This is a genomic window from Streptomyces sp. NPDC088387, assembly GCF_044753385.1.
Taxonomy (GTDB): domain Bacteria; phylum Actinomycetota; class Actinomycetes; order Streptomycetales; family Streptomycetaceae; genus Streptomyces.
On record NZ_JBIVNC010000007.1, the window covers coordinates 1 to 57,671 of the forward strand.

Here is a 57,671-nt window from a genome sequence, read left to right on the forward strand (position 1 = left end):
TGTTGAGTTCTCAAGGAACGGACGCTTCCTTTGTACTCACCCTCTCGGGCTTTCCTCCGGGCTTCCCTTCGGTCTTGCGTTTCCGACTCTATCAGTGTTTTTCCGGCCCTCTGACCACCCTCCTGCGAGCATGCAGAAGTCGGCCCCGAGATAGGATCTGACAAGTTGGATGCTGCCGGACTGAGTCGCTAGTGCGTTGCTCGGCCGCAAGCAGGAGTACGACTGTACAGGCGGCGCCGGAGCAGGCGCAAATCGATTAGCGCCGGGCACTGGGGCCGCGGACCCGACCCTCTCGTGGGGAACCGGGACTTCATATGACATACCCTGCTGAACAGTGCGCCGTCCGGGACAGGTAGTGACGGCCCATATGAATCTCCGCCCCTGGGAGGCTGCCCATGACCACCGTGACGTCCCCGATCGCAGGACGCGCCGTCGGACTGGCCGAGGTACCGGATCCGGTCTTCTCCGGAGCCATGGTCGGCCCGGGTACCGCCATCGACCCTGTGCGTGAGGCCGGCGAGGCGGTGTCGCCCGTCGACGGTGTCATCGTCTCACTTCACCCGCACGCCTTCGTTGTGGTCGACGCCGACGGGCACGGTGTGCTGACCCACCTCGGTATCGACACCGTGCAGCTCAACGGTGAGGGTTTCGAGTTGCTGGTGAACAAGGGCGACACCGTCACGCGCGGCCAGTCCGTCGTGCGCTGGGACCCGGCGGCCGTCGAGGCCGCCGGGAAGTCGCCGGTGTGCCCGATCGTGGCACTGGAGGCGACGGCCGAGGCGCTCTCCGAGCTCCGTGAGGACGGCGACGTCAAGGCGGGCGACACCCTCTTCCTCTGGAAGTGACGTCTTCCTCCGGAAGAGACGTCGTCGCCGTCGTATGACGGTCAGCAGGGCAACCACCATGGCGGCACGGGCCGCCGCACTATCGGAGACGGGTGAGATGGAGACAACGCTGCGAGGCGTCGGCGTGAGCCACGGTGTGGCGATCGGCGAGGTTCGGCACATGGGAACGGCGGTGCTCGAACCGCCCGCCAAGCAGATCCCGGCGGAGGACGCGGAGCGCGAACAGGGGCGCGCTCGCAAGGCCGTTGAGGCCGTGGCGGCCGACCTGGTCGCGCGCGGCAATCTGGCGGGGGGCGAGGCCCAGGCGGTGCTTGAGGCGCAGGCGCTGATGGCGCAGGACCCGGAACTGATGGCGGACGTGGACCGGAGGATCGCGGTCGGCAGCACGGCCGAGCGTGCCGTGTACGACGCCTTCGCCTCGTACCGCGAGCTGCTGGCGGGTGCCGGTGAGTACCTCGCCGGCCGGGTGGCCGACCTCGACGATGTGCGGAATCGTATCGTCGCCCGTCTGCTCGGGGTTCCGATGCCGGGTGTCCCCGACAGTGACGAGCCGTATGTGCTGGTCGCCCGTGATCTGGCGCCGGCCGATACCGCGCTGCTTGACCCGACCCTGGTGCTCGGGTTCGTCACCGAGGAGGGCGGGCCGACCAGCCACAGCGCGATTCTGGCGCGGGCGCTCGGTGTGCCGGCCGTGGTGGCGCTGCCCGGTGCGGGTGAGCTGGCCGAGAGCACGATGATCGCGGTGGACGGCAGCACCGGTGAAGTGTTTGTGAACCCCACCGCGGACAAGAAGGTGCAGTTGCAGGCCGCGGCGGCGGAGCGCAAGGCCGCGCTCTCGGCGTCGACCGGTCCGGGTGCCACCGCCGACGGTCACAAGGTCCCGCTGCTGGCCAACATCGGCGGACCGGCCGATGTGCCTGCCGCGGTCGAGGTCGGTGCCGAGGGCGTTGGTCTGTTCCGTACCGAGTTCCTGTTCCTGGACGACAGCAAGAACGCGCCGTCCGAGGAGAAGCAGGTCGAGGCCTACCGAAAGGTGCTGGAGGCGTTCCCCGAGGGCCGGGTCGTGGTGCGGGTGCTCGACGCCGGTGCCGACAAGCCGCTGGACTTCCTGACGCCGGCCGACGAGCCGAACCCCGCGCTGGGTGTGCGGGGGCTGCGCTCGCTGCTGGACCACCCGGACGTGCTGCGCACTCAGCTGACCGCACTGGCCAAGGCCTCGGAGGGGCTGCCGGTCTACCTCGAGGTCATGGCGCCGATGGTGGCCGACCGGACGGACGCCAGGGCCTTCGCCGACGCGTGCCGTGAGGCCGGGTTGCGGGCGAAGTTCGGCGCGATGGTGGAGATTCCGTCCGCCGCTCTGCGCGCGCGTTCCATCTTGCAGGAGGTCGAGTTCCTGTCGCTGGGGACCAACGACCTGGCGCAGTACACCTTTGCGGCCGACCGTCAGGTCGGTGCCGTGTCCCGGTTGCAGGACCCCTGGCAGCCGGCGCTGCTCGACCTGGTCGCGCTCTCCGCCGAGTCCGCGAAGGCCGAGGGCAAGAGCTGTGGTGTCTGTGGTGAGGCGGCGTCCGACCCGCTGCTGGCGTGTGTGCTGACCGGTCTGGGTGTCACCTCCCTCTCTATGGGTGCCGCGTCCATTCCCTATGTACGGGCCACGCTCGCGAAGTACACGCTGGCGCAGTGCGAGCGGGCCGCAGCGGCCGCGCGCGCGACGGACAGTGCCGATGACGCGCGGCAGGCCGCGCAGGCGGTGCTGTCCGGCGAGTAGTCGGCGGGCCGGCCGGATCGGTCGCCGAGGGGCTTTCCACCATGTGGTGGGAAGCCCCTCTCGCGTTCAGTGGTGGTGTCCCGGTGCCGGATCGCCGTCCTCTCCGAGGTCGGGTGGGACGCAGTAGTCGACACCTGATTCCGGTGAGACGAGGTCGCCGGACTCGATGTCGGTGCAGTAGGCGTCGAACACCTCGCCGGCCGTGAGGGGTTCGAGTCCGTCACCGCGCAGGCGCCATCCGTAGATCCGGTCGGTGGTGCCCGGTGCGCTGGTGCGCATCACGAGTCCTCCGGGCCTCTGTGTGGCGATGCCGAGGGCCAGGACCGTGGTGAACTCCAGGGTCTCGGCCTCGTCCAGCTGGGTGGTGCCGGTGCTGTCCTCGTCGGCGTGGAGGACGGCGACGACCATTTCCGGTGTGCCGGAAACCGTACAGACGAGATGTCGGTTGCCCGGTGGGGATGTGTCGAGGACGCGGACGAGGAGGGCGGAGGCCCGGGTGAACGCGGCGCGGCCGACGTCCTCGCCGCAGGTGGCGCAGGCGCCGAGGCGGGCCAGGAGTGTGGAGGCGTACTCCCAGGTCGCCTGGCGGACGGCTTCGTCGACGAGGGCGGGGACGAGGTCGTCCAGTGGCTGGCCCTCGTAGGCCAGGGCCGGTCCGGTGGCGGCGAGTTCGGCGGTGTAGCGGGTGCGGCTGGACGGGACGTCGGGGTCCAGGCCCGTTTCCGTGCAGAACTCGGCGTACTCCTGTGGGTCGAAGAGGGCGACCGTGGTGTGGCTGCCCTCGGAGGCGCGTGTCCTGAGCAGGAGTTCGACCTGGCGCAGGTAGGTCCGGTGGTCGTCGAAGGTGAAGGTGCGGTAGCGGCGCATCGCCCGGAAGTCGTGCTCGTCGGTGAGCAGGCCGATGGTGCCGGCGAGTTCGCGGTTCAGGACGCGTCGCATGGTCCGATGGTCGGTGTTGGTCATGGTTCCCCCGTGTGCAGACGATCAGTGCGGTCGATCAATGCTCACTCAGAGTAATTGACGGCACTGACAATGGCGCCGGGGAGCCGGATCGCTGTCACCCCGTGTGACTCAGGCGCGTTTGCGGGCGAGCTGCTCGTAGAAGTGGAGGAGGTCGAGGTTGTCGATCGAGCCGGGGTTGACCGCCTTTTCCAGCGGGGTGCCCTGGAGCAGTCGCTTGACCGGGACCTCGATGCGTTTGCCGGTGAGGGTGTGCGGGATGCCGGGGACCTGGATGACCTCGTCCGGGACGTGGCGGGGGGACAGCTCGGCGCGGATCGTCCGCTTGATCCTCGTCAGGAGCGCGTCGTCGAGCTGTGCTCCGGTGGCGAGGTGCACGAAGAGCGGCATCCAGTAGCCGCCGTCGGGCAGTTCGACGCCGATGACGAGTGATTCCCTGATCTCGGGGAGGCGTTCGACGGCTTCGTAGATGTCGGCCGAACCCATGCGTACGCCCTGGCGGTTGAGCGTGGAGTCGGAGCGGCCGTGGATGACGACGGAGCCGCGTGAGGTGAGCGTGATCCAGTCGCCGTGGCGCCAGACGCCGGGGTAGGTGTCGAAGTAGCTGTCGTGGTAGCGGCGGCCGTCGGGGTCGTTCCAGAAGCGGATCGGCATCGAGGGCATGGGGTTGGTGACGACGAGCTCGCCGACCTCGTCGACGAGGGGCTTGCCGCTGGGGTCCCAGGACTGGAGGTCGGTGCCGAGGCAGGCCGCCTGGAGTTCGCCGATGTGGACGGGCAGGGTGGGTACGGCGCCGGCGAAGCAGGAGCACACGTCGGTGCCGCCGCTGACGGAGGCGATCCACAGGTCGTCACGGACCTCGTCGTGGAGCCAGCGGAATCCGTCGGGCGGCAGCGGGGAGCCGGTGGTGGCGACGCAGCGCACCGAGGAGAGGTCGTGGTCCCGCGCGGGGTGCACCTCTGCCTTGCGGCAGGCCATGACGTAGGCGGCCGACGTGCCGTACAGGGTGGCGCGGGTGCGTTCGGCGACGCGCCACTGGGCGCCGGTGTCGGGATAGCCGGGGCTGCCGTCGTGCAGGACGATCGTCGTGCCGGTCAGCAGGCCGGAGACGAGGAAGTTCCACATCATCCAGCCGGTCGACGTGTACCAGTAGAAGCGGTCCTCGGGGCCGAGGTCGCAGTGCAGGCCGAGCTGTTTGAGGTGTTCGACGAGGATGCCGCCCTGGGACTGGACGATGGCCTTGGGCAGGCCCGTGGTGCCGGAGGAGTAGAGCACCCACAGGGGGTGGTCGAAGGGCACCTGCTCGAAGACGGGCTCCACGTCGGCGGCGGTCAGGGCCGACCATTCCAGGGCGCCTTGTGGGGCTTCGGTGCCGAGCAGCGGGATGTGGACGACGGCCCGCAGGGTGGGCAGTTCCGCGCGGAGTTCGGTGACGGTGTCGCGGCGGTCGTGTTCCTTGCCGCCGTAGCGGTATCCGTCGACGGTGAACAGGACGACGGGTTCGACCTGCTGGAAGCGGTCGAGGACGCTGCGGGCGCCGAAGTCGGGGGCGCAGGACGTCCAGACGCCGCCCACGGCGGCTGTGGCGAGGAGGGCGACGACGGCTTGCGGGATGTTGGGCAGGTAGCCGCAGACGCGGTCTCCGGGGGTCACCCCGAGGGCGCGCAGTTCGGCTGCCAGGGAGCCGACCTGGCGGCGCAGTTCGGCCCAGGTGACGGACCGGGTGTCGAGTGTCTCGTCGACGCAGACGAGGGCTGTCTCGTCCGCGCGGCTGCCCGCCGCGCGGAGGGCGTGCTCGGCGTAGTTGAGGGTGGCTCCGGGGAACCACTGGGCGCCCGGCATGGCGCGGTCGCCCAGCACGCGCGCGTAGGGCGTGGAGAAACGTACGTCGAACCACTCCGTGACGGCCTTCCAGAAGGCCTCCAGGTCGGTCACGGACCAGCGGTGCAGTGCCGCGTAGCCGCCGTCGGCGGGGGCATCGTGGTACTGGGCCGCCCAGGCCTGGAACTTGGTGATCCGTGCCTCGGCGACGAGGTGCGGATCGGGTTCCCAGAGCGGCTGGGGGGTGGCGGTCGACATGTGCGGCTCCCGGACTCTGCGCGTCGTTGCGTCGCTCGTGTACGCGCTGGTGGCGAGTGACACGGCTGACAGGGACGATGCCATCTGATCGATTCCCGCACCAGGGCGCTCCGCACATAGTCTCGGTCATGAAGATGTGGTCCTGGCACGGGTGAACGACAGTTGAACGATGCACCGGCCGGGGTCTGCCGATGGCAGGCTGAGCAGCATGGATGGTCGTGACCTGGTGCGTTCGGTGAAGTCGATGGGTGCTGCTGGCGCGGCCCAGGGGTTGCGTACCGTGAGGGCCGCTTGGCGGAGCAGGCGGGCCGATGCCGCCGCGCTGCCGCGGCGGGGCGCGGAACGCGCGCGTGTGCCGGGGCCCGTGCAGGACGTGGAGCCGGGGCCTGGCGGGGGTCTGATCCGGTTCGCCCGCTCGGATCTGCGGATCATGGTCGCGGCGAACGGGACGGTGTTCTGGGGCTGGGACGGGGCCGCTCCCGAACCGTCGTACGCGCTGACCGGTGCCTGTCCCGAGCCTGATCCGCGGGCGCTGCTGGAGCCGGACAAGGACGGCGGCTGGCGGGTGGTGGCCGAGCGGGTGACGATCGTGATCTCCCGGCACGGAGCGGTCGAGGTGCGTACGCCCGGAGGTGTGACGCTGCGCCGGGAGCAGCCGCCGCGCTGGTGGGAGCCGGTCGACGGCGGTGCGGCCCGCTGGATGCAGCGTTCCGAGGTGGCGGCCGACGCGCGGTTCTTCGGGCTGGGCGGGCGGGCGTCGGGGCCGCGGCTCAAGGACGGGACGTACCGGCTGTGGAACACCGATCCGGGGCGGGCCTTCGGCCGGGCCGACGATCCGCTGTACATCACGATGCCGCTTCAGCTGGTGGTGGCCGACGCGTCGACGCATCTGATCTTCTACGACTCCTCCTGGGACGGGTCCGTGGCCTTGTCCCACGGCGAGGAGGGCGCCGGGTCGGGGCACGACCGGCCGGGCACGAGCGAGCTGCGGATGGACGGCGGTCCGCTGCGCTGCTGGGTGATGGTGGGTACGCCCGCGCGCGTGCTGCTGTCGTGGGCGGCGCTCACCGGTCCGCCCGCGCTGCCGCCGTCGTGGGCGCTGGGGTACCACCACGCTCGGTGGGGGTTCGGCGGTGAGCGGGAGGTGCGGCGGATCGTGGCGGGCTACCGGGAGCACGGGCTGCCGCTCGACGCGGTGCATCTGGACATCGACCACTACGACGAGCACCAGGTGTTCACGGTGGACCAGGAACACTTCCCCAAGCTGTCCGGGCTCGCCGAGGAGCTGCGGGGGGAGGGGATCCGGCTGGTGTCGATCGTCGACCCGGCGGTCAAGGCGGAGCCGGGGAACGCGGTCCACGACGCGGGGGCGGCGCGGGACGCGTTCGTCCGGGACGCGTCGGGCCGGGTCGTGCGGGGTGTGGTGTGGGCCGGCGAGTCGGTCTACCCGGATTTCACGCACCCGCGCGTGCGGGAGTGGTGGGGCCGGCTGTACGAGGAGCGTCTGGCGCAGGGTTTCTCGGGTTTCTGGCACGACATGAACGAGCCGACGTCGTTCGCGGCCTTCGGCGAGTCGACGTTGCCGAGGTCGGCGCGGCACGCCCTGGAGGGGCGTGGCGGTGATCACCGGGAGGCGCACAACGTCTACGCGCTGGGTATGGCGAGGGCGGCGTACGAGGGGCTGCGCGAACTCGCTCCGGAGCTGCGCCCGTTCGTCTTCTCGCGGTCGGGCTGGGCCGGGATGCAGCGGTACGGGGGGACCTGGTCCGGGGATGTCGCGACGGGCTGGCCGGGGTTGCGGGCGTCGCTGTCGCTGGTGATGGGGCTGGGGCTGTGCGGGGTGCCGTACTCGGGGCCGGACGTGGGTGGTTTTGACGGCAGTCCGTCGCCGGAGCTGTATCTGCGCTGGGTCCAGCTGGGCGCCCATCTGCCGTTGTTCCGCACGCACGCGAGCCTGCGGGCGGGGCGCCGCGAACCGTGGGAGTTCGGGCCCGAGGTACTGGAGCACGCGCGCGAGGCGCTGGTCGAGCGCAGGCGGCTGCTGCCGTACTTCGTGACGCTGGCGCATCTGGCACGGCGGACGGGTGCGCCCTATGTACGACCGCTGTGGTGGGGGGCTCCCGAGGACCGTGCGCTGCGTGACTGCGAGGACGCGTTCCTGCTGGGCGACAGTCTGCTGGTGGCGCCGGTGCTGGACCCGGGGGCGGACCGGCGGGCGGTGCAGCTGCCGCGTGGGCGCTGGTACGACACGGCGACGGAGAAGGTGTACGAGGGGCCCGGGCAGGTGCTGGTGGATGCCCCGTTGGCGCGGATTCCGGTGCTGGTACGCGCGGGTGCCGTCCTTCCCGTGCGGGGCGAGGACGGCGGTCTGGAGCTGGAGGTGTGGGCTCCCGCGCGGGGGCGTACCGGGAGCGGTCTTGTGGTGCCCGACGGTGGCGACGGGTGGGAGGAGCCGGAGATGGAGCGGTACTTCACCCGCTGGGAGGGCTCGGAGGTGGTGGTGGAGCGGGAGCGGGAGGACGGCCCGGTCGAGCCGTCCCACCCGGTGCGTGTGCGGGGACTGTCGGAGGGCTGAGGTCAGTAGCGGCCCTCGAACCAGGCCCTGGCGGCCAGTGTGTGCAGAGGGAAGGCGAGTTCCTCGGCCCTGCGCAGGAGGTGCCAGCCCGCTGTCTCGTCCGTGGCGGCGGACTGGGGCAGGCCGTCGGCGGGGCGTTCCGGCAGGAGGCCGAACAGCAGCAGATGCCCGTCGGGCGAGCTCATGGCGTCGGCGAGCCGGACGTCGCGGCTCGCCGCGTCGATGCCCGTCTCCTCCTTCAGCTCGCGGACGATCGCGTGGCGCCAGTCCTCGCGGTCGTCGATGAAGCCGCCGGGGAGCGCGATGCCGCCCCGCCCGGGAGCGATGGTTCGTGTGATGACGACGAGGGCGGTGCCCTGCGTGTCGTACACCGGCTGGAGTGCCACCGCGACCGGCGTGGGATTGCGGTAGGCCACGGCCCCGCACGCCCGGCATGTGCGGGGCCAGCCGGTGATGCCCTCTCCATAGGGCGATCCGCAGCTCGAACAGTGGGAGTTCGGCGCGGAGTTGGAGATGGAGTGTTGATTATCGGACACGTCGCGGACTGTATCCGATCACGTGAAGGACGTCTTCTCCGCGCGGTGTCAGTGGGTCCTGGTGAGGGATTTCCAGGAGACGGGGAAGTCGAAGTAGGTGTCCGGGTAGAGCTCGGGCTTGAAGGTGAAGTGCCACCACTCCTCGGCGAGGTTCACGTAGCCGAGGTCTTCGAGGGTGGTCTTCAGGAGCAGGCGGTTGGCGCGCTGCTTGCCCTGGATCCGCGGGTCGAGGGTGTGCGAGCGGGTGTCGAAACAGTCGTAGCCCGTGCCCATGTCGACGGAGTTGTCGGGGAAGCGCTCGGACCGGGGGGCGTAGCAGGGCACGAGGGGTTCGCCGGGGACGTAGGGCCTGGTCGGGAGGGCCGGGAGCTTCACGATGGTGAGGTCGACGGTCGAGCCGCGGCTGTGGCCGGACTTCTCGGCGATGTATCCGTCGATGAACAGGCGGGTCTTGTCGACGGAGGGGTAGAACTCGCGCTTCATGGCCTGGTCGTCGAGGTCCTCGGCCCAGCGGACGAAGTGGTCCACCGCGCGCTGGGGGCGGTAGCAGTCGTAGACCTTGAGTGTGTAGCCCTGGCGCAGGAGTTTCCGCTGGGCCTTGTGGAGGGCTTGGGCGGCGGGGCGGGTGAGGATGCACAGCGGCTGCCGGTAGCCGTCGACGGGCTCACCGACGAAGTTGTGCGGGGTGACGTAGCGCATCTCCTCGATGATCGTCGGGTCCACGGTGCGCAGTGCCACGAAGCCGTCGGGGGCCTTGGGCTCCTGGGTGGCCGTGGCGGTGGCCGGGGTGACGGTGAGGGCCAGCAGGGCCGCGAAGGTGCCGGCCACGGCTCGTACCGCGGTGGAGAGTCGTGTCATGCCCCCTGCGTCTATCAGGAGCGTGGTGTCCGGGGGAAGTGATCGGGTGCGGTCGGCGTCGGCGTGTCCGGATTGGCTCTGTCGCCCTCTCCCCGTGGGTGGGTCCGCGTGACAGACTTCTGACGGGTCGTCAGTTTCGGCATCCGGGAGGGGTTTTGTCGCGTACACGCACTCCGGTGGTGGACGGCTGGTTCACCGGCGACGGGGACGGCTTCCGGCTGCTGGGCACACGGTGTTCGGGCTGCGCCTCGGTCTTCTTCCCGCGCGAGGACGTCCACTGCCGCAACCCCGGCTGCACGGGTGGTGATCTCGCGGAGGTACCGCTGTCGCGGAGCGGTCGGGTCTGGTCGTACACGGACAGCCAGTACAAGCCTCCGTCACCCTACGTGACGAACCCGGAACTTCCGTGGGAGCCGTACACGTTGATCGCTGTAGAACTGCCCGCCGAGCGGATTGTGGTGCTGGGGCAGGCGGTTCCGGGGACCACCGTCGCGGATCTGGCGGTGGGCATGGAGGTGGAGGCCGTCTCCGGCGTGCTGTACGAGGACGCGGAGACGACCTGGTTGACCTGGCATTGGCGGCCGACGGGGGTGGCGGTATGACGAGGGACGTGGCGGTGCTCGGCGCGGGGATGCACCCGTGGGGCAAGTGGGGGCGCGGCTTCGCCGAGTACGGGGTGGTGGCGGCGCGGGCCGCGCTGGCGGACGCCGGCCTTCAGTGGCGGGACGTCGGCTCGATCGTCGGCGCGGTCACTGTGCGTGGTGGTTATCCGGGGTATGTGGCGGGAGCGTCGTTCGCCAGGGCGCTGGGCTGGCAGGGGGCCCGCGTCGCGAGTGTCTACGCGGCCTGTGCGTCGGGGGCGCAGGCGGTGCACACCGCGCGGACACAGATTCTCGCCGGGCTCGCCGACGTGGTCCTCGCCGTCGGGGCCGACGCCGCGCCCAAGGGTTTCTTCCGGCCGGCGGGCGGGGACCGGCCCGACGACCCGGACTGGCTGCGCTTCCGTGTGCTGGGGGCGACCAATCCGACGTACTTCGGGCTGTACGCGCGCAGGCGGATGGCGTTGCACGGGGACACGCCGGAGGACTTCGCCCGGGTCAAGGTGAAGAACGCGGCGATGGGGGCGCTGAATCCGCACGCGCGCTACCGCAAGCGGGTCACGGCCGACGAGGTGGCCGCCTCGCCGGTGGTCGCCGATCCCCTGCGGCTGCTGGACATCTGCGCGACGTCCGACGGCGGGGCGGCCGTGGTGCTGTCCAGCATGGACTTCGCGCGCCGGCACGGGGCCGGGGACCCGGTGCGGGTCCGCGCGGTGTCCACCGTGACCCCGCGCTATCCGAACACGGTCCTCGATCTGCCCGACATCGCGACGGACTCCGCGGTGGCGGTCGAGCCGGATCCGGTGCCCTTCCGCACGGCGATCGCGCGTGCCGCCTACGAGGAGGCGGGCGTCGGACCGGAGGACCTGTCCCTGGCGGAGGTGTACGACCTGTCCACCGCACTGGAGTTGCAGTGGTACGAGGATCTCGGGCTCTGCGGCGCGGGCGAGGGCGCCAAGCTGCTGCGCGAGGGGGCCACAGCTCCCGGCGGGCGAATACCGGTGAACGCGAGCGGCGGACTGGCGTCGTTCGGGGAGGCGGTGCCGGCCCAGGCGATCGCTCAGGTCTGCGAGCTGACCTGGCAGTTGAGGGGCGAGGCGGGTGACCGGCAGATCGCCGGGGCGCGTGTGGGGATCACGGCCAACCAGGGACTGTTCGGGCACGGTTCGGCGGTCGTCGCCGTACGGTGAACGGCGGGGTGCCGGTAGGGCACCCGAGAGTCGTACGCACGCTCGCGTTTCCGTCGTGCCTGCGGAGTCGCGCGCGTCCACCACCTGGGCGAACGGCGTATTCGTACGCCGCGTCAGCACCCAGGAATGGTGCGTGAACGTCTTATGAATTGCCCCTGGGCGTAGGCCTTTGGCGCCATCATGCTGCCGTGCGCTCCTGGACGGATTCTCTCCGCTTCGCGTTCCAGCCCGTGGTCAATCTGACCACCGGAGGGATCGCCGCACTGGAGATCCTGGCCCGCCCGGAGTCCGGCGACATCCTCGCCGAGGCGCGCCGCGACCCTGAACTCGACGGAGCGATGGCCGTGTTGGCGGTGCGGGCGGCGGTGCGCAAGGAGACGATGATGCCGCTGCACGTCAACGTGTTCGCGGGCACGCTCGCGGACCTCGGCGGGCTCACCCCGCTGCACGACGCGGTGCGCCGGGCGGGGCGGCTGCCGTGGGAGGTCACCGTCGACGTCAGCCCGCCCTACACGCACGTGCCGCACCACGCCCTGCTGGAGGCGGTGGGCGCGCTGCGGCAGCAGGGCTTCCGGCTCAGCGCGGACGGGGTGGGAGACGGCGATGTACCGCTGCGGCTGCTCACGGACATGGCGCCCGACCTGGTGAAGCTCGACGCGTCGCTGCTGGCGCGGAGCGCGGCGGTGAAGGCGATGCGCACCCTGTGCGAGGAGTTGGGGGCGCTGCTGGCCGTCGAGGGCGTCGAGACGGAGTTCCAGTGCGCGGCGGCGCGGGCGGCCGGGGCACAGTTGGCGCAGGGGGAGCTGTTCGCACCGCCGTCCCGGCTGCCCGTCGCGGACGTGTACGTGCCGCCGCTCGCCCCGGCGGCCGGTTCGCTGCCGCGCTCCGGTCCGTCGGTGCGGGAGTTCGTACGGCCCGCCGCGCTGCTGCCGGACAACGCGTCCGCGGCACAGGTGCGGGCGCTGCTGACCGGGTCGCCGGACATCTCCGGGGTGCTGCTGGTGGACCGGGACGGGGTGCCCGTGCGGTCGGTGCACCGCTCGCGGTTCCTGCTGTCGATGTCGGGCCGCTACGGACACGCGCTCTACGCCGACCGGCCCGCGTCGAAGCTGGGTGATCCGCCGCGGACGGTGGGGGTGCACGCCACCGCCTGGGAGGTGCTGGACGTGGTGGCCGACGGCGACCGCGCCCGTACGTCCGACGATGTGGCGGTCGTCGACGGCTACGGACGCTGTGTGGGCGTCGTACGACTCGCGGATCTGGTGCGGGCGTTGTCGGAGACGCGGGTGGAGGAGGCGGCCGGGCTCAATCCGCTGACCCGGCTGCCGGGTTCCGACGCGATCACCGCCGAGGTGGACCGGCGGATCGCCGACGGGCGGACCTTCGCGCTGAGCTGGCTCGACGTCGACCACTTCAAGCAGGTCAACGACGGGGCGGGGTTCGCGGCCGGGGACGAGCTGATCCGGTCGGTGGGGCGGGTGTTGCAGCGAGCCGCGGACGGCAGCACGCGGGTGGGGCACATCGGCGGGGACGACTTCCTGGTCCTGGCCGATCCGGAGGGCCTTGAGCCGCTGGCGGCGGTGGTGCTGGACGAGCCCTGGTCGGCGGGCGGTCTTCGGGTCACGCTGTCGCTGGCGACGGTGCTGTGCCTGCCCGGCAGTGTGGCCGACCACCGGCAGGCGGCGGCGTGTCTCGCGCCGCTGAAGAAGGCCGCCAAGGCACTAAGCGGGGCGAGTTGGGTGCTGGGGCGGGCGGGGCTGGTGGGGCACGAGGTCCGGCGTGGGGCGGGGCCGGCGTCCGGGCCGGCGGGTTACGCGGTGGTGGAGCCGGGACTGGGCTGAGCCGGACCCGGCCGGCAACCGCCCCTGCCGTACCGGTCGTTGAGGGTGGTCGGGCGACTCGTCGGGAGCCGCCTGTCACCGTTGGTGTCCGCGACCTTGACGCCTTATGGGCCTCGGTGAACACTTCCGGTGTCAGTCGACATCGCCGTACATCTCGGCGCATTCCGGCACGCGCCGCGGGTCTTTCCCGACGCAGGGGTCCACTCCCCCACGGGTGATACGGCTGCCGGCACGCTCGACACGGCCGCCGGGCGGGGCGTGGGACCGTCCCGTCTCCGGCGGAAGCCGCCACGGGAAGTCACGGGAGCCACCAGAGCCACCGGAAACGCGCCCGGCAGGGAGCCGAGCCGGGGTCGAACACCCCGGGACAGGGCACAGCCCCTAGGAGCCGTCATGAGCAACGGAGACATATTCGTCGGCGAGATCATCGGAACCGCGATCCTGATCCTCTTCGGCGCCGGCGTCTGCGCCGCGGTCACCCTGAAGTACTCCAAGGCCCGCGCCTCGGGATGGATCGTGATCGCGTTCGGCTGGGGATTCGGTGTGCTGGCGGGCGCCTACACCGCCGCGCCCCTGTCCGGCGGGCATCTCAACCCGGCCGTCACCCTGGGCATCGCGGTCGACACCGGGGAGTGGGGCAAGGTCTGGGTCTATGTGCTGGGGCAGATGGTCGGTGCCGTGCTCGGCGCGGTGCTGGCGTATCTCGTGTATCTCGCGCAGTTCCAGGCCAACGTGCCCGAGGAGAACTCCGCGGACGAGCCGACTCCCACGCTCGGGATCTTCTCCACCATCCCGGAGATCCGGAACCCGGTGGCCAACCTCGTCACCGAGATCATCGCGACCGTCGCCCTGGTGCTGCCGGTCCTCGCGTTCGGGCTGACCGAGGGGCTCGGCCAGTCCGGCACCACCGTACTGATCGTCTCGCTGCTGGTCGTCGGCATCGGTCTCTCGCTCGGCGGGCCCACCGGCTACGCCATCAACCCGGCCCGCGACCTCGGTCCCCGTCTCGTCCACAGCTTCCTGCCCATCCCGAACAAGGGCACGTCCGACTGGGCCTACGCCTGGGTGCCGGTGGTCGGCCCGCTGGCCGGAGGGGCGCTCGCCGGCCTCATCTACAACGCAGCCTTCTGAACCGAGCCCAAGGGGTAGCAATGACCGACAACGCCGACAAGTACGTCGCCGCGATCGACCAGGGCACCACCTCCAGCCGCTGCATCGTCTTCGACCACGGCGGCGCGATCGTCGCCGTCGACCAGCGTGAGCACCGCCAGATCTTCCCCAAGCCCGGCTGGGTGGAGCACGACGCGACGGAGATCTGGTCCAAGGTGCAGGCCGTGGTCGCCGGCGCGCTCGCCAAAGCCGGGCTGCGTGCGGACCAGCTGAGCGCTCTCGGCATCACCAACCAGCGCGAGACGACCGTGTTGTGGGACCGCGCGACGGGCAAGCCGGTGCACAACGCGATCGTCTGGCAGGACACCCGCACCGCCTCGCTCTGCCACGAACTGGGCGGCTCCGACGGGCAGGACCGTTTCCGCGAGCAGACCGGGCTGCCGCTGGCGAGCTACTTCTCGGGCCCCAAGGCGGCCTGGCTGCTGGACAACGTGCCCGGCCTCAGGACCCGCGCCGAGCACGGCGAGATCGCCTTCGGCACGATCGACTCCTGGCTCATCTGGAACCTCACCGGCGGCACCGACGGCGGCCGGCACGTCACCGACGTCACCAACGCCGGACGCACCATGCTGATGAACCTGGAGACCCTCCAGTGGGACTCCTCGATCCTGGCCGCGATGAACGTCCCCGAGGCGATCCTCCCGGAGATCAGGTCCTCGGCGGAGGTGTACGGCACCGCCGTGGGCCAGCTCTCGGGCGTACCGGTCGCGTCAGCGCTGGGCGACCAGCAGGCGGCGGTCTTCGGGCAGGCCTGCTACGACGTGGGCACCGCGAAGAACACGTACGGCACCGGCAGTTTCCTGCTGCTCAACACGGGCAACCGGCCGGTGCCGTCGAAGAACGGGCTGCTGACGACCATGGGGTACAAGATCGGCGGCGAGGCGCCCGTGTACTGCCTGGAGGGGTCGATCGCCATCACGGGCGCGCTCGTCCAGTGGTTCCGGGACCAGCTCGGCATCATCCGCAGCGCGGACGAGATCGAGACACTGGCGGCGAGCGTCGACGACAACGGCGGCGCGTACATCGTGCCCGCGTTCTCCGGCCTCTTCGCGCCGTACTGGCGCTCCGACGCGCGCGGGGTGGTCACCGGGCTGACCCGGTACGTCACCAAGGGGCATCTCGCGCGGGCCGTGCTGGAGGCGACGAGCTGGCAGACGCGTGAGGTCGTGGACGCGATGTACCAGGACTCCGGTGTGCACATCACCACCCTCAAGGTGGACGGAGGCATGACCAGGAACAACCTCCTGATGCAGCACCAGGCCGATGTGCTCGGCGTGCCCGTGATCCGGCCCCGGGTCTCCGAGACGACCTGCCTGGGGGCGGCCTACGCGGCCGGACTCGCCACCGGCGTCTGGAACGACCTCGACGAACTCAAGTCGCACTGGCAGAAGGACGTCGAGTGGACACCCGCCATGGAGGCGTCGGTGCGCGAGCGCGAGTACCGCAACTGGCGCAAGGCGGTGGAGAAGAGCTTCGGCTGGGAGGAGAACGGCGCGGGGTGATCCTCCGCCTCGGGACAGCGGCCCGTACCCCGGTCGGCGGGGGTACGGGCCGCGTACGCCGGTCCGGAGTGTCCGAACCGGCGCGTGGGGCTCAGGTGGAGACCGCCTGGCGGCGGTTGGCCGTGAACTCCATCGCGTGCTCGACCACGGCGATGAGGACGTCCTTGACGGACTCCCGGTCGCGCGCGTCGCACAGCACCAGGGGAACGCCTTCGTCGAGGTCGAGCGCCTGGCGGACCGCGTCGGCGGGGTAACGGTCCGCGCCCTCGAAGCAGTTGACGCCGACCACGAACGGTATCGAGCGCCGCTCGAAGTAGTCGACCGCGGCGAAACAGTCCTCCAGGCGCCGCGTGTCGGCGAGGACGACCGCGCCGAGGGCTCCCTCGGTCAGCTCGTCCCACATGAACCAGAACCGCTCCTGGCCCGGCGTGCCGAAGAGGTACAGCACGAGGTCCTCGCGCAGGGTGATACGGCCGAAGTCCATGGCGACGGTGGTGGTGTGCTTGTCCTCCACGCCACTGATGTCGTCCACCGGACGCCCTGCCTCGGTGAGCAGTTCCTCCGTCCGCAACGGCCGGATCTCACTGACCGCGCCGACCATGGTGGTCTTGCCGACGCCGAAGCCGCCGGCCACCAGGATCTTCAGCGTGACGGGCTCGACCGGTGGCTTGCCACGCTCGGATCGCCCGAACTTCATCGATCTCTTCTCCTGCTCGGTGGGGATCGCGTGTCCGCGGGCCGCCGTGCTCGGGTCCGCGGATGGTCGTCGACGATGCGTCAGATCATATCGGCAGAGCGTGTGCGGCAGTTGATCCGGTGGGGGCGCGACGGCGGACTCCGGGGCTCGGTTCAGAGCGCCCGGAGGCCGTTGATCACATCGCGCAGCACGCTCTCGTCCGGCAGCTCGGCGGGCGGCACGGGGCGGTTCACGTGGACGAACTCGTTGTCCACGAGGTCGCCGACGAGTACCCGCACCACGCCCACCGGCAGGTCGAGTTCGGCGGCGAGTTCGGCGACGGACTGAGGGGCGTCACGGCACAGTTCGACGATGTCGACGTGTTCCGGGGACAACGACCCGTCGGTGTCCGGGTCGTCCCCCTGGGTCTCCGCGACGACCAGCGCGATCAGATCGAGGCGGTGCTGGGCCGCGTGATGGGTGCGGCCACGTGTCATCGCGTACGGCCGGACGACCGGTCCCGCCTCGTCGTCGAACCAGTGGCTTCTTTCCTCACCGTCTGCGTTCATGCCATCCCACTACCCGCCGGAGGACAGATCGGTGCGTGGAGCGGCGGCCAGATGTACGCCGACTCTCTTGACCAGCAGTGTCATCTCGTACGCGACCTGCCCGACGTCGGAGTCGGCGTCCGAGAGCACGGCCAGGGCGCTGCCGTCGCCGGCGGCCGTGACGAACAGGAACGCGTCGTCGAGCTCCACGACGGTCTGGCGCACGTTGCCCGCCTCGAAGTGCCGGCCCACCCCCTTGGCGAGGCTGTGGAATCCGGAGGCCACGGCGGCCAGGTGCTCGCCGTCCTCCCGCGTCAGGCCGTCGGACACGCCGGTCGCCAGCCCGTCCCCGGAGAGGACGACGGCCTTGCGGATGCTCGCGACGCGGTCCACGAGGTCGTCGAGGAGCCAGTTGAGCTCGCCCGACTTGTTCGCGCTGTGGTCGGTCGGCTTCGGTGCGGTCATCGACCGTCCCCCTTAGTGGTTCCCTGTGGTGCTGTGCCGCCCTGGACGTCGTCGCCCGCGGCGTTTTCGTCGCGGCCCCGCTGCCAGCCGCGCTGGAGCGAGGCCATACGGCTGCGGACCTCGTCGGCGTCCCGCTCGACGGGCTCGGCCGGAGGTTCGGGCCGCCGCTCGGGTGAGTTTCTCAGCTGCGGCGCCAGATTGGCCTGCCGGACACGGCGGGGCAGCGTGCCGAAACCGGGCCCTGCCGGGTTCTCGGGGGTGCCGGTGCCGGAGGTGCCGGAGGTGCCGGAGGTGCCGGGGGTGCCGGTGCCGGAGGTGCCGGGGGTGCCGGGGGTGCCGGTGCCGGAGGTGCCGGAGGTGCCGGGGGTGCCGGTGCCGGGGTGAGCGCCTGCGGTACGGGGATCGCCGGTCGCGGGGGCGCCTCCGGAGCGTCCGGAGCCACGCAGGCTTCCAGAGTCCCCCGAGTCACGCGGGCCCGGCGTGTCGCGAAGTCCGCCCGAGTCCCGTGGACCCCCTGAGCCACGCAGGCCCCCGGAGTCACGAAGGCCGCCCGAGTCGCGTAGGTCGCTGGAGTCCCGTAGACCGCCCGAGTCTCGTAGACCGCCCGAGTCTCGTAGACCGCCCGAGTCTCGTAGACCGCCGGAGTCGAGTCCGTCCCCGGCCCCGGTGCCGACCGGTCCGTCGGTCGCCGTCGTGGTGGGCCGGTGCGGCTCCGCGGCTCCGCGTGTACGGCGGGGAAGGGCGGGCGGCCCGGCGGACGGCTCGGTGCCCGCGCCGAGGGCGCTGTCGCCCCGTTCCGTGCCCGGACCGGAGTCGGGGCCGCCCAGAGGTCCCATGGCCCCCGAAAGCCCCGTGGCTCCCGGCGTACGCCGCACGGGACCCGTGACCGGCCGCCGCGCGGGGAGCCCCGGAAGTTCGGTGGCCGCGTCGTCGTCCGGGGTCTGGCGACGGAGGCGCTGGTCGGTGACCGGGCGGCCGTGGGAGCTGACGAGCTTGGGCGTCTGGCGCCGGGGCAGCGGGACGGGGGCGCCGGAGTCGTCCGGACCGCCCTGACCCGGGGTGGTCTCCGGCGCGCGTGGCGGGGTTCCGGTGGTGCCGTCCTCGGTGAGGTGGCGGCGCGCGCGGAACAGTACGCCGCGCTCGCTGTCCTCGTTGTCGAGTACGCCGGGGAACTGCTCGATGGCGTCCAGGTCGACGGGCGCCTCCATGCCGACCGGCGCCTCCAGTTCGACGGGTCCGTCGAGGAGCGAGGCGGGCAGGCCGGGGAGTTGCACCGGCATCTGGGACAGCGCCGCGCGGCGGCCGTCGTCCAGCCGGGCGTCCTTGGCGGGGCGGGGCCGGTCCAGACGGAAGCCGACACCGTTGGTGTCCGGGACCTCGTCCGTGAGGAGGGAGTCGGGGATGAAGACGACCGCGGTGGTGCCGCCGTAGGGCGAAGTCTGGAGGGAGACCCGGACGTTCTGCCGCTGGGCGAGCCGGCTGACCACGAACAGGCCGAGGCGGTCGGTGTCCGACAGCTCGAACTCGGGGGTCTCGGCGAGCCGCAGGTTGGCGTCGAGGAGCGCCTCGGCGGCCATGCCGAGTCCCCGGTCGTGGATCTCCAGGGTGAATCCGTTGGCCACCCGCTCGCCGATGACCTGGACGGCGGTGTGCGGCGGGGAGAACACGGTGGCGTTCTCCAGGAGTTCGGCCACGAGGTGGGTGAGGTCGGCGACGGCCGGTCCGGTGACGGCCGTGCGTGGCAGGCGGCGGACCTCGATCCGCTCGTAGTCCTCGACCTCGGCGACGGCCGCGCGGACGACGTCCATGAGCTGGATGGGTTTGCGCCACTGCCTGGAGGGGGCGGCGCCGGAGAGGATGACCAGGCCCTCGGCGTGCCGGCGCATCCGGGTGGTGAGGTGGTCGAGGCGGAACAGGTCCGCGAGTTCCTCGGTGTCCTCGGTACGGCGTTCCATGGTGTCGAGGAGGGTGAGCTGCTTGTGCAGCAGGACCTGGCTGCGGCGGGCGAGGTTGACGAACACCTCGGAGACGCCGGAGCGGAGTTCGGCCTGCTTGACGGCGGCCTCGACGGCGGCGCGCTGGAGGGTGTTGAGGGCCTGGCCGACCTCACCCATCTCGTTCCTGTCGTACTCCAGGTGCGGGACCTCGGTCTCGACGTCGACCTGTTCGCCGGCGGACAGGCGGCGCATCACGCTGGGGAGCCGGACACCGGACGCCTCGTGGGCGTCGAGCCGCAGCTGGCGCAGGTCGCGGATGAGGCCGCGGCCGATGCGTACGGACACGATGAGCGAGATCAGCAGCGCGGCGAGTCCGAGCGCGTTGGCGAGGACGAGCCGGACGATGGCGTCGGTGGCGATGGGCCGCACACGGTCCTGATAGCGGTCCGAGGCCTCGTCGTTGAGGGTGCCGAGTCCGCCGAGGACGTGTCCGGCGGCCTTGTCCCAGTCGCTCGCGTCGCCGCTCTCGGTCCTGCCACCGCCGGAGGAGAGTGCGGACTCCTCGGCGACCCGCAGGGGGGCGGTCTCCGCGTTCTTCCAGAAGCGCTCGTAGCGGCCGCGCTCGGCGGTGGGGAGCAGCGGGAGGTTGACGTCGTACATCAGGTTCCGCTGGGCGACGAGGTCGGTGACGTCGCGGATCTCGGCGCGGGTGAGGGTGCCGACGACGAGTGCGGAGCCGAGCAGCGCGTCCTCGCGGGCGAGGAGTTCACGGGCGCGCGAGAGGTTGACGAGGGCGCGGTACTGCTTGTCGAGCTCGACGTCGTCGACCGCGTGCAGGTTGGCGAGCAGGACGAAGCAGGGGTCGACCAGGCGGTTGTACAGGTCGAGGGCCTGTGCGCGGTTGACGGTGCCGTCCTCGACGCTGCGCCGCAGGGAGTCCATGCCGTCGAAGGCGTCGAGGACCGCGGTGAGCCGCTCGCCGGTGTCCGAGCCGATCGCGTCGCGGACGTCCGGGTCCCGGGCGCTCCTGCGCAGTGCCGCGACGGCCTCGTCGGTGGCGCCGCGGCTGCGGCGCAGCGCGGCGAGGCCGTCCGAGTCCCGGGGGTCGGCGAGATGGACGAGTGTCTGGCGGCGCTCCTGCTGGAGGACACGGACGGTGTCCTCGGCCGGGTAGCCCACGTCCTCGACGACCGAGGACGCGGTGAACACCCGGTCGGCCTCGCGTGCCGTGACCGCCGTGTCGAGGGCCCAGATGGCCGTCAGGGACACCAACGGCACGAGCAGCAGCGCCACGATCTTCCTGCGGATGGACTTCCCGCGAAAGCGCATGGCCTCCCCCAGCTCGACCCCCACCGGCAGGGGGTGCACATGTACGTCAACAAACGGCGCGAGCCTACTACTGACCCACTGGTAACTCGAAGAGCTGTCCGGAGGGCGAACGTCCGGGGTCGCGACAAGGCGGGACACGGCAGGGGGAGTTGTCCGCTCATTGCGGGAGATTGTGTCCACCGGGGCGGACTTGGCCGGTCGGGCGGGTACGACGGCACGGCACCCGGTGTTGGCCGGAAGTTTTCGCCCCGTGGGAATCTTCGGGACGTCTCGTTCGTCCTTCTCTACGGGAAATGGGGGCGGAATCGGCCACACGAGCCGCATCCCGCACCCGGGCGGCGTAATTCAGCGCAAGCCGGGCAGCCAATGGGGAGTCGGGTCTTCGGACCGGGACAGGTGGTCTGCCAGGCGGTGGGGAGTGACACGATGATGGGCACGGCGGAGCGGCACGAGGCGCCCGAGGACGGCGCCGTGGCGAGTGCGCGGGAGCCGCGGGGCGGATTGAAGGCACCGGATCGCGACATTCCGGTGGAGACAGGGGCGGACGTGATCTCGCGTCCGGCGAGGGACAGGACCGAGGAACCGGTCTACTACCGGCCGTTGTGGATCGAGGAGCCGACAAAACGCCGTCGGCTGCCCGATCCGGTGCGGACGTCCGCGGTGCGGGCCGTGATCATCATCTCGCTGACGCTGATACAGGCCATGGTGGCCGTGCTGTGCACGCTGGCCGAGTCGTGGCTGGCGTTCCCGATGGTCATCAGCAGCCTGGTCAGCACGGTCGTGGCGACGTGGAGCGCGGTGGACGTGTGGGTGACCCGCCAGGTCTGGCACCAGCGCAACGGCGTGGTGTCGGTGCCCAGCAGCACCGCCCGCACCCTGCGGCGGGAGCGCCGCCGGGCCCGTCGCCAGGCACGTGCGGCGGCGCGGTCGCAGGAGCGGATACGCAGGCCCGGGGGCGCCGGGCTCTCGCACTCCTGACGGGGCGGTTTCTGTATACGGCGGTGGGGGCGCCGGGTCCTTCGAGGGGCCGGCAACCCCGCGGACGAAGAGTCGGCGGTCCCGTGGGCGAGAGTCCGGCGGACCCCTCACCCCACCACCGACCCCACCCTCCCTCCCCCGCGCGCGAGTTCGCGTCGTATGCGCATAAAGGTGCGGGGGCGGTCTACGGACAGCGCGGCCGTGACCCGGCCGTCCCGTTCGTACAGGGCGAGGAAGCCGTCGTCGGCCGGGGCGCCGTCGACCAGCCCGCCTTCGGCGATCCGCACGGTGTCGCCGTCCTGACGGCGGCCGGCGAACTGGAGCCGTGAGCCGTACTGGTCGGACCAGAAGTACGGCAGCGGCCGGACGGTCGTGACGGTGTGCCCGGCGAGCAGGTTGGCCACGGCTACCCGGGGCTGCTCGGTCGCGGAGGTCCAGTGTTCCGCGCGCGCCCCGCCGACCCGGGCGACATCGCCGACGGCGACGACCTGGGGCAGCGAGGTGACGCAGCCGTCGTCGCAGAGCACTCCGTCGTGCAGGGCCAGCGTCGAGCCCGCCAGCCAGGCGGTGTTGGGGGTGGCGCCGATGCCGACGATCACGGTGTCGGCGGGGAGGATCCGGCCGTCGTCGAGTTCGACGCCGGTGACGGCGGCCGTGCCGTGCAGTCCGGCGACCTGACGGCCGGTGAGCATGTCGACGTCCCCCCGGCGGTGGAGGGTGGCGCACACGGCGGCGAGTTCGGCGCCGAGTTGGGGCACGAGCGGGAGCGGCGCGGCTTCGACGACGGTGACGGTGTGGCCGAGGGAGGCGCACGAGGACGCCGTCTCGGCGCCGACGAAGCCACCGCCGACGACCACCACGCGGCGTGGGCCGTCGGCGAGTTCCGCGCGCAGGGCGCGGGCGTCGTCGAGGGTGCGCAGGGTGTGGACGCCGGGCAACCCGTGCCGGGGAAGCCGCCGGGCCGAGGCTCCGGTGGCGATCACCACGCCGTCCGTGGAGACCGTACGGCCGTCGTCGAGCAGGACGGTCCGGCCACGGGCGTCGAGGCCGCGGGCGCGCGTGCCCAGGCGCCATTCGGCGTCGAGTTCGGCGCTCTCCGCGTCATCGGTGAGAGCGAGCCGGGTCTCGTCCAGACGGCCCGTGAGATAGTCCTTGGACAGGGGTGGCCGGTCGTAGGGCCGGTGGGTCTCGTCGCCGACGACGACCAGTCGGCCGTCGAAACCCTGGGCGCGCAGTTCCCGGGCCGCGTACAGGCCGGAGAGCGAGGCGCCGACCACGGTGACGGTCCTCATGCGGCGGTGCCCTCCTGGGCGGCGATGTGGACGTGCACCACACCCTCGTCGACGGTGACGCGGTGGGTGCGCAGGGCGCGCCGGGCGGGCAGACAGGTCGGCTCGCCCGTACGCAGATCGAATGAGGCCGCGTGCAGTGGGCATTCGACCAGACAGCCCTCCAGCCAGCCCTCGGACAGTGACGCGTCCTGGTGGGTGCAGGTGTCGTCGACGGCGTACAACTCGCCGTCCTCGGTGCGGAACACGGCGACGGGCGGGGTGGTGTCCAGGCGGACGGACTCGCCCTCGGGGAGGTCTTCGAGACGGCACACGGGAATCATGGGCCCCCCTCTCGGTACAGGACGTGGACGGAGGCGCACGCGGTACCGGACGCGCACGGAAGTGCACGGGGTCCGGACGTGCGCGAAGGGTGCACGGAAGAACGGGACACGCGCGGAGTGCTCGGGGACGCGGAGGTTGCTCGGCGGTTCGGGACGTACGACGTACACGGACCAGGTGGGTCGACCGGCGGTCCGGAGGGTCCGGCTCCTGGTGGGAACCGGACTCTCGGGTAACATGATGTTCCAGATGGCGCACGAGCGAGCGCTCTGCGCAACAGAATCCGGGCGGGGCAACCGTCGCGTCAAGGGTTTCCCGAAGATGCGGCCCAAACCGGGCCGCCAGGTGGTGAGAGTTGAGCTATGGCCCGCACGCAGAGGCAGTCCGACAGCGGCGAGGAGCCGGCCGAGAACTCCGTGGCGTCAGGCGGCAGAAGCACCCCCAGCGCGGTCCAGTCGGTGGACCGCGCGGTGAGCGTCCTGGAGATCCTCGCCCGGCTCGGTGAAGCGGGTGTCACGGAGATCGCCGACGAGCTGGACGTGCACAAGTCGACGGCGTTCCGGCTGCTCGGCGTTCTGGAGAACCGCGGTCTGGTGGGCCAGGCCAAGGACCGCGGCAAGTACTACCTGGGAGCCGGCGTGCTACGCCTCGCGGGGGCGGCGGCAGTACGTCTGGACATCTCCCAGGAGGGCGTCCCGCTCTGCCGTGAACTCGCCGACGAGCTGGGCGAGACGGTCAACATCGCGGTCCTGGACGACGACGCGGCGGTCAACATTATGCAAGCGCGCGGCAGCGCCTCGGTGACCGCCCAGAACTGGCTCGGCCGGCGCACCCCGCTGCACGCCACCTCCAGCGGCAAGGTGCTGCTCGCGCACATGCCGGCGACGCTGCGCGAGGGTCTGCTGGCCCGTTCGCTGCCCCGGTTCACCCAGCGGACGATCACCGGCCCGGTCGCCCTGCGCGGGGAGCTGGACGCCGTGATCGAGCGGGGGTACGCGCTCGCGGTGGAGGAGCTGGAGGTGGGGCTGGCCGCCACGGCGGCGCCGGTGCGCGCGCACGACGGCCGGGTGATCGGCGCGGTCAGCGCCTCGGGCCCGGTCTACCGGCTGGACCCCGAGCGGCTGCCGGAGCTCACCAAGCGCACGGTGGCGGCCGCCACCGAGCTGTCCAAGCGCATGGGTTACGGCTTCTGACCGACGTCCGGGCAGACGCACCGCCCGCCGGAGGTCACCGGCGGCCGGCGAAGAACGGCGCGGGACCAGGGAGTTTCCCCGGTCCCGCGCCTTCGTGTGTCCGACGTGTTTCGTCGCGTCCGCGCGTTTTGCCAAGGGTTAACCCGCACCTCTTGACGGCCGCTCGATGCGCTTCTCACTATGTTCCTCATCGCGCAACCCATCGTGCATTGCGCAACAGCAGAGGAGCTAGGTCGTGCCACATGAGGTTCGTGCCGTAGTCGCTGTGAAAAAGGGCGCGCCCGTCGAGGTGCGGACGATCGTCGTCCCCGATCCGGGGCCCGGGGAGGTCCTGGTCACCGTGCAGGCCTGCGGGGTCTGCCACACGGATCTGCACTACCGGGAGGGCGCGATCAACGACGACTTCCCGTTCCTCCTCGGCCATGAGGCGGCCGGCACGATCGAGGAGGTCGGCGAGGGTGTCACCGACCTCGAACCCGGGGACTACGTGGTGCTCGCCTGGCGCGCGCCCTGCGGCACCTGCCGCTCCTGCCGCCGCGGCCGCCCCTGGTACTGCTTCGACTCCCGCAACGCCGCCCGGCCCATGACCCTGACGGACGGCACACCGCTGTCCAACGCCCTCGGTATCGGCGCGTTCGCCGAGAAGACGCTGGTCGCGGCCGGTCAGGCGGTGAAGGTCGACCCGTCGGCCCGGCCCGAGGCAGCGGGCCTGATCGGCTGCGGGGTGATGGCCGGCTACGGCGCGGCCGTGAACACCGGCAACGTGGGCCGCGGCGACTCGGTCGCCGTCATCGGCTGCGGCGGCGTCGGCAACGCGGCCATCGCCGGTGCCTGTCTCAACGGCGCCATGAAGGTCATCGCCGTCGACATCGACGACAAGAAACTGGACCAGGCCGAGAAGTTCGGCGCCACCCACACCGTCAACTCCCGTGGTACCGACCCGGTGGAGGCCGTCCGCGCACTCACCGACGGACACGGAGTCGACATAGCGATCGACGCCGTCGGCCGGCCCGAGACGTTCACACAGGCCTTCTACATGCGCGACCACGCCGGTCTGCTGGTCCAGGTCGGTGTCCCGGCACCGGACATGAAGGTCGAACTCCCCCTCATCGACGTCTTCTCGCGCGGCGGCGCCATCAAGTCGTCCTGGTACGGGGACTGTCTGCCGAGCCGCGACTTCCCGTTCCTGATCGACCAGTACCTGTACGGCCTGCTCGACCTCAACGCCTTCGTCTCCGAGACGATCGCCCTGGACCAGGTCGAGGAGGCCTTCGCCAGGATGCACCGCGGCGAGGTGCTGCGCTCCGTGGTCGTCCTGTGAACGGCCTCACTCCAGGGAGGGACATGCCCACCACCCCCGACCACCGCTCCCCCCGCGTCGTCGTCATCGGCGCCGGCATCGTCGGCGCCTCCCTCGCCGACGAGCTCACCGCCCGCGGTTGGACCGACGTCACCGTCCTCGAACAGGGCCCGCTGCCCGCCCCCGGCGGCTCCACCTCCCACGCCCCCGGCCTCGTCTTCCAGACCAACCCCTCCAAGACGCTCACCGAGTTCGCGGCGTATACGGTCCAGAAGTTCCTCGCGCTCGACGTCGACGGCGTCCCCTGTTTCGACCAGGTCGGCGGCCTGGAGCTGGCCACCACCCCGGAGCGCCTCGCCGATCTGCACCGCAGGGCCGGTTACGCCGCCGCCTGGGGCGTCCGCGGCGAGGTCGTCGGCCCGGCCCGCTGCAAGGAACTGTGGCCACTCATCGATGAATCGACAGTTCTCGGCGGCTTCCACACCCCCGACGACGGCCTGGCCCGCGCCCGCCTCGCGGTCCGCGCCCAGATGGCCCGCGCCGAGCGCAACGGCGCCCGCTTCCTGGACCGCCACACCGTCACCGGCATCGAGCGGGAGGACGGACGCGTCACCGGCGTGGTCACCGACCGGGGCACGTTCCCCGCGGACCACGTGGTCTCCGCCGCCGGATTCTGGGGGCCCGTCGTCGGACGGATGGCGGGAGTGGACGTACCGCTGCAACCGCTCGCACACCAGTACGCCAGGACGCGTCCGCTGCCCGAGCTGAGTGCCGCCACGGCGGAGGCAACGCGCCCCATCCTCCGGTTCCAGGACCGTGACCTGTACTTCCGTGAGCACACCGACCGCATCGGTATCGGTTCCTACGCCCACCGCCCGCTGCCCGTCGACCCGTTCGCGGTGCCGCCGTACGACGAGGCGCGGGCACGGGACATGGAGATGCCGTCGTCGTATCCGTTCACGGTGGAGGACTGGGCGCCGAGCTGGGAGGACTGCCGCGGGCTGATCCCGGCGTTGCGGGAGACGGAGATCGAGGAGGGCTTCAACGGCGTCTTCTCCTTCACCCCGGACGGTATGCCGGTGCTCGGCGAGTCCCGGACCCTGCGTGGTTTCTGGCTGGCCGAGGCCGTCTGGGTCACACACTCCGCGGGTGTCGCCAGGGCGGTCGCCGAGTGGATGGTGGACGGACGCCCCTCGACCGACGTACACGAGTGCGATCTCACCCGGTTCGAGGAGGCTCAGCGCTCACCCGCGTACATCCGGGAACGCGGCTCGCAGCAGTTCGTCGAGGTGTACGACGTCCTCCACCCCCTCCAGCCGATGGAGCGGCCACGCCCGCTGCGCGTCAGCCCCTTCTACGCACGCCAGCAGCAGCTCGGCGCCCACTTCCTGGAGGGCGGCGGCTGGGAGCGCCCGCACTGGTACGAGGCCAACGCCCGCCCGGCCGAAGCAGCTGACGCGCCGGACCTCCCCGCACGTGACGACTGGTCGGCCCGCTTCTGGTCCCCCGTCGCCGCCGCCGAGGCCAGGGCGACCCGCGAGAAGGTCGCCCTCTACGACATGACCCCCCTGCGCCGCCTGGAGGTCACCGGCCCCGGCGCCCTCGACTTCCTCGACCGCATGACCACCAACAACCTCCGCAAGAAGCCCGGCGCGGTCACCTACACCTTGCTCCTGGACCCCACCGGCGGCATCCGCTCCGACCTCACCGTCGCCCGTCTCGCCCCCGACCGCTTCCAGGTCGGCGCCAACTCCCCCGCCGACCTCGACTGGCTGCTGCGCCACGCGCCGCAGGGCGTCCACATCAGCGACATCACCTCCGGCACCTGCTGCGTCGGCGTCTGGGGGCCCCTCGCCCGCGACCTCGTCCAGCCGCTCACCGCCGACGACTTCTCGCACGAGGCGTTCGGCTACTTCCGCGCGAAGCAGACGTACATCGGGCACGTGCCCGTGACCGCGATGCGGCTGTCGTACGTCGGTGAGCTGGGCTGGGAGCTGTACACCACCGCCGATCTGGGCCTGCGGCTGTGGGACACGCTCTGGGAGGCGGGACAGGAGCACGGCGTCGTCGCGGCCGGCCGCTCCGCGTTCAACTCGCTGCGCCTGGAGAAGGGTTACCGGGCCTGGGGCACCGACATGACCGACGAGCACAACCCGTTCGAGGCGGGCGTCGGCTTCGCGGTCCGGATGGACAAGCCGGACTTCGTCGGCAGGCCGGCGCTGGAGAACGCCGGCAACACCGGCACTCCGACCCGCCGTCTCACCCCGCTCCTCCTCGACGACCCCGCCGCCGTGGTCCTCGGCAAGGAGCCCGTGTACGTCGACGGCGCACCGGCCGGATACGTGACCAGCGCCTCGTACGGCTACACGCTGGGCCGGTGTGTCGCGTACGCCTGGCTGCCGGCACCGCTCGCCGCCGGCACGGGTGTGCATGTCGAGTACTTCGGCGAGAAGGTCCCCGCGACCGTCGCCGAGGAACCCCTGTTCGACCCGAAGATGACCCGCATCCGCCGCTAGGCGAGCGAGACCCCCAGGAGACAGCCATGTCCCCCACCTACGACGTCGTCGTCATCGGTCTCGGCGGTATGGGCAGTGCCGCCGCCCACCACCTGTCCGCGCGCGGCGCCCGTGTCCTCGGCCTGGAGAAGTTCGGCCCGGTGCACAACCGCGGCTCCAGCCACGGCGGTTCACGGATCACCCGCCAGTCGTACTTCGAGGACCCGGCCTATGTGCCACTGCTGCTGCGCGCCTACGAGCTGTACGAGGACCTGGCGCGGGCCACCGGCCGGGAGATCGCGATCCTGGGCGGCGGGGTGATGATCGGGCACCCCGACTCCCGTACCGTCGCCGGGTCGCTGCGGTCCGCGCAGGAGTGGGACCTGCCCCACGAGATGCTGGACGCGAAGGAGATCCGACGCCGCTTCCCGACGCTCACCCCGCGGGACGACGAGGTGGCGCTGTACGAACGCAAGGCGGGGCTGCTCCGGCCCGAGAACACCGTCGCCGCGCACCTCCAGCTCGCCACCCGGCAGGGCGCCGACCTGCACTTCGAGGAACCCATGACGCGCTGGGAGCCGTACCGCGACGGCGTGCGTGTGCACACCCACGAGAACACCTACACGGCACGCAGACTGGTGATCTGCCCCGGCGCCTGGGCGCCCCGGCTGCTCGCCGAACTCGGGGTGCCGATCACGATCGAGCGGCAGGTCATGTACTGGTTCCAGCCGCGGCACGGCGTGGAGCCGTTCCTCCCCGCGAACCACCCGATCTACATCTGGGAGGACACGGCCGGCGTGCAGGTCTACGGCTTCCCGGCGATCGACGGCCCCGACCGTGGCGCCAAGGTCGCCTTCTTCCGCAAGGGCGACGTCACCACACCGGAGACCATCGACCGCACGGTCCACGACGACGAGGTACAGGCCATGGCCGACCACATGGCGGGCTGCATCCCCGATCTGCCCGGCACCTTCCTCAAGGCCGCGACCTGCATGTACTCCACGACCCCCGACGAGCACTTCGTGATCGCCCGGCATCCCGCGCACCCGGACTCCGTGACGGTGGCCTGCGGTTTCTCCGGACACGGCTTCAAGTTCGTGCCCGTGGTCGGCGAGATCCTCGCCGACCTCGCGCTGAACGGCACCACCGAGCACCCCATCGGCCTGTTCGACCCCTCCCGTCTCGCCGCCGCGCCCGCCTGAGGAGCCTCCCCCGTGACGACGACCCCGGTCTCCCCCAGCCTCATCACGACCCTGCCGGGCCTCTACTACACCGACCCGGAGATCTTCCGGCAGGAGCAGGAACACCTCTTCGAGTCCATGTGGTTCTGTGCCGTGCGCAGCGCCGACCTGGCCACACCGGGCGCGTTCCGCACCGTCCAGGTGGGCCGCGAGAACGTCCTGATCACCCGTACCCGCAAGGGTGTGCTCCGCGCCCACCTGAACATCTGCCGGCACCGCGGGGCCCGGCTCTGCACGGAGGAGTCCGGCGAGGTCCGCCGCAACATCCAGTGCCCCTACCACGCCTGGACCTACGACCTGGACGGCCGGCTGATCGCCGCGCCCAACCTCGTCAAGATGCCCGACGTCGACCGGGACGCCCACGGCCTGCACAAGGTCGCCCTGCGCGAGTGGCTCGGGTACGCCTGGGTCTGCCTGGCCGACGAGCCGCCCTCCTTCGAGGAGACCGTGATGGGCGCCGCCGTCGAGCGGCTCGGCGATCCCGCGGCGATCGAGCAGTACGGCACACAGGACCTGGCGCTCGGAAAGCGCATCACCTACGACGTGAAGGCCAACTGGAAGCTGATCGTCGAGAACTTCATGGAGTGCTACCACTGCGCGACGATCCACCCCGAACTCACCGAGGTGCTCCCCGAGTTCGCGGACGGCTACGCGGCCCAGTACTACGTGGGCCACGGCGCCGAGTTCGGCGAGGGCGTCAAGGGCTTCACGGTCGACGGCAGCGCCGGGTTCGCGAAGCTGCCGCGGGTCACGGAGGACCAGGACCGCCGCTACTACGCGATCACCGTCAAGCCGACGGTGTTCGTGAACCTCGTACCGGACCACGTGATCCTGCACCGGATGTTCCCGCTCGCCGCGGACCGCACGGTCGTCGAGTGCGACTGGCTGTACGCGCCCGAGGTCGTCGAGTCGGGGGCGGACGTGTCGCGGTCGGTGGAGCTGTTCCACCGGGTGAACGCGCAGGATTTTGAAGCCTGTGAGCGGACACAGCCTGCCATGGCGTCGCGGGCGTACCGGGATGGTGGTGTGCTGGTCCCCAACGAACACCACATCGGGATGTTTCACGAGTGGCTTCTGGGGAAGCTGCGGCACACGAACGACCTGGGAGACGATCATGCCGGACCTGTTCATTGACGGCGAGTGGCGAAGCGCCGCGGCCGGCAGCACGCGGGAGATCCGCTGCCCGGCCGACGGCTCACTCGTCGCCGTGGTCGACGAGGCGGACGGCACGGACACCGTGGACGCGATCACCGCCGCCCGCCGCGCCTTCGACGACGGCCCCTGGCCCCGTACGACCGCCCAGGACCGCGGTGACCTGCTGCTGCGCGTCGCCGGTCTGCTGCTGCGGGACAAGGCGGCGATGGCCCGCGCCGAGTCGCTGGACACCGGCAAACGGCTGGTCGAGAGCGAGTACGACATCGACGACGTGGCGAACTGCTTCCGCTACTTCGGCCGGCTGGCCGCCGCGGAGGACGGGCGGGTCGTCGACACCGGCCGCCCCGAGGTGGACAGCCGGGTCGTGTACGAGCCGGTCGGGGTCTGCGCACTGATCACACCCTGGAACTATCCGCTGCTCCAGACCGCGTGGAAGGTCGCCCCGGCGCTCGCGGCAGGCAACACGTTCGTGCTGAAGCCGAGCGAGCTGACCCCGCACACCGCGATCCACCTGATGCGGCTACTCACGGAGGCCGGGCTGCCGGCCGGGGCCGGGAACCTGGTGCTCGGCGCGGGTCCGCAGGCGGGCGCCCCGCTCGGCGACCACCCGGACGTCGATCTGGTCTCCTTCACCGGCGGCCTCCAGACCGGCCGGCACCTGATGGCGGTCGCGGCCCCCACGGTCAAGAAGGTCGCGCTGGAGCTCGGCGGCAAGAACCCCAACATCGTCTTCGCCGACGCCGACTTCGAGACGGCCGTCGACATGGCGCTCACCGCGGTGTTCCTGCACTCCGGGCAGGTCTGCTCGGCGGGCGCGCGGCTGCTGGTGGAGGACTCGCTGCACGACCGGTTCGTGGACGAGGTGGTGCGCCGGGCGCGGGAGATCCGGATGGGCGGGCCGTTCGACGAGCGGGCCCAGACCGGACCGCTGATCTCCGCCGCCCACCGCGCGAAGGTCGAGGCCTGTGTGGAGCAGGGCGTCAAGGAGGGCGCCATACTGCGCTGCGGTGGCGAGCGCCCCTCCGACCCCGCCCTCGACCAGGGCTTCTACTATCCGCCGACCGTCCTCGACGAGTGCTCGGCCGGGATGTCGGTGGTGCAGGAGGAGTCGTTCGGACCGGTGCTGACCGTGGAACGCTTCACGGACGAGGCCGAGGCCGTACGGCTCGCCAACGGCACGATCTACGGCCTGGCCGGCGCCGTCTGGACCCGCGACGAGGGCCGCGCGGCACGGGTCGCGGCGGCGCTGCGGCTGGGCACGGTGTGGATCAACGACTACCACCCGTACGTCCCGCAGGCGGAGTGGGGCGGCTTCAAGCAGTCCGGCTTCGGCCGTGAACTCGGCCCCGCCGGACTCGCCGAGTACCGGGAACCGAAGCACATCTGGCGCAATACCGCTCCCGCCCCCCAGGGTTGGTTCTCCTGATCGCCGTGCCGGCCGGCTGACCGCCGTGCCACCCGGCCGCACGAGCCGCTCCCCCAGTCCCCGTCCGCCCACAAGGAGAGTCCGCTCTTGACCAAGACCGCAAGACCATCGGACACCCAGCAGAACGACGATTCCGAACTCGCCGAGTTCGGATACAAACCCGAGCTCAAACGCAGCCTGGGCAACTTCCACACCTTCGCCGCCGGTATCAGCTACATCTCCATCCTCACCGGCACCTTCCAGCTCTTCTACTTCGGCTACGCGAGCGGCGGCCCCGCCTACTGGTGGTCATGGCCGATGGTCTTCGTCGGCCAGTTCATGGTCGCCCTGTGCTTCGCCGAACTGGCGGCCAAGTACCCCATCGCGGGCTCGGTCTACAACTGGTCGAAGCGGGTGGGCAACCAGCATCTGGGCTGGCTGGCCGGCTGGATGATGCTGACGGCCTCCATCGTCTCCATCGCGGCCGTGGCGCTGGCCTACCAGCTGACGCTGCCGCAGATCTCCGCCGTGTTCCAGTTCGTCGGCGACGGCACCGGCAAGTACGACGTGGCGACCAACGCGGTCATCCTGGCCGCGGTGCTGATCCTGTTCACCACGCTGGTGAACGCCTTCGGTGTGAAGCTGATGGCACGGATCAACACGGCGGGCGTGTTCATCGAGTTGATCGCCACCGTTGTGCTCATCGTGCTGCTCGCCGCGCACTTCACCCGCGGTCCCGGTGTCGTGATGGACACGCAGGGCACGGGCGACGGCCAGCCGGCCGGCTATCTCAGCGCGTTCCTCGTGGCGTCACTGGCGTCGGCGTACGTCATGTACGGCTTCGACACCGCGTCCTCGCTCGGCGAGGAGTGCCTCGACCCGTCGCGCAACGCGCCGCGTGCCATCCTGCGCGCGATCATCGCGTCGTTCGTCCTCGGCGGTCTGATCCTGCTGTTCGCGCTGATGAGCGTGTCCTCGCTGAACGGCGGCAAGCTGTCCACGGACGGTCTTCAGTTCGTCGTCCTCGACGTGCTCGGCTCGACGGCCGGCAAGGCGATGCTGTGGTGTGTGCTGATCGCGGTCACGGTCTGCGCGCTGGCCGTGCACACGGCGGCGATCCGGCTGGCGTTCGCGATGGCCCGTGACAACAACCTGCCCGCGTCGAGCCTGCTGGCCAAGGTCAGCCCCCGCTTCCACACGCCGGTCCTGCCGGCCGTGATCATCGGCATACTGGCGCTGGCGATCCTGGTGGTCAACATCCGCCAGCCGCAGATCTTCACCGTGGTCACCAGCATCGGCATCATCATGATCTACCTCGCCTACCTCGGTGTCACCGCGCCGATGCTGGTCGCCCGGCTGCGCGGCCGGTGGCAGCCGGCCGAGGGCCGTTTCTCGCTGGGCCGCTGGGGTCTGCCGGTCAACATCCTCGCCGTGCTGTGGGGCCTCGGCATGACGACCAACCTGATCTGGCCCCGGTCCGCGGTCTACAACGCCGCCCCGCCGTACCACTGGTACCTCCAGTGGGGCGCGGTGCTGTTCGTCGGGGTCATCGCGGGTGGTGGCTTCGCCTACTACTGGTTCGTGCAGCGGCACCGCACGGGTGTGCTCGCCGAACACCGCCTGGAGGCCCCCGCGCAGGCGGCCGGTGCCGCCCCGGCGACCGACTGAAGGAGGTCAACCGCGCATGAACGGCGATGAGTTCGACTATGTCGTGGTCGGCGGCGGCACCGCGGGCAACGTGGTCGCCGCCCGGCTCTCCGAGGACCCGTCGGTCACCGTCTGTGTGCTGGAGGCGGGCCCGAGCGACGTCGGCGACGACGACGTCCTGCGACTGGACCGCTGGATGGGCCTGCTGGAGTCCGGCTACGACTGGGACTACCCGGTCGAGCCGCAGTCCGACGGCAACAGCTTTCTGCGGCACGCGCGTGCCAGGGTGCTCGGCGGCTGCTCCTCGCACAACTCCTGCATCGCCTTCTGGGCACCGGCCGAGGACCTCGACGCCTGGGCCGCGGGCGGCTGTACGGGGTGGAGCGCGGCCGACGTCTTCCCGCTCTACCGGCGGCTGGAGTCCAACGACGCGCCGGGCGACCACCACGGCCGCACCGGCCCGGTGAAACTGCGCACCGTCAAGAGCGAGGACCCCTGCGGCGCGGCCCTGCTCCGGGCGTGTGCGGAGGAGGGCATCCCGACGGTCGGCTTCAACACCGGCACGACCGTGGTGCGGGGCGCCAACTGGTTCCAGATCAACTCCGACGAGAACAACATCCGGCAGTCGTCGTCGGTGGCGTATCTGCATCCTGTGCTGGGCAGGCGGCCCAACCTGGAGGTGCGGACGGGCGTCCGCGCCAAGCGGCTGGTGCTGGAGGGGCGGCGGTGCACCGGCGCCGAGTACCTCGACCCGGACCTGATCCACACCCGGACGGTACGGGCCCGGCGCGAGGTGATCGTCTCGTGCGGGGCGATCGACTCGCCGAAGCTGCTCATGCTGTCCGGCATCGGACCCGCCTCGCACCTCCGGGAGGTGGGTGTGGAGGTCGTCGTGGACGCCCCGGGCGTCGGCGAGAACCTCCAGGACCACCCCGAGGGCGTCATCATGTGGGACGCGAAACAGCCGATGACCACCACGTCCAGCCAGTGGTGGGAGGCGGGCGTCTTCTACGACACCGAGCCGGGCCTGGACCGGCCGGACCTGATGTTCCACTACGGCAGCGTGCCGTTCGACATGAACACCGCGCGCTGGGGCTATCCGACCTCGGAGAACGCGTTCTGCCTCACGCCGAACGTCACGCGGTCCAGGTCGCGGGGCACGGTACGGCTGCGCACCCGGGACTACCGGGACAAGCCGAAGGTGGACCCGCGGTACTTCACGCACGAGCACGACGTGCGTGTGATGACGTACGGTCTGCGGCTCGCCCGGAGGATCGCGGCGCAGCCGGCGCTGAGCGGCTGGGCGGGCGCGGAGCTGGCCCCGGGCCCGGACGTCCGGACGGACGCCGAGCTCCTGGACTACATCCGCAAGACCCACAACACGGTCTACCACCCGTCCTGCACGGTCAAGATGGGCCCCGGCGACGACGCTCCTCTCGACCCCCGCCTGCGGGTCAAGGGTGTCGAGGGCCTGCGGGTGGCGGACGGCTCGGTGATGCCGGACCTGGTGACGGTCAACCCGTGCATCACGACGATGGCGATCGGCGAGAAATGCGCGGACCTCTTGAAAGAGGACGCCTAGTTGTCTTAGGGGCGCGGGGAACTGCGCGACCAGCCACAACGGCCCCGCAGTCCCCCACGCCCCTCAAGAGGCGGACGCAGCCGGGCGCTTGAACATCCGCGTAGCCGTGATCTCACTGTGCCCCTCGCCGTCGGGCGCCTGCTGCGGCAGCCCGGGACGCAGATGCTCCTCCACACTGATGTACTTGAGCCCCGCTCTGAGATCCGCGTCATTGCGGAGCCGAATGACCAGCGGAAACTCCGCGAGCGCGGTCGTGTCGAACAGCCCGGTGGTGTAGAGCAGCTGGACACCCAGCGCGTCCGACACGGCCCGCTGGAGCTCCAGCAGGTACGTGGCGTTGGCCCGCCCGATCGGATTGTCGAGGAACAGCGTGCCGGCGTGCCGGTGCTTGTCCCGCCCCCGGTCGTTGCTGCGCAGCGCGGCCATCGTGCAGTAGAGCGCGATCGCCGCCGTGAGCAGCTGGCCGCCGGAGAAGACGTCGCCCATCTGCCCGACGGGCACCCGCTCGGCGCGCAGTACGGCGTCCGGCTTGAGGATCTCCACGGCGACGCCCTTGGGCTGGAGTGCGGCGGCGACCCCGCGCAGCAGCAGGGACAGGCCGTCGCGGCGCATGTCGGAGTTCTTCTTGACGGCCGCGCGGGTGGCCTCGTCGACGACCTCGCCGAGCCGCTCGGTGAGGCTGGCCTGGTCGGGCTCCTCGAAGCGGATCCGCAGGAACTCCTGACCCGACCACTCGCCCAGCCCCTCCGGCAGCCGGGACAGGCGCTGCGCCGAGCGCAGGGTGGCCAGCGCCGACTCGACGAGCCCGCGCAGCCGGTCCACGATCGAGTCGCGGTTGCGCTCCAGCTGCTCCAGCTCGTCGGTGAGCACCCGCAGCCGGGGCGCGAACGCGTCCGCCCACTTCTGCGCGTGCTCGGGCAGCGCGGCGGCGGGCAGTTCGCGGATCTGCTGACGCGCGGGAGTGCGCACCTGCTCGTAGCGGGTGGAGTTGGCGTGCCGGACGAGTACGTCGCTCGCCTCGCGTACGGCGGTCTCGGCGGCCGAGAGGTCGGCGGCGCAGCCGCGCAGGGAGCGGCGGGCCTCGGCGGCGGAGTGCCGTGCCTCCTCCAGGCTGCCGGGGTAGGGCTCGGGCTCCTCCCGCTCCTCGTCCGCCAGGTGTTCACGGAGCAGGTCGCGGAGCATCGCGGCGGTCTCGTCGAAGCCGCCCGCGCCGTCCTCGGCGGCCCGGTGCTCGGCGAGCAGTATGGCGTGCGCCTCGCGGGACTCGGCCAACGCCTCGGCGCGCGTGGCGAGTTCGGTGGTCGCGGTACGCAGCAGCGCCTGGGCGTGTTCGGCGTCGCGCGGGACCAGCTCCTCGGGCAGCTCGGTGTGGGCCTCGCCGTCCCCGGGCGCGTGCCGTTCGGTCTCGCCGCGCAGCCGGCCCAACTGCTCGCTGGCGCTGGACATCCGCGTCTCCAGGAGCTGGACCAGCTCCTCGGCCCGCGCGGCGGCGGCCTGCCGGGACGGTCCGTCGGAGCCGTCGGGCGACTGGAGCAGCTGTCCCGCACGGGTGCGCACCTTGTTGCTCAGCCGGTCGAGTTCCGTCCGCGCGCCGCTCTCGTCGCTCTCCGCGCGCGCCTGTTCGGCCCGCAGATCGGCGCCGACGCCGACCTTCTCGTACACCTGCGACGCGGCCCGGTACGCCTCCCGCAGGGCGGGCAGGGCCGCCTTCGGCGCGCCCGTCTCCTCCTCGGGTACGTCGTCGGGGGCGCCCGCGATCTCGGCGCGCTCGGCACGCAGGGCCCGCGCGGTGCGGCGGGCGTCGTCGGCGGCGCGCTGGGCGGCGCGGCGGTCCTCGTCGGCGGCCCGCGCGCGCTCCAGGCAGCTCTGGGCGCGGGCCTCGGACTCGGCGCCCTCGTCGGCGAGTTCACGCACCTTGACCTGCCAGCCCGCGCGTTCACGCAGCCGGAAGGCGAGTCCGGCGAGGGCGTCGGCGGCGCGGCGCGCCTTCTGGGCGGCCTCCTGCCGCTCGTCGCGGACCTGGTGGGCTTCGGCGGCGGCCTCGTCGGCCTCGGTGCGCGCGGTCCTGGCCTCGGCCAGCTCGGCCTCGGCCTCCTCGGCGAACGCACGGGCCTCCACGGCCGTCTGCGCCAGTTCCACAAGGCGTCCGGCCGGGCAGCCGGTGCGCCAGGACGCCAGCCGCGCGGCCAGCTCACGGTCCTTGCCGAGCCGGGCGGCGAGCGCCCTGATCTCCTCGTCCCGCTCGGTGGCCCGTGCGCGCAGGGTCTGCCGCTCCTCGTCGGCGGCGTGCTCGTCGTGCATGGCGGGGTTCGGCGGCACGAGGAAGACGGCGCTGTCGTCGTCGGCGTCGGGTGCGGGGGTCGGGGCGAGCAGCGCGGCAGCGGTGCCGACGGCGACGGCGGAGCGTGGCAGCAGCGCGGCCTCGGAGAGCGCCTCGCGGGCGCGGGCGTAGGACGCGGGGTCGGTGATGATGACGCCGTCGACCAGCTCGGGGCGGGCGGCCAGCACGCGCGCGTGGTCGACGGGGTCGACGGCCTGGGCGAGATAGCGCCAGCCGGGCAGCGCGGGGATGCCGTGCTCGCCCAGATACTCGACGGTGGCCAGCACGTCGGGGCCCGGGGGAAGCAGGCCGCCGTCGCCGAGCGCGCCGAGGATCCGCGCGTCGTCGGCCGCGGCGGTCCGCAGTTCGAAGAGCTGGCGCTCGGCGGACGACACGCCGTCGTCGAGCAGCTCGCGCAACTCGTCGGCGAAGCGGTCGAGTTCCTCGGGGGCGAGGGTGCCTTCGGAGAGGGGGCGGGGGGTGGCGGGTGTGGTGTCGTTGGCACGGGGTCCGGGCACACCGCCTGTGCCTGTGCCGATGCCGGTGCGCGTGCCTGCGCCCGTTGCTGTACCTGTGCCTGCGCCGGTGCGTTCGCCGGTGCGCGTGCCGCCGGCACCGGGCAGGCTGAGCAGTTCGGCCAGTCGCTCCTCGGCCGCGAGCCCCTCGGCGAGGCGGCGCTCGGCCTCGTAGGACCGCTCCGCCGCGCTCGCCGCGTCCGCCGCGCGGGCGGCCGTCAGTTCGGCACGGGACTCGACGGACGCCGTCTCGCGCGCGTGCTCGCCCGCTCGGCGGGACGCCTCGCGCGCGGTGTCCCAGGCGGCCACGGCCGACTTCTCCGCGTCGCTGGCGGCGAGGGCCGCGCGGGCCGGGTCGGCGTCGGGCGCGCTGTCGTCGAGCCACCCCGCGCGGACGGCCTCGGCGGTCTCCTGCTCGACCTCGGCGAGGCGCTGCCGCAGGTGCCCCACCTCGCTGCGGGCGCGCTGTGCGTCCGTCGCGGCGGCGGTGGCGTCCCGGTGCGCCGACTCGCCGATCTCCTGGAGTGCGGCGGAGCGCTCCTCCTCCTCGTTGGCGAGGGTCTCGCCGCTCTCGGCGGCCGTGTGCAGGGCCCGTACGAGGTCGACGGCGGCCTTGGTGCGGGCGGCGAGGGCGGGGGCCGCGTCGCGTTCGGCCTCCTGGATGGCGGCGGCGACCCGCGCGACACGGTCGGCGGCGGCGCGGTGCCGGAGCACGGCCTCGGCGGCCTGCCAGGCGGCGTGCAGGGTGCGGGCGTCGGCGAGTTCGCGCTTCAGTCCCGCGGCGGACTTCTCGGCGCCGGCGAGGGCCAGGGAGGCGTGCCGGTAGGCGAGTTCGGCGGTGATCAGCGCGCTGCGCTCGCGTGTGCTCTCGGCGTGGGTGACGGAGTAGGCGGCGGCCGTGACGCGCTGGGCGAGGTCGGCGGCCCGTGCGCGCTCCTGCCCGCCGCGCGCCGACAGACGCCGGGCCAGCGTGCGGGTGCGCCGCTCGGCCGAGGCGTGGATGTCCCGGGCGCGTGCGCGCCCCTGGGCCGCCTCGACGATCCGGCCCAGCAGATCCACGGATCCGGCGGTGAAGTCCCGCTCGGCGATCAGTTCGGCGCGTCGGCCCAGCTTGTTGCCGAAGCCGCCGACGAGGTCGGCGAGCCCGTCGGTGTCGCGGGTGTCGGTGACGGCGCGCAGCAGCAGGTCGGTGAAGTCGGAGTCCTTCTTGACCGCGAAGAGGCCGGCCGCCTCGCCCTCGTCGGCGTTCATCTCCCGCTGGTAGCGGAAGAGTTCGGGGTCGAGGCCCAGGTCACCGAGGTGCTCGATCCAGCGGTCGTGGATCTCCTCCCAGTGCACCTCCAGGTGCGGGTAGGCCTTTCCGGCCTCGGTGAGCGCGTCGCGGAACCCCTTCATGGTGCGGCGCCGGCCCTGGGCGCCGGAGGCGCCCTCGACGGGCGGGCGCACGGTGGTGGCCTCGGCGACGGGCAGGTTGTCCAGCGACAGTCCGGGGCCGGGCCGGAACGAGTACCAGGCCTCGGCGAACTTCCGCGGGTCGTTGGACACCTGCCGCCCGCGCCACTCGCTGACCTTGCCGACGACGACACACTCGCCGGTCAGCACGTGCTGCCACTCCAGCGCCACGTGTCCGCAGTCGTCGGCCAGCAGGAACTTGCGCAGCACACCGGAGCTGGCGCCGCCGAGGGTGTTGCGGTGGCCCGGCAGCATCACCGAGAAGATCAGCTTGAGCAGGACGGACTTGCCGCCGCCGTTCTCCAGGAAGAGCACCCCGGCGGGTGCGGGCCGGCGCGGCGGGCCGACGGGCTCCTCCTCGAAGAACTCCGCCTGTGTGGGCGCGGGGTCGGGCACTTCGGCGCCGACGCCGCGCAGGTCCAGCACGGTGTCGGCGTAGCGCGCACCGGCCGGCCCGATGGAGTAGAGGCGGACCCTGGACAGCTCGTACATGGCGGACTCTCGTAAGTCTTCGTCAGATCGGGGTGGGGGACGTCGGCACGGGGCCGGCGGGTCAGGAGTGGAACGGCAGGCCGGCGTCGGGCACCAGCTCCCGCTCCTCACCGTCCTCGGCGGGCAGCAGGGTCGGTGTGCCGTCGCTCACCGGGACGACCCCGAGGTCGAGCAGCTCCGCCATCGCGGCGCTGCCCGCGAGGTCGCGGACCTGCAACTGGTAGCGGGCCGTGGTGCGGTAGGTGCCGCCGTGGTCGTCGCCGGTGCGCTGGAGGAAGCCCGAGTCGGTGAGGAACGCGGCGGCCTTGCCGACGATGCCGGTGGTCGATCCCGCGAGCCGGCGGGCGTCCTTGGTGGCGCCGGTCGCGCTGCGTCTGGCCCAGATCCGCCAGGCGGCCTCCAGGCCGGGTGCGTCGGTCGCCGGGTCGGTGTTCTCGCCCTGCGCGTCGGCCCGTTCCTCCAGGCGGCGGCAGGCCTGGCGGACGAAGGCGTCGACGCCGTTGACGGAGACGCGCCCGATGTACCCGTCGTCGGCGAGGTCCTCGGGGCGCGGGAACGCCATGGCGGCGACGGCGAGATGGGCGAGTCCGTGCAGGAAGCGGTCGCCCGAGTCGGCGGAGGTGCGACGCGCGTAGTCCCCCATGCGCACCGCGAACACCGAGTCCTCGGCGGCCGTCACCGCCATTCCCGCGCGCGGCGACACCTCCAGGACGACCAGACCGAGCCCGGCCGCGACAGCGTCCGCGAGACGCGCGAACGGCGGATCCTCCCGGTACCGCCGCAACAGCTCCGCGTACTCCTGGTCGCGAGCGGGCTGCAACTTCGGCTGAAGCCCGAACGCAACGAGCCGCGCCGCGTCAGCGGCATCACCGGGAGTAACGGGAGCGGGCGCCGCCGCGCCGCCGACCTCCGCCTCACTCCGTTCGACGAACTCGTTCACGGTCAGGACTCCTTGGGCTGTCGGTCGACGACGGTGGGGGTCAGGAACGGCTCTGACGAACGCGGGCAGGGCAGCTCCCTCAGGGGCGCGGGGAACTGCGCGACCGGCCACAACGAACCCGCATCCGACCACACACCCATCGGCACAGAACTCACGCGGCCTCCGTCCGATCCGCCGCCATCCCCACCGCATCCAGCAACGCGGTCCCCACAATGAGATCCGCACCCCCGAACTCGGGATCGTCCAGCTCGGTCCCGTCGTCCACGGCGAACAGCAGCTTCTCCTCACCCTGCCGATAGGCCGTCCCGACGGGCGGACTGGCGGCGTGAACCGCCATCAAAGCCACCAAGTACGGCAACTCCGGGTCGACGCGCCGTGCTTCCGCCAGCAACCCGGACAATCTGCGCGGCGCGTCGGCCGGCAGATCGAGCAGCTCCGTGGCCGCGGCCAGCTGCTCCTCGCTGAACCGGCTGTCGTCCGGCGTGGCGATGAGATCGGGCTCCGGCATCTCCGCACCGAGGTGCTCCCGCTCCACCGGAGGCGTGAGCAGCAGCTCGACGAGATCGGACACCCGTACGGACACGGGCGTACGCAGCCCGGTCCCGCGGCCGAAGAACGCGTCCGTGACCCGCACCGCGCTCTCCACCGGCAACGGCAGCAGCGGCGTGACCAGCTGGCCGTAGAGGTCTATCCCCGCAGCCGACACCGGTGTGGCGAAGGCCTGCCGGTCCTGCTCCGCGCGGAACAGCGGCCCGGCTTCCAGCAGCCGGGACTGCAACTGGGTGTGGCGGCGGATGCAGTCCTTGACGATGTCGACCAGCTCGGCCGCGCGGCGCTTCTGCTCGGGGTCCTCGGACTCGTCGCGCGCGCGGCGGATGTTGGTGAGGATCGCGTTCTCGTGGCGGTAGCGGTCGGCGACGTGGTCGAGGGCCTCGGCGATCATGTCGGGCACGGTGCTGAGCCAGTCCACCGCGCGGACGTTGCGCCGGGTCGCCTCCAGGGCGCGGCGCAGCGACTCGGAGTACTGCACGGTCCGGTACCGGGCCTGTTCGGCGGCGAGTTGGGCGTCCGCGAGCCGGCCGCGGTTGATCAGCACCTCCAGCTTGACCTCGGCGGCGATCTGGGCGCTGGTGACGTCGGTGTCGAGGGCGCCGACCAGGACGTTGACCGCCTCGTCCGTCGTACGGAGGTAGACGCTGCCGCCGGGGCCGGGGACCTCCTCGATCAGCTTGAAGTCGTAGTCCCGTCGGACATATGTGCCGTCCGGGGCGAAGGTGCCGTACACCGCGCGGAATCCGCGGTCGACACTGCCGACGTTGATCAGGTTCTCCAGGACCCAGCGGGCGACGCGCTCGTGCTCGGAGACCGGCCGGCGCGGGGCCTGGGCGGCGATGCGGGGGATCAGGCGGGCGACCACCTGTTCGTGGTCGGCGCCGGTGTCGAAGTCCATGTTGAGTGTGACGAGGTCGATGCCCGCGAGGGCGACCTCCGCCATGCCGTACACCGTGTACTCACCCGCGAGGTTGGCCTTGCGGGCGTCGAGGTCGTGCAGCGGCGCCGTGCAGGCGAGCGCGCGCAGCCGCCGGGCCAGGCCCTCGTCGGCCGCGGGGCCGACCGCGGGCCTCGGCCCGGGGCTGAGCTGGGGCGGAGCACTGTCCGTCGATGCGGGTGAAGTCACGATGCACAGACTAGGTCCTGGGTCTGACAACGACCCAAACGCACGCGGGGGCCCTCCGGGCGTGGCGAGGGTGTCCGTCGGGGGCGGCGCCGGTCGCGCGTCGGGTGCGGGTACATCGCTCCCCGCGTCCCCGGAACGGTTGGTCCGGCTTCTCGGTGTGGGGGCTACGGGGTGTCCGTGACTCGGCGTCCGTAGACCTCGACCACTCGTTTCAGGGAGTCGTCCAGGTAGACCTCCAGGAGGTGTTCCGCGCCGGACCGGTCGCCGGCCTCCAGTGCCTGGAGAATCTGCTGGTTCCGGGCCAGGTACGGCTCGTGCAGGGCGTGCGGGTCGTCGACGACGTGGAAGGCGAGGCGCAGTTCGGCGAAGACGCTGCGCATCAGCTCGTCGGTGCGCTCGCTCGCGGCCAGTGCGACCAGTTCGCGGTGGAAGTGGATGTTGGCCGTGCCGAGCCCTTTCCAGTCGCCCTCACGCGCCGCCCGCTGACCCTCGGCGACCGCATCGGCGAGGCCCGCCACGCCGTACGGCGGCTCGCCCAGGCCGCGTACGACGGCGCACTCGACGAGCCGGCGGGTGCGGTAGATGTCCTCTACGTCCTCGACGCTCAGGACCCGGACGAAGACACCCCGGTTCAGCTCGTGGACCAGCAGGCGTTCATGGGTGAGCAGGCGGAACGCCTCGCGCAGGGTGTTCCGGGAGACGCCGAGCGCGCCGCCGATGCCGTCCTCGGAGAGCCGCGTTCCGGGCGGGAAGAAGCCCTCGGCGATACGGCTCCTGAGGATGTCCGAGACCCGCTCGGCGGTGCTGGTGCGCCCGAGGAGCGCCCGGTCGTCGGCCAGTCCCGTCAGCTGCTCTGCCATGCCCGGAATTCAAGCGCAGATACCAGAACGAAACAACACGGGTATTGAAGGATCGTTCAACGATCCTCTACCTTCCAAGGAACGGCACCGCCCCCCGTCCCTCAGGTGGCGCCCCCCCGCACAGCGCTGTCCGCTCCCGAAAGCACCCTCCGTCCTCCCTCTGCGAGGTGCCCATGAGCTCGACTCCCCCACCGCAGGCCCTGACCACCGACGCAACTCCCCGGGCGGGTGAACGGCCCGAAGACGACGGCGCGCTGGGCTGGCTGCGCGCCCTCGGCCCGCGGGGCCGCAAGGCCTTCGCCGGCGCGTTCGGCGGCTATGCGCTGGACTCCTACGACTACTTCACGCTGCCGCTGAGCATGGTCGCGCTGGCCGCCTACTTCGGTCTGGACAGCGGCCAGACGGGCCTGTTCACCACCGTCACGCTGGTGGTCTCCGCGATCGGCGGCGCGGCGGCCGGCGTACTCGCGGACCGCATCGGGCGGGTCAAGGCGCTGATGATCACGGTCATCACGTACGCCGTCTTCACGGTGGCCTGCGGTTTCGCGCCCAACTACGAGACGCTGCTGGTCTTCCGCGCGCTACAGGGCCTCGGCTTCGGCGGTGAGTGGGCGGTCGGCGCGATCCTGGTGGCGGAGTACGCGAGCGCCAAGCACCGCGGCCGTACCCTCGGCGCGATCCAGAGCTCCTGGGCCGTCGGCTGGGCGCTGGCCGTGATCGTGTACACGCTGGTCTTCTCGTTCCTCGGTGACGACCTGGCGTGGCGGGTGATGTTCTGGACCGGCGCACTGCCCGCGCTGCTCGTGGTCTGGTTGCGCCGCAGCGTCAAGGACGCGCCCGAGGCCGAGGCGGCACGCGAGCGGAGCACGGGGAAGGGCTCCTTCACGGCGATCTTCAAACCCGGCCTCGCGCGCACCACGTTCTTCGCGGTCCTGCTGTCGACCGGCGTCCAGGGCGGCTACTACACGCTGGCTACCTGGGTTCCGACGTATCTGAAGACCGAGCGCGACCTGTCCGTGGTCGGCACCGGCGGCTATCTCACGTTCCTGATCTCCGGTGCCTTCCTCGGCTATCTGACCGGCGGCTATCTCACCGACCGGCTCGGCCGGCGCCGGAACATCTGGCTGTTCGCACTGCTGTCGGCGGTGTGCATCCTGGCCTACGCGAACATCCCGAGCGGCGCGAACACCGTGATCCTCGTGCTCGGTTTCCCGCTCGGCTTCTGCATGTCGGCGATCTTCAGCGGCTTCGGCTCGTTCCTGAGTGAGCTCTACCCGACCGCCGTGCGCGGCACCGGACAGGGCTTCACGTACAACACGGGCCGCGCCGTGGGCGCCGTCTTCCCCACCACGGTCGGCTTCCTGGCAGACAGTTGGGGTGTGGGCGGCGCGCTGGTCTTCGGCGCGATCGGCTACGGTCTCGCGGCACTGGCGCTGCTGGGCCTGCCGGAGACGCGCGGAAAGGAGCTGGTGTGAACCGCACGGACGACCGCGCGCTGACCCTCGTCGACCCGCACGCGCACGCGTGGAGCCCACAGACCGCGCGGGAGCGGTTCCGCTCGGGCGTGTCGGGCCCCACGGCCGGGATCGCCGCCGGTCACACACAGGCCAATCTGATCTCGGTGCCCGCCGACTGGGCGTACGACATGCTGCTGTTCTGCCAGCGCAATCCCAAGCCCTGTCCGGTGCTCGACGTCACGGACGCCGGTTCGTACTCCACGGTGCTCGCGGCAGGGGCGGATCTGCGCACCGACCTGCCGCGCTACCGGGTGTGGCGGGACGGCGAGCTGGTGGACGAGCCGACGGACGTGGTGGCGCACTGGCGGAACGACCTGGTGTCGTTCCTGATCGGGTGCAGCTTCACCTTCGAGTGGGCGCTGGCCGGGGCGGGGGTGCCGATCCGCCACATCGAGCAGGGCCGCAACGTGCCGATGTACGTCACCGCGCGGGAGTGCCGTCCGGCGGGCCGGCTGCACGGTCCGATGGTGGTGTCCATGCGCCCGGTGCCGCCCGAGCATCTGGCGGCGGCGATCCGGGAGAGCAGTCTGCTGCCGGCGGTGCACGGCAGTCCGGTGCACTGCGGCGATCCGTCGGCGCTGGGCATCGCGGACCTCGACCGGCCCGACTTCGGCGATCCCGTGACCGCCGGGAAGGACGACATCCCGGTGTTCTGGGCGTGCGGAGTCACTCCGCAGGCGGCGGTGATGGCCTCGCGGCCGCCGTTCGCCATCACCCACGCGCCGGGCCAGATGTTCCTCACCGACGCCCGCGACGAGCAGTACCGCGTGACCTGAGAGACGGCACGAGAAGGAGATACGACACCAGCATGACCGCGATCGATCTGAACGCCGACCTCGGCGAGGGCTTCGGCCGCTGGCACCTGACGGACGACGAGCAACTCCTGTCCGTCGTCACGAGCGCCAACGTGGCCTGCGGTTTCCACGCCGGGGACCCGGCGACCATGCGCCGGGTCTGCGACCGGGCCGCCGAGCGCGGGGTGACGATCGGCGCCCAGGTCTCCTACCGGGACCTGGCCGGTTTCGGGCGGCGCGCGATGGACGTGCCGCCCGCCGAGCTGACGGCCGAAGTGGCCTACCAGATCGGCGCCCTTGAGGTGTTCGCACGGGCCGCGGGCGCCCGCGTGGCGTACGTCAAGCCGCACGGCGCGCTGTACAACCGCGCGGTGCACGACGAGGAGCAGGCCGCCGCGGTCGTCGAGGGCGTGCGTCTCGCCGGCGTCACGCTGCCGGTGCTCGGACTGCCCGGTTCACGGCTGCTGGAGCTGGCCGCGCGGGCCGGACTGCCCACCGTCACCGAGGCGTTCGCGGACCGCGCGTACACCGAGCAGGGCACGCTGGTGCCGCGCGGGCAGGAGGGCGCGGTCGTCACCGACCCGGACGCGGTGGTGGCCCGGTCCCTGGATCTGGCCCGCTCCGGCACGGTCGTCACGCGGTCCGGCGTGTCCATCGGGATGCGGGCGCGTTCCCTGTGCCTGCATGGCGACACGCCCGGGGCCGTGGAGCTGGCCCGCCGCGTGCGGCGGCAGTTGGAGGAGTCGGGTGTGCGGGTGGAGGCGTTCGTATGAGGGCCCTTCCCGTCGGTGCGGACGCGCTGCTCGTCGAGGTCGGCTCGGGCGAGGAGGCCGAGGCGCTCCACGCGGAGCTGCTGCGGCGCCGCGCGCAGGGCACGCTGGCGGTACGGGAGATCGTGCCGGCCGCCCGTACGGTCCTCCTGGACGGGCTGGCCGACCCCGCGCGCCTGGCCGACGAGCTGAGCGCCGCGGACGTGCCGCCCGCTCCCCCGCGCACGGGAGAGGCCGTTGAACTGCCTGTGCGCTACGACGGACCGGACCTGGCCGAGGTCGCCGCGCAGTGGGGTGTGTCCGCGCGGGAGGCCGCCCGCATCCACGCGGAGACCGAGTTCCACGTCGCCTTCTGCGGGTTCGCCCCCGGCTTCGGCTATCTGACGGGCCTGCCGGACCGTCTGCACGTCCCGCGCCGGGACACTCCGCGTACGTCCGTCCCGGCGGGCTCGGTCGCCCTGGCGGGGCCGTACACCGGCGTCTACCCGCGCTCCTCGCCGGGCGGCTGGCAGCTGATCGGTACGACCGACGCGGTGCTGTGGGACCACACGCGCGTGCCCGCCGCACTGCTGTCGCCCGGCACGCGCGTGCGCTTCGTCCCGGTGGGCGCCGTATGACGGACCGTGCGCTCGCCGTCGTCCGGGCCGGTGCGCTGACCACCGTCCAGGACCGGGGCCGGCCCGGCCACGCGCACCTCGGCGTGCCGCACTCGGGCGCGCTCGACGCGCCGGCCGCGGCCCTGGTCAACCGGCTGGTCGGCAACCGGGCCGGCGCGGCGGTCCTGGAGACCACCCTCAACGGCTGTGCCCTGCGCCCGCGTTGCGGACTCACCGTGGCGGTCGGCGGCGCCCCCTGTGCCGTGACCGTCGACGGACGCCCGGCGCCCTGGGGCGCACCCGTCCGGGTTCCCGCCGGCGCCCTCCTGGAGGTGGGTCCGGCCGTCGCGGGTGTACGCAGTTACGTGGGCGTCGCCGGGGGCATCGCCGTCGAGCCGGTCCTCGGCAGCCGTTCGACGGACCTGCTCTCGGGGCTCGGCCCGCCGCCGCTCACGGACGGCGCGGTGCTGCCGCTGGGCCCGGTCGTCGGCCCGCACGCGCGTGTGGACGTGATTCCGCAGCCACGCCCGCCGGCCGAACTGGTGCTGCGTGTGACCCCCGGCCCGCGCGACGACTGGTTCACCCCACAGGCGCTGCGGATCCTCACCTCGCGCGCGTACCGGGTGTCGGCCGCGAGCAACCGCATCGGGCTCCGCACGGAGGGGCCCGCCCTGGAGCGGGCCGTCCCCGGTGAACTGCCCAGCGAGGGCATGGTCCTGGGCGCGGTCCAGGTCCCGCCGGACGGCAGGCCGGTGGTGTTCCTCGCCGACCATCCGACGACCGGCGGCTACCCGGTGATCGCGGTGGTCACCCCGACCGACCTCCCGGCAGCGGCCCAGGCGGTCCCGGGAACGCCCCTGCGCTTCGTCCGCACGGCACGCGGAAGGCGCTGAGCGGAGGCCGCGCGGACGCCATCCCGATGCGACGCGCGGCCGTAGGGACCCGGGGGCCGGTCCAGGAGGACGCCTCCTGGACGCCTCGGCCATGCGCCCAGGGGCCGCCAGGGGCAGGCCGAGTCGCACGCCCCCAGCCACACACCGCGTCAGCCCTCGGCGGTCCGACCGGAACTGGCCCGTGGCGGACGTGGGGACCTCGGTGCAGCGCACCCCTTGAGCCGCCCGCGCAGTTCCCAGGAGCCGGCCAACCCACACGCCCCCAGCCACACGACTACAGCCGTGGCCGGTCCAGCAACGCCCCCCTTGAGCCGCCCGGCGGCACCCCTCGACCGGCCAAGCCGCAAGCCCCTGGGCAGCCTGCCTGCGGTGCAGCCCGCCTGCCGGGATGTCCAGCCGCCCGCCCCCATGGATCGCCGCAGACATGCCCCGGCACGCGTTCCCGCGGCTACGCACCCGCGGGCGGGCGGCCCACACCACCGGCGTGGGTCCGCCCACGCCCTCAGGCCGCCTCCGCCTCCGCGGGAGCACCCGGCATCGCGGACAACGGCGGCAGCGACGCCAGCGCCGCCGCGCACGCCTGGGACGCGCTCAGGTCCAGCCGCTTGCTGGTCCCCCGCGCCCGGTGCCGCAGCTCGTCCGTGGCGAGCCGAAGCAACTGCGGCAGCAGATCGCCGCAGCGCCGGACCACCCAGGCCGTGCCCGCGGTGGCCAGCCACCACACGCTCGCCCGCCGCGTCGGCACCGCGAACTCCGGCTCAGCGGAGGGCGCGTGCCCCATCCGGACCCCGACCTTGGTCAGCAGCGCGTGCGAGCGCAGCGCCAGCTGCCGGTGACCGCGCTCGCTGGGGTGCAGCCGGTCCGCACTCCACATCGCGCGGTCCATGGTCCAGGCACCGTCGCACGCGTGCAGGTGCACCGCCCCGTACCGCTCCGACAGCGCGTGGACCACCGTGTTGACCGCGCGCTGCCGCCGCGCGAGCGGGTTCGCCAGCGCGGCCGGCAGTCCGAGCATGGTGCCCGGGTCGGGCAGGCACACGGTCAGCAGCAGCGTGCCCTGCTCGGCGAAGGCGGAGTACACCCGGTCGAGCCGGGCCGCGACGGCGTGTATGTCGAACGTGGCGCGCAGGGTGTCGTTGACCCCCACGACGACGGACGCCACGTCCGGCCGGAGGTCCAGGGCGGCGGGCAGCTGCCGCTCCAGGACGTCACGGGTCTGCGCCCCGCTGAACGCGAGGTTGGTGAAGTCGCCGCGATGGTCGGCGAGTCCGCCGGCGAGCAGCGCGGCCCAGCCGCGCCACCCATTCCCGGTGGGGTCTCCCACCCCCTCGGTCAGTGAGTCCCCGAGTGCCACGAAGCGTGCGGGTCTCATGCCACGCCTCCCGGCAGGTAGGACCCGCGCGGAGAGCGAACGGTCGTGTCGTGGGCGGCGAGAAAGGCCTCCACCGCGGTGCCCCAGCCGAAGCACTCGGCACGCGCGCGTGCGGCCTCCCGGCGTTCGGACTCGGGGCGCTCCAGGAGCGTCGTGACGGCGTCGGCGAACGCCTCGCCGGTGTCCGCCGCGACCGCGCCGGCCGAGCCGACCACCTCCGGCAGCGCGGAGGAGGCGCTCACCGCGACGGGCGTCGCGCACGCCATGGCCTCCAGCGCGGCGAGCCCGAAGGTCTCCGCGGGCCCCGGCGCCAGCACCACGTCGGCGGTCGCCTGGAGCGCGCCGAGCAGTCCGCGGTCGGAGAGGTGCCCGAGGAAGGTGACCGGCAGGTTGCGTTCGACGGCCCGCTGCTCCAGGCGACCGCGCAGCGGCCCGTCACCGGCCACCACGAGCACGGCCCGCACTCCGCGGCGCCGGAGCGCCTCAACGGCGTCCAGGGCCGTCCCGGGCCGCTTCTCGACCGACAGCCGGGAGCACATCACGAGCAGCGTCTCGTCCGCGCGGGCGTACCGCGTGCGCAGCGCGGGCGCCCGGAGGGCCGGGTGCCGCTCCATGAGGTCGACGCCCAGGGGCGCCCGTACGACGTTGCGGGCGCCGATCCGGACGAACTCCCGCTCCGCGAACTCCGTGGTGCACACGACCCGTGAGTAGGTGTGCGCGGTGCGGACGTTGAGCGCGTCGGCGGTGCGCCGGGACATGTTCTCCGGCATGCCCCATGTGCGCAGCACACCGTCGGCGGTCTCGTGGGAGACCATCACGGCGGGCACGCGCGCGCGGCGGGCCCACTTGCCGGTCCACCGCAGTGTCGTACGGTCCGACACCTCCAGGCGGTCCGGGCCGAGTTCCTCCAGCAGGCGGGCGACGCGCCGCCTGTCGGCGAGGACGCGGTAGCCGCCGGTGCCCGGCAGCACCGGGCCCGGCAGGGTGATCACCCGGCCCTGTTCGGTCTCCCGGTCGGAGAACCGGTCGCCGGGCACGATGAGCACGGGCTCGTGGCCGGCGGCCTTGAACCCCCGGCCGAGCTCGCGCAGTGCGGTGCGCAGCCCGCCGGAGGAGGGGGCGACGAAGTTCGCCAGCCGCACGATCCTGAGGGACTCGCCGGTCATGCCGCCAGCACCGCCTTCCGCGCGGCGAGGACGTCCTCGTAGTGGTGGATGAGCTGGTCTCCGACGGCGGCCCAGGTGCGGCCCTCGACGGTGGCCCGCGCGGTGGCACCGAAGGCGGTGCGCATCGCGGGGTCGACGGCGAGCGCCCGGACGGCGTCGCGCATGGCGTCCGCGTCGCGCGGCGGCACCAGGAAGCCGGTGCGGCCGTGGTCGACGAGGTCGAGCGGTCCGCCCGCCGCGGGGGCGACCACGGGGACGCCGCTCGCCATGGCCTCCTGCACGGTCTGGCAGAAGGTCTCGAACGGGCCGGTGTGCGCGAAGACGTCCAGCGAGGCGAAGATCCGCGCGAGGTCGTCGCCGGTGCGCCGGCCCAGGAAGACCGCGCCCGGCAGGGTCTCGGCAAGGCTCGGCTCACTGGGCCCGTCGCCGACGATCACGACACGCACACCGGGCAGTCCGCACACGCCGGACAGCAGCTCGATCTGCTTCTCCGGGGCGAGGCGTCCGACGTAGCCGACGATCAGCTCGCCGTTGGGGGCGATTTCACGCCGCAGGTCCTCGTCCCGCAGGTCGGGGCGGAAGCGTTCGGTGTCGACTCCGCGGGGCCACAGCCGGACACGGGGCACACCGTGGGTTTCCAGGTCGTTCTGGGCGGCGCTGGAGGGCGCCAGGGTGAGATCGGCGGCGGCGTGCACGGAGCGGATCCGACGCCAGGCGGCCGCCTCGCCCGCGTGGACGTAGGTACGGGCGTAGCCGGCGAGGTCGGTCTGGTAGACGGCGATGGCGGGGAGGCCGAGCCGGGCGGCGGCGGACATGCCGCGCACCCCGAGGACGAAGGGACTTGCCAGGTGAACGATGTCCGCGCGGTGTGCGGTGAACGCCGCGGCGACGCGTCGGCTGGGGAGAGCGACGCGGACCTGGGGGTAGCCCGGGAGCGGAAGGGACGGGATGCGGACGACGGGGCACGGCGCGCCCGCGTCGGGCTCCGCCCCGGCGGCGGTGGCCGGGGCGACGACGAGGGGAGCGTGACCGCGATCGACGAGGTGCCGGGCGGTCTGGAGCGCGCAGTGGGCCACGCCGTTCACATCGGGGGGAAAGGATTCGGTCACGATGACGACACGCATACGGGTGTTGTCGCCGTACTGGACGTGGCCGCGTCAACGTGGATCTTTCCGGACGAGGAACGTCCCATGAGCATCGCGCTGCGCACCCGAGCAGGCCAGGCCGCGTCCATGCGCGCCTGACCTGCGGGTCACTCCTCGTTCACTCAACGGGCGCGAGTCCGCGCGGAATCGTACGTAAGCCGCTCATGGGGTGGTGTCGGGCCCGATCCGGCTGCGTACGGCCGTCTGGACCTCGGCCTCCTCGGCCGGATCGGCGGCGAGCCGGCGCAGCCGGTCCACTACGCGGTTGTCTCCGGTCGCGGCGTGCCGGGCGGCGACCTCGCGGGTGGTCTCCTCGCAGTCCCAGAGGCACTCGACGGCGAATCCGGCGGGGAAGGAGGGATCGGTGGCGGCGAGGGCGCGGGCGGCCCGGCCGCGGAGATGGGACGAGGCGGTCTCCCGGTAGACGTGGCGCAGAACCGGCGCCGCGCAGGCGATACCGAGGCGGCCCGTGCCGTCCACGAGGGTCCACAGGGTGGGTGCGTCGGGGCCTTCGCCCCGGACGGCCTCACGGAGGGCGCCGAGCACCGCGTCGCGGTCCTGTGCGCCGCCCCGGCAGGCCAGCATGCGTCCGGCGGCGGCCCCGAGCGGATCGGGCCTGCGCACCCAGCGGCGCGCCCGGTCGACGGCAGCCACACTGCGCATACGTTCGAAAGCGTCGACGGCGGCGTCCACCACGGCCGTCGAGCCAGTGATCACGGCGGCCTCGATCAGGTCGAAGGCCTCGTGATCGTTGCTGTCGGCGAGGTAGCGCAACGCCGTGCAGCGGGCGCCCTCGTCGCCGTCCCTGGCGGCCCGGACGATCTCCGGCCGGTCCTCGGGTCCCGCGACGGCGGTCAGACAGCGGGCGGCGGGCACATGGAGGGCGGCGCCGCGTTCCACCCCCTGCTGCGCCCATTCGAAGACGGCCTGCACACTCCAGCCCGGACGGGGTCCGGTCGGCCGCATCTGCCGTTGCCATCGGTCGAAGCAGCCGGTCTCCTGGGCGGCCCGCACGCGCGTGGCGACCGATTCGCGCGCGTCCTCCGCCCACAGCCGCCAGGGCCGTGGCTCGAAGGCGTCACGGACGGCCGCGGCCAGTTCGGCGTCGCCCTCCGCGTCGGCCGGGAACCTGGCGAGGGTCGGCGCCGCCAGGGCCCGCAGGCCGGCGTCGTCGTCGCGCAGGGCCAGTTCGTCGAGGGCCCAGGCCCAGTTGGTGCCCCGGGCGGCGTACCTGCGCAGCAGTTCGAGCGCGTCCCGCCTGCCGTACGAGGCGAGATGGCCGAGGACCGCGAGGGCCAGCCCGGTGCGTGACTCCTCGGTGTCGAGGACGTCCTCGGGGTCGAAGAGATGAGCCTCGACGGCGTCGAGGTCACCGCCCAGGTCGAGATAGAGCCGGGCGTAGTAGAGGGAGCGGTTCTCCACCTGCCAGTCGTGGCGGGGGTCGCGCAGCACACACTGGTTCAGTGCCGCGAGCGCTTCGGGGCGCGGGGCGGTGAGCGCGTGCAGTGTGCCGTCGCCACGGCCCCGCTGGAGCAGGCCGAGCAGCGTACCGCTGGGCGCTATGACCGGATCGAACATGGGAAACAGCCTCACATCAAGCGTCGACGCAACCGGGATCTTGCTCTACCTGGCCGCGTGACAACACGTCGGGGCGCCCGCCGTTTCCTGCTTGCTGTAAGCCATCTCTCTCTGCCTCTCGTTGGTGGCCCGTGCGGACCGCATCACGGCCCGCGCGGTGCGGCAACACCTGCCCAGCCATCGCGTCCGTGAATCACGACGTCATGATGACCCGGCGCTTTGCGATGCCGCGACCGAAATTTCCGGCGGCCAGATACCGCCTCCCCCGTTTTCCGTGTCCTGCCTGGCCAGGCGGTCTGTTCCGACCGGTCAGGGTGTTCGGTTCAGTGCGCGCCGAACAGGTCGAGCAGATCCGCCTTGCCGAACATCCGGGCCGTGTCGACGGCCGACGGGGTCCCGGCGGCAGGGTCGGCGCCGGCCTCCAGAAGGGCCCGGATCACCTCTTCCTCGCCCTTGAAGACGGCCCCGGCGAGCGGGGTCTGGCCCCGGTCGTTGATCCGGTCCGCCTCGGCGCCCCGGGCGAGCAGGGCACGTACCGCCGCGGCGTGGCCGTGGTAGGCGGCGAGCATCACCAGGGAGTCACCGCGGTCGTTGGTGAGGTTCGCCGGAACGCCCGCGTCCACATACGCCACGAGCTCCTCGGTCCCGCCCTGCCGGGCCAGATCGAAGATCTTGGTCGCCAGCTCCACGACCTCGGGGTCGGGGGCTTCACTCATCGGCGGGACCGCCTCTCACTGCGAGCTCGGGGAACGACGGGGTGCACAACGCCAGCGTACGGCGGCGAGCGGTGCCGCCGTACGGGTGAATCGCCAGCGTACTGGCTGTACGGATACATGAGCGGCCCCGCCGGCGGCAAAGATCACCGTTGGGCCGGTCCGGTACATCAGCGCTGCTCAGGGGGCCCGTCAGCACTCTGCCGAGCGGGTGAAATCAGCCGGATTTCACCCAGTTGCACCTTTAATAGTATGGATACATGCTGTGATCCTGGAAGTACTCATGGTGACTGTCCCCCTCGACACCAGGAGACCTCATGATTCTCTCCATCTCAGGCGTCGTCCTGCTCGGCATCGTTGTGTTCATCTTCTTCCGCAAGGACGGACTGAAGGCGTCACACGCGCTGATCTCGGCCCTGTTCGGCTTCTACCTGGCCAGCACGGCCATCGCGCCCAGCATCAAGGCCGGCGGCGAGAGCCTCGCGAGCCTCCTGGGCGGCATCAAGTTCTGACGCCCCCCATCGCAGGCACCCGCACTTCCGCACGCACCTTCAGGAGACAGCAGTGGCCCGGCGCCCCCTCCCCACGATTCTGAGCAACGGCAGCGCGCAGCTCGCCCGGAGCCGGGACCTGGCCCGGACGGCCGCCGACAGCGCCACCGACGTCCTCCATCCGCTGATCACCATCACTCGCGGACTGCGCCGGCTGGCAGCGGCCGGGCGGCGCAGATGGGCTGCCACCCCCAAGGACAAACGCGGGCCACTGCTGTTCTTCGTGGCCTCCGTGATCCTGGTGGTGGCGCTCGTCCCCTACGGCCCGCTGCTCGCCGTCATCACCCTGATGGCGGCGGCGGCATGGCACGGCCGCGAGCGCAGCGAACCGGCCCCCGAGGGCCCCGACGAATCACAGACCCAACGCCTGCGGTCGCTGTACGAGGCCCTGGTCCCGTACTTCTCGGCCGCCGAGGACCCCGCTCCGATGTACGCCCACGGCGGCGACTGGGACAAGGCCCTCACGGCGTACGACTTCGACGACTCCGGCCGGATCACCCGCCTGGTGATCCACTACCCGGCGTACTTCACGGACGGCGAACCGGCCGCCCGCGCGCGTATCGAGCAGTTGCTCACCGCGAAGTCGGGCCGGGGCCGTGAGTACCACTTCACCTGGGACGAGGAGGGCAACCAGCTCACGGTCGCCGTCCTCGCACCGCTCTCCACCGACATCGCCGCCCAGCGCTTCGTCACCACGCCGGGTGAGACGGTGCTCGGATTCACGGACCCCGCCGAGGTCCAGCGCACGCTCCCCCTCGCCCACGGGGAGGAGCAGCGCGACGTCCCGCCGGTCGTCTGGCGCACCGGCATCCGCTCCACCGAGCCTCATCTGCTCGTCGTCGGCCGGCCCGGCAGCGGCACCTCGACCCTGCTCCGCTCCATCGCCCTCCAGGCCCTCCAGCACGGCGACATCCTGATCGTGGAGGGCGGCAGCACCGGCGAGTACGCGTGCCTGACCGGCCGTGACGGTGTGCTCGCCGTCGAGTGCGCGCTCGCCGGCGCGATGGCCAGCCTGGAGTGGGCCGCGCACGAGACGGAGCGCCGGCTCATCGCCCTCAACCGGGCCCGCCAGGCGGGGCATCCGCCGCCCGAGGACACCAAGCGGCCGCTGTGGATCTTCCTCGACCGGCCGTCCATGCTCGGCCATCTCGCCGCCGCGGACGGGCACAAGGACCCGCAGTCCCTGCTCCAGGTTCCGCTCCGGCACGGTCGTGCGGCGGGGGTCACGGTGGTCGTGGCCGAGCACTCCGACACGCTCGACGCGCTGAGTGAGCCGGTACGGCAGCACACACGTGCGCGGGTGTTTCTGGGGCCGGCGACCGTGGAGCAGCTCGAAGCGGTGCTCGGCGCTCCGCCCCGCACCACGCCGGTCAGCGATGTCCCTCCCGGGCGGGGGTATGCGCGGCTGGGTACCGGGCCCGTGCTGCGTCTTCAGGTTCCGGCGACTCCGGATCCCTACGACGACGCGACGACGGACACGCATCGGGAGGCGGTGACGGCGCTGTTGCCTCCGCGCACGACGCCGGCGGACGCGGAGCCGGCCCCCGAGCCGGAGCCGGCCAAGACGCTCGCCGCGGAAACGTCGTGATCACAGCGCGGCCCGGCGGGGGCTGATCGCGCCCCGCGGCGGAGCCGCACATCGATACAGTCCCGCGCCCCCGAAAGCCTCGTCACCCGGCCGCGGGCAGTCGTGCCGCAGGGCGGCACGGGTGGGCGCGGCGGCACACCCGTCACGCCGGGCTGCGCAACGCCCCCGCCCCAGCCACCACGCCCCCCGCTACGCCACGAACGTGCGTGGGGCCTCGCCGCCGCCCGCGCCGCCGCGTTCCACCACCCGGGCCGCCGCCGCCAGCCGTACCGCCGCTTCCTCGGCCACCGCGCCGCCGACCGTGAACGGCAGCCGGACGTATCCCTCGAAGGCGCCGTCCACCCCGAAGCGCGGTCCCGACGGCACCCGCACCCCGACCCGCTCCCCCGCCTCGGCCAGCCGTGACCCGGACAGGCCGCCGGCCCGCACCCACAGGGTCAGACCGCCCGCCGGCACGGCGAAGTGCCACGACGGCAGCTCCCGCCGCACCGCCGCGACCAGCGCGTCCCGGTTCTCCCGCGCCTGCTCCCGCCGCACGGCGACCGCCCGCTCCCACCCCCCGGTGCTGAACAGCCAGTTCACCGCGAGCTGCTCCACGACCGGCGTCCCCAGATCCGCGTACGCCCGCGCGGCGACCAGGCTGCGGATGACGTCCGGTGCCGCCCGCACCCACCCGATCCGCATGCCGGCCCAGAACGCCTTGCTCGCCGAGCCGACGGTGATGACCGTGGACCCGGCCGGGTCGAAGCCGCACACGGGCCGCGGCATCACCACGTCGTCGTCGAGCCAGAGCTCGCTCATCGTCTCGTCGGCCACGAGCACCGTGCCCGCCGAGCGCGCCGCCTCCACGAGCCGGCGCCGCTGGTCGTCGTCGGCGAGGGCGCCGGTGGGGTTGTGGAAGTCGGCGACCACGTAGGCGAGCCGGGGCGCCGCCTCGCGCAGCACCTGCCGCCAGCGGTCCATGTCCCATCCGGCGAGCCCCTCCGCCATGGCGACCGGCACAAGCCGCGCCCCCGCCTCCCGCATGAGCTGAAGGATGTTGGCGTAGGAGGGCGACTCGACGGCGATCCGCTCCCCGCGCGGGGCGAAGAGATGGCAGATGGCGTCGATGGCGCCCATCGCGCCGGTCGTCACCATGATCTGCTCGGGCATGGTCGGTATGCCCCGCGCGGTGTAGCGCTCGGCGATCATCGCGCGCAGGGCGGGCAGCCCGGCCGGATAGTCGCCGTGGGTGTGCGCGTACGGCG

The 57,671-nt window shown here is 72.2% G+C and carries 45 protein-coding genes (1 of these 45 running past the window's edge); 25 read left to right on the top strand and 20 right to left on the bottom strand.

Going from position 1 to position 57,671, the window contains the following annotated elements; all coding sequences use genetic code 11:
• Positions 1-395: 395 nt before the first annotated feature.
• Together ACIQAC_RS19465 and ptsP are read left to right on the top strand one after the other, a co-directional pair.
• The gene (locus ACIQAC_RS19465; protein WP_402192707.1) at positions 396-845 is read left to right on the top strand and encodes a PTS glucose transporter subunit IIA; all 450 of its coding nucleotides are present in this window, start codon (positions 396-398) and stop codon (positions 843-845) included.
• A gap of 97 nt (positions 846-942) precedes the next feature.
• Positions 943-2,613 (top strand): phosphoenolpyruvate--protein phosphotransferase, encoded by a 1,671-nt coding sequence (gene ptsP / locus ACIQAC_RS19470; protein ID WP_402192709.1) that lies wholly within the window; start codon positions 943-945, stop codon positions 2,611-2,613.
• Between the two features lie 66 nt (positions 2,614-2,679).
• On the opposite strand, the gene ACIQAC_RS19475 is transcribed toward ptsP, so the two are convergent.
• Together ACIQAC_RS19475 and ACIQAC_RS19480 are read right to left on the bottom strand one after the other, a co-directional pair.
• Positions 2,680-3,576, bottom strand: a complete 897-nt coding sequence (locus tag ACIQAC_RS19475; protein WP_402192711.1) for a hypothetical protein — start codon at positions 3,574-3,576, stop codon at positions 2,680-2,682.
• Positions 3,577-3,684: 108 nt separating this feature from the next.
• The gene (locus ACIQAC_RS19480) at positions 3,685-5,652 is read right to left on the bottom strand and encodes an acetoacetate--CoA ligase (RefSeq protein ID WP_402192714.1); all 1,968 of its coding nucleotides are present in this window, start codon (positions 5,650-5,652) and stop codon (positions 3,685-3,687) included.
• A gap of 208 nt (positions 5,653-5,860) precedes the next feature.
• Between ACIQAC_RS19480 and ACIQAC_RS19485 the strand changes: the two genes are divergently transcribed.
• Positions 5,861-8,227: a glycoside hydrolase family 31 protein gene (locus tag ACIQAC_RS19485; RefSeq protein WP_402192716.1), complete on the top strand. Its 2,367-nt coding sequence runs from the start codon at positions 5,861-5,863 to the stop codon at positions 8,225-8,227.
• A 2-nt stretch (positions 8,228-8,229) separates the two neighbouring features.
• Here the strand turns inward: ACIQAC_RS19485 and ACIQAC_RS19490 are convergent, their stop codons facing one another.
• Both ACIQAC_RS19490 and ACIQAC_RS19495 read right to left on the bottom strand, forming a co-directional pair.
• A complete protein-coding gene (locus ACIQAC_RS19490) occupies positions 8,230-8,763 on the bottom strand; it encodes an NUDIX domain-containing protein (RefSeq protein ID WP_402192718.1) in 534 nt (177 codons plus the stop codon).
• Positions 8,764-8,811: 48 nt separating this feature from the next.
• Positions 8,812-9,621, bottom strand: a complete 810-nt coding sequence (locus tag ACIQAC_RS19495; protein WP_402192721.1) for a M15 family metallopeptidase — start codon at positions 9,619-9,621, stop codon at positions 8,812-8,814.
• 176 nt (positions 9,622-9,797) lie between these two features.
• On the opposite strand from ACIQAC_RS19495, the gene ACIQAC_RS19500 reads away from it, so the two are divergent.
• The 5 genes from ACIQAC_RS19500 (at position 9,798) to glpK (ending at position 15,923) form a co-directional block, all read left to right on the top strand.
• Entirely contained in the window at positions 9,798-10,223 is a 426-nt protein-coding gene (locus ACIQAC_RS19500; protein WP_402193394.1) for a Zn-ribbon domain-containing OB-fold protein, read from the top strand.
• Positions 10,220-11,410, top strand: coding sequence for a lipid-transfer protein (locus ACIQAC_RS19505; protein ID WP_402192723.1), 1,191 nt, complete (start codon positions 10,220-10,222; stop codon positions 11,408-11,410). The genes ACIQAC_RS19500 and ACIQAC_RS19505 overlap by 4 nt, the downstream gene beginning before the upstream one ends.
• A gap of 188 nt (positions 11,411-11,598) precedes the next feature.
• Positions 11,599-13,251: an EAL domain-containing protein gene (locus ACIQAC_RS19510; protein WP_402192726.1), complete on the top strand. Its 1,653-nt coding sequence runs from the start codon at positions 11,599-11,601 to the stop codon at positions 13,249-13,251.
• Positions 13,252-13,644: 393 nt separating this feature from the next.
• Positions 13,645-14,382, top strand: coding sequence for an MIP/aquaporin family protein (locus tag ACIQAC_RS19515; RefSeq protein WP_402192728.1), 738 nt, complete (start codon positions 13,645-13,647; stop codon positions 14,380-14,382).
• Positions 14,383-14,402: 20 nt separating this feature from the next.
• Entirely contained in the window at positions 14,403-15,923 is a 1,521-nt protein-coding gene (gene glpK / locus ACIQAC_RS19520; protein WP_402192731.1) for a glycerol kinase GlpK, read from the top strand.
• Positions 15,924-16,014: 91 nt separating this feature from the next.
• Here glpK and ACIQAC_RS19525 read toward each other — a convergent pair whose 3' ends face one another.
• The 4 genes from ACIQAC_RS19525 to ACIQAC_RS19540 form a co-directional block, all read right to left on the bottom strand.
• On the bottom strand, positions 16,015-16,620 hold the full coding sequence (locus ACIQAC_RS19525) for a GTP-binding protein (protein ID WP_402192733.1): 606 nt from the start codon (positions 16,618-16,620) through the stop codon (positions 16,015-16,017).
• Positions 16,621-16,772: 152 nt separating this feature from the next.
• Positions 16,773-17,168, bottom strand: a complete 396-nt coding sequence (locus ACIQAC_RS19530) for a DUF742 domain-containing protein (protein WP_402192736.1) — start codon at positions 17,166-17,168, stop codon at positions 16,773-16,775.
• A gap of 9 nt (positions 17,169-17,177) precedes the next feature.
• Positions 17,178-17,612, bottom strand: a complete 435-nt coding sequence (locus ACIQAC_RS19535) for a roadblock/LC7 domain-containing protein (RefSeq protein WP_402192739.1) — start codon at positions 17,610-17,612, stop codon at positions 17,178-17,180.
• Positions 17,609-20,878: a nitrate- and nitrite sensing domain-containing protein gene (locus ACIQAC_RS19540; RefSeq protein WP_402192741.1), complete on the bottom strand. Its 3,270-nt coding sequence runs from the start codon at positions 20,876-20,878 to the stop codon at positions 17,609-17,611. Before ACIQAC_RS19540 ends, ACIQAC_RS19535 begins: the two co-directional genes overlap by 4 nt.
• 429 nt (positions 20,879-21,307) lie before the next feature.
• Between ACIQAC_RS19540 and ACIQAC_RS19545 the strand changes: the two genes are divergently transcribed.
• Entirely contained in the window at positions 21,308-21,856 is a 549-nt protein-coding gene (locus ACIQAC_RS19545) for a hypothetical protein (protein ID WP_402193396.1), read from the top strand.
• 107 nt (positions 21,857-21,963) lie between these two features.
• On the opposite strand, the gene ACIQAC_RS19550 is transcribed toward ACIQAC_RS19545, so the two are convergent.
• The gene (locus tag ACIQAC_RS19550) at positions 21,964-23,148 is read right to left on the bottom strand and encodes an NAD(P)/FAD-dependent oxidoreductase (RefSeq protein ID WP_402192743.1); all 1,185 of its coding nucleotides are present in this window, start codon (positions 23,146-23,148) and stop codon (positions 21,964-21,966) included.
• Positions 23,145-23,468: a bifunctional 3-phenylpropionate/cinnamic acid dioxygenase ferredoxin subunit gene (locus ACIQAC_RS19555; RefSeq protein WP_402192745.1), complete on the bottom strand. Its 324-nt coding sequence runs from the start codon at positions 23,466-23,468 to the stop codon at positions 23,145-23,147. Before ACIQAC_RS19555 ends, ACIQAC_RS19550 begins: the two co-directional genes overlap by 4 nt.
• Positions 23,469-23,828: 360 nt before the next feature.
• Here ACIQAC_RS19555 and ACIQAC_RS19560 point away from each other — a divergent pair, with 360 nt between their 5' ends.
• The 8 genes from ACIQAC_RS19560 (at position 23,829) to ACIQAC_RS19595 (ending at position 35,484) form a co-directional block, all read left to right on the top strand.
• On the top strand, positions 23,829-24,659 hold the full coding sequence (locus ACIQAC_RS19560) for an IclR family transcriptional regulator (protein ID WP_402192747.1): 831 nt from the start codon (positions 23,829-23,831) through the stop codon (positions 24,657-24,659).
• Between the two features lie 235 nt (positions 24,660-24,894).
• Positions 24,895-25,980, top strand: a complete 1,086-nt coding sequence (locus ACIQAC_RS19565; protein WP_402192749.1) for an S-(hydroxymethyl)mycothiol dehydrogenase — start codon at positions 24,895-24,897, stop codon at positions 25,978-25,980.
• Between the two features lie 23 nt (positions 25,981-26,003).
• Positions 26,004-28,475: an FAD-dependent oxidoreductase gene (locus ACIQAC_RS19570; protein ID WP_402192752.1), complete on the top strand. Its 2,472-nt coding sequence runs from the start codon at positions 26,004-26,006 to the stop codon at positions 28,473-28,475.
• A 26-nt stretch (positions 28,476-28,501) separates the two neighbouring features.
• A complete protein-coding gene (gene solA / locus ACIQAC_RS19575; protein ID WP_402192754.1) occupies positions 28,502-29,656 on the top strand; it encodes an N-methyl-L-tryptophan oxidase in 1,155 nt (384 codons plus the stop codon).
• A gap of 12 nt (positions 29,657-29,668) precedes the next feature.
• Positions 29,669-30,829, top strand: a complete 1,161-nt coding sequence (locus tag ACIQAC_RS19580; protein ID WP_402192757.1) for an aromatic ring-hydroxylating dioxygenase subunit alpha — start codon at positions 29,669-29,671, stop codon at positions 30,827-30,829.
• Complete coding sequence (locus ACIQAC_RS19585; protein ID WP_402192759.1) at positions 30,810-32,276, top strand: aldehyde dehydrogenase family protein; 1,467 nt, start codon at positions 30,810-30,812, stop codon at positions 32,274-32,276. The genes ACIQAC_RS19580 and ACIQAC_RS19585 overlap by 20 nt, the downstream gene beginning before the upstream one ends.
• Before the next feature lie 87 nt (positions 32,277-32,363).
• Positions 32,364-33,923 (top strand): APC family permease, encoded by a 1,560-nt coding sequence (locus ACIQAC_RS19590; protein WP_402192762.1) that lies wholly within the window; start codon positions 32,364-32,366, stop codon positions 33,921-33,923.
• 16 nt (positions 33,924-33,939) lie between these two features.
• Complete coding sequence (locus ACIQAC_RS19595) at positions 33,940-35,484, top strand: GMC family oxidoreductase (RefSeq protein ID WP_402192764.1); 1,545 nt, start codon at positions 33,940-33,942, stop codon at positions 35,482-35,484.
• A gap of 63 nt (positions 35,485-35,547) precedes the next feature.
• Here ACIQAC_RS19595 and ACIQAC_RS19600 read toward each other — a convergent pair whose 3' ends face one another.
• The 4 genes from ACIQAC_RS19600 to ACIQAC_RS19615 all read right to left on the bottom strand — a co-directional run bounded on the left by ACIQAC_RS19600 (position 35,548) and on the right by ACIQAC_RS19615 (position 43,741).
• The gene (locus tag ACIQAC_RS19600) at positions 35,548-40,263 is read right to left on the bottom strand and encodes a hypothetical protein (RefSeq protein WP_402192766.1); all 4,716 of its coding nucleotides are present in this window, start codon (positions 40,261-40,263) and stop codon (positions 35,548-35,550) included.
• Positions 40,264-40,324: 61 nt separating this feature from the next.
• Positions 40,325-41,203 carry a hypothetical protein gene (locus ACIQAC_RS19605; RefSeq protein WP_402192768.1) on the bottom strand — a complete coding sequence of 293 codons (879 nt, stop codon included), beginning with the start codon at positions 41,201-41,203 and terminating at the stop codon, positions 40,325-40,327.
• Between the two features lie 151 nt (positions 41,204-41,354).
• On the bottom strand, positions 41,355-42,881 hold the full coding sequence (locus tag ACIQAC_RS19610; RefSeq protein WP_402192770.1) for a hypothetical protein: 1,527 nt from the start codon (positions 42,879-42,881) through the stop codon (positions 41,355-41,357).
• A 164-nt stretch (positions 42,882-43,045) separates the two neighbouring features.
• Positions 43,046-43,741, bottom strand: a complete 696-nt coding sequence (locus ACIQAC_RS19615; protein WP_402192772.1) for a GntR family transcriptional regulator — start codon at positions 43,739-43,741, stop codon at positions 43,046-43,048.
• A 173-nt stretch (positions 43,742-43,914) separates the two neighbouring features.
• Between ACIQAC_RS19615 and ACIQAC_RS19620 the strand changes: the two genes are divergently transcribed.
• Genes ACIQAC_RS19620 through ACIQAC_RS19640 form a run of 5 tightly spaced genes read left to right on the top strand, consistent with a single transcriptional unit; the run spans position 43,915 to position 48,311 of the window.
• Complete coding sequence (locus tag ACIQAC_RS19620) at positions 43,915-45,216, top strand: MFS transporter (protein WP_402192775.1); 1,302 nt, start codon at positions 43,915-43,917, stop codon at positions 45,214-45,216.
• A complete protein-coding gene (locus tag ACIQAC_RS19625) occupies positions 45,213-46,034 on the top strand; it encodes a putative hydro-lyase (RefSeq protein ID WP_402192777.1) in 822 nt (273 codons plus the stop codon). The genes ACIQAC_RS19620 and ACIQAC_RS19625 overlap by 4 nt, the downstream gene beginning before the upstream one ends.
• 32 nt (positions 46,035-46,066) lie before the next feature.
• A complete protein-coding gene (locus tag ACIQAC_RS19630) occupies positions 46,067-46,825 on the top strand; it encodes a LamB/YcsF family protein (RefSeq protein ID WP_402192779.1) in 759 nt (252 codons plus the stop codon).
• Positions 46,822-47,439 (top strand): allophanate hydrolase subunit 1, encoded by a 618-nt coding sequence (locus ACIQAC_RS19635; RefSeq protein WP_402192781.1) that lies wholly within the window; start codon positions 46,822-46,824, stop codon positions 47,437-47,439. The genes ACIQAC_RS19630 and ACIQAC_RS19635 overlap by 4 nt, the downstream gene beginning before the upstream one ends.
• Positions 47,436-48,311 carry a biotin-dependent carboxyltransferase family protein gene (locus tag ACIQAC_RS19640; RefSeq protein WP_402192783.1) on the top strand — a complete coding sequence of 292 codons (876 nt, stop codon included), beginning with the start codon at positions 47,436-47,438 and terminating at the stop codon, positions 48,309-48,311. The genes ACIQAC_RS19635 and ACIQAC_RS19640 overlap by 4 nt, the downstream gene beginning before the upstream one ends.
• 502 nt (positions 48,312-48,813) lie before the next feature.
• Here the strand turns inward: ACIQAC_RS19640 and ACIQAC_RS19645 are convergent.
• The 3 genes from ACIQAC_RS19645 to ACIQAC_RS19655 are packed head-to-tail and all read right to left on the bottom strand — an operon-like array spanning position 48,814 to position 51,973.
• A complete protein-coding gene (locus tag ACIQAC_RS19645) occupies positions 48,814-49,683 on the bottom strand; it encodes an SGNH/GDSL hydrolase family protein (RefSeq protein WP_402192784.1) in 870 nt (289 codons plus the stop codon).
• A complete protein-coding gene (locus tag ACIQAC_RS19650; RefSeq protein WP_402192786.1) occupies positions 49,680-50,849 on the bottom strand; it encodes a glycosyltransferase in 1,170 nt (389 codons plus the stop codon). Before ACIQAC_RS19650 ends, ACIQAC_RS19645 begins: the two co-directional genes overlap by 4 nt.
• The gene (locus ACIQAC_RS19655) at positions 50,846-51,973 is read right to left on the bottom strand and encodes a glycosyltransferase family 4 protein (RefSeq protein WP_402192788.1); all 1,128 of its coding nucleotides are present in this window, start codon (positions 51,971-51,973) and stop codon (positions 50,846-50,848) included. The genes ACIQAC_RS19650 and ACIQAC_RS19655 overlap by 4 nt, the downstream gene beginning before the upstream one ends.
• Here ACIQAC_RS19655 and ACIQAC_RS19660 point away from each other — a divergent pair.
• Entirely contained in the window at positions 51,875-52,093 is a 219-nt protein-coding gene (locus ACIQAC_RS19660; protein WP_402193426.1) for a hypothetical protein, read from the top strand. The two genes, ACIQAC_RS19655 and ACIQAC_RS19660, sit on opposite strands and share 99 nt — an antisense overlap.
• Before the next feature lie 63 nt (positions 52,094-52,156).
• Here the strand turns inward: ACIQAC_RS19660 and ACIQAC_RS19665 are convergent, their stop codons facing one another.
• Together ACIQAC_RS19665 and ACIQAC_RS19670 are read right to left on the bottom strand one after the other, a co-directional pair.
• On the bottom strand, positions 52,157-53,572 hold the full coding sequence (locus ACIQAC_RS19665; RefSeq protein ID WP_402192790.1) for a HEAT repeat domain-containing protein: 1,416 nt from the start codon (positions 53,570-53,572) through the stop codon (positions 52,157-52,159).
• A 323-nt stretch (positions 53,573-53,895) separates the two neighbouring features.
• Positions 53,896-54,288, bottom strand: a complete 393-nt coding sequence (locus ACIQAC_RS19670) for an ankyrin repeat domain-containing protein (protein ID WP_402192792.1) — start codon at positions 54,286-54,288, stop codon at positions 53,896-53,898.
• A 314-nt stretch (positions 54,289-54,602) separates the two neighbouring features.
• Here ACIQAC_RS19670 and ACIQAC_RS19675 point away from each other — a divergent pair, with 314 nt between their 5' ends.
• Together ACIQAC_RS19675 and ACIQAC_RS19680 are read left to right on the top strand one after the other, a co-directional pair.
• Positions 54,603-54,797: a hypothetical protein gene (locus ACIQAC_RS19675; protein ID WP_007380617.1), complete on the top strand. Its 195-nt coding sequence runs from the start codon at positions 54,603-54,605 to the stop codon at positions 54,795-54,797.
• 52 nt (positions 54,798-54,849) lie between these two features.
• Positions 54,850-56,424 (top strand): ABC transporter ATP-binding protein, encoded by a 1,575-nt coding sequence (locus ACIQAC_RS19680; RefSeq protein WP_402192794.1) that lies wholly within the window; start codon positions 54,850-54,852, stop codon positions 56,422-56,424.
• A 189-nt stretch (positions 56,425-56,613) separates the two neighbouring features.
• Here the strand turns inward: ACIQAC_RS19680 and ACIQAC_RS19685 are convergent, their stop codons facing one another.
• On the bottom strand, positions 56,614-57,671 hold the 3' portion of the coding sequence (locus ACIQAC_RS19685; protein WP_402192797.1) for a PLP-dependent aminotransferase family protein. The gene runs 442 nt beyond the window's last position; the window shows 1,058 of its 1,500 coding nt (coding positions 443-1,500); the start codon falls outside the window, past its right edge; it ends in the stop codon at positions 56,614-56,616.

Bases quoted from the DNA above. Each gene is read 5' to 3' on its own strand.
- ACIQAC_RS19465 (WP_402192707.1), top strand. From the start codon at position 396: ATGACCACCGTGACGTCCCCGATCGCAGGACGCGCCGTCGGACTGGCC.
- ptsP (WP_402192709.1), top strand. From the start codon at position 943: ATGGAGACAACGCTGCGAGGCGTCGGCGTGAGCCACGGTGTGGCGATC.
- ACIQAC_RS19475 (WP_402192711.1), bottom strand. From the start codon at position 3,576: ATGACCAACACCGACCATCGGACCATGCGACGCGTCCTGAACCGCGAA.
- ACIQAC_RS19480 (WP_402192714.1), bottom strand. From the start codon at position 5,652: ATGTCGACCGCCACCCCCCAGCCGCTCTGGGAACCCGATCCGCACCTC.
- ACIQAC_RS19485 (WP_402192716.1), top strand. From the start codon at position 5,861: ATGGATGGTCGTGACCTGGTGCGTTCGGTGAAGTCGATGGGTGCTGCT.
- ACIQAC_RS19495 (WP_402192721.1), bottom strand. From the start codon at position 9,621: ATGACACGACTCTCCACCGCGGTACGAGCCGTGGCCGGCACCTTCGCG.
- ACIQAC_RS19505 (WP_402192723.1), top strand. From the start codon at position 10,220: ATGACGAGGGACGTGGCGGTGCTCGGCGCGGGGATGCACCCGTGGGGC.
- ACIQAC_RS19515 (WP_402192728.1), top strand. From the start codon at position 13,645: ATGAGCAACGGAGACATATTCGTCGGCGAGATCATCGGAACCGCGATC.
- glpK (WP_402192731.1), top strand. From the start codon at position 14,403: ATGACCGACAACGCCGACAAGTACGTCGCCGCGATCGACCAGGGCACC.
- ACIQAC_RS19525 (WP_402192733.1), bottom strand. From the start codon at position 16,620: ATGAAGTTCGGGCGATCCGAGCGTGGCAAGCCACCGGTCGAGCCCGTC.
- ACIQAC_RS19530 (WP_402192736.1), bottom strand. From the start codon at position 17,168: ATGAACGCAGACGGTGAGGAAAGAAGCCACTGGTTCGACGACGAGGCG.
- ACIQAC_RS19535 (WP_402192739.1), bottom strand. From the start codon at position 17,612: ATGACCGCACCGAAGCCGACCGACCACAGCGCGAACAAGTCGGGCGAG.
- ACIQAC_RS19540 (WP_402192741.1), bottom strand. From the start codon at position 20,878: ATGCGCTTTCGCGGGAAGTCCATCCGCAGGAAGATCGTGGCGCTGCTG.
- ACIQAC_RS19545 (WP_402193396.1), top strand. From the start codon at position 21,308: ATGGGCACGGCGGAGCGGCACGAGGCGCCCGAGGACGGCGCCGTGGCG.
- ACIQAC_RS19550 (WP_402192743.1), bottom strand. From the start codon at position 23,148: ATGAGGACCGTCACCGTGGTCGGCGCCTCGCTCTCCGGCCTGTACGCG.
- ACIQAC_RS19555 (WP_402192745.1), bottom strand. From the start codon at position 23,468: ATGATTCCCGTGTGCCGTCTCGAAGACCTCCCCGAGGGCGAGTCCGTC.
- ACIQAC_RS19560 (WP_402192747.1), top strand. From the start codon at position 23,829: ATGGCCCGCACGCAGAGGCAGTCCGACAGCGGCGAGGAGCCGGCCGAG.
- ACIQAC_RS19570 (WP_402192752.1), top strand. From the start codon at position 26,004: ATGCCCACCACCCCCGACCACCGCTCCCCCCGCGTCGTCGTCATCGGC.
- solA (WP_402192754.1), top strand. From the start codon at position 28,502: ATGTCCCCCACCTACGACGTCGTCGTCATCGGTCTCGGCGGTATGGGC.
- ACIQAC_RS19585 (WP_402192759.1), top strand. From the start codon at position 30,810: ATGCCGGACCTGTTCATTGACGGCGAGTGGCGAAGCGCCGCGGCCGGC.
- ACIQAC_RS19595 (WP_402192764.1), top strand. From the start codon at position 33,940: ATGAACGGCGATGAGTTCGACTATGTCGTGGTCGGCGGCGGCACCGCG.
- ACIQAC_RS19600 (WP_402192766.1), bottom strand. From the start codon at position 40,263: ATGTACGAGCTGTCCAGGGTCCGCCTCTACTCCATCGGGCCGGCCGGT.
- ACIQAC_RS19615 (WP_402192772.1), bottom strand. From the start codon at position 43,741: ATGGCAGAGCAGCTGACGGGACTGGCCGACGACCGGGCGCTCCTCGGG.
- ACIQAC_RS19620 (WP_402192775.1), top strand. From the start codon at position 43,915: ATGAGCTCGACTCCCCCACCGCAGGCCCTGACCACCGACGCAACTCCC.
- ACIQAC_RS19630 (WP_402192779.1), top strand. From the start codon at position 46,067: ATGACCGCGATCGATCTGAACGCCGACCTCGGCGAGGGCTTCGGCCGC.
- ACIQAC_RS19635 (WP_402192781.1), top strand. From the start codon at position 46,822: ATGAGGGCCCTTCCCGTCGGTGCGGACGCGCTGCTCGTCGAGGTCGGC.
- ACIQAC_RS19640 (WP_402192783.1), top strand. From the start codon at position 47,436: ATGACGGACCGTGCGCTCGCCGTCGTCCGGGCCGGTGCGCTGACCACC.
- ACIQAC_RS19645 (WP_402192784.1), bottom strand. From the start codon at position 49,683: ATGAGACCCGCACGCTTCGTGGCACTCGGGGACTCACTGACCGAGGGG.
- ACIQAC_RS19650 (WP_402192786.1), bottom strand. From the start codon at position 50,849: ATGACCGGCGAGTCCCTCAGGATCGTGCGGCTGGCGAACTTCGTCGCC.
- ACIQAC_RS19655 (WP_402192788.1), bottom strand. From the start codon at position 51,973: ATGCGTGTCGTCATCGTGACCGAATCCTTTCCCCCCGATGTGAACGGC.
- ACIQAC_RS19665 (WP_402192790.1), bottom strand. From the start codon at position 53,572: ATGTTCGATCCGGTCATAGCGCCCAGCGGTACGCTGCTCGGCCTGCTC.
- ACIQAC_RS19670 (WP_402192792.1), bottom strand. From the start codon at position 54,288: ATGAGTGAAGCCCCCGACCCCGAGGTCGTGGAGCTGGCGACCAAGATC.
- ACIQAC_RS19675 (WP_007380617.1), top strand. From the start codon at position 54,603: ATGATTCTCTCCATCTCAGGCGTCGTCCTGCTCGGCATCGTTGTGTTC.